Genomic DNA, 57,671 nt, shown 5'->3' on the forward strand with positions numbered 1-57,671 from the left:
CGGAAGGCATTAAAGCGAAGGGGGAAGTCGGTCGGGCCATGCGCATAACCAATCCATGACATTGGACGCACAGTATATCGTTACCATTAGATAAATGAATTAACCGCTCAGTCCACTAGTGCTTAGCGGTTAAGCGCGTTCGCCAGCCCCCGGCTCGTGCTGCGCCCCTGATCATCACTGACCCGGGAGAAATAGGGGTCAGACCACCATTAAGGAGAAATACGGGTCAGACCACCATTAAAAATCAAACCAACAAATAAAAAATCGTGGTCTGACCCTGTTTTCCCTCTGGGTCCCTTGGTATAATTTAAATCAATAATGTTACCGGCAGGATCCGCAATAAATCTAGGTGTATTGGGAGCGTCAGCATGTGCTTTTGCACCAACTCAACTTTTACCTTTGATGTGATTTCGCCACGGCACAAGCAAACCGTCCATCAGGACTCGATCAATAACACCGTCCTCAATAGCGCCAACAAAAGTAGTATCTAACTGGAACTCAAAAGAAAGATTTTCTTTTTCAGATAGTTTTTTTACGGCACCTACCAGCGCCTCTACGTCATCTAGGTTTTTTGAGTCCATCTCAATAGGAAGTATGTTTGGCGGCAAAGCCGAATAAATTTCCAAAATCCCACCTACTACTTCCGCGCCACTTTCGTCTATCTCGTCAATAAAGCTTGGCGGAGTAACGCTCCATATTCTTGACGCAGCAACCTCATTCACAAGCTGCTCCACATTAGATCTAATAGTCTGGTCCAAATCCTGAGCCACGTAAAAAATTAACTTTTGCTTTGCAAACTTTAGCTGTATGGAATGCATTACTCTGCTCCTTTTTTCGGAGGGTATGCGGGGAGAGCTGACCCTGGACCGCCTGGATTATATCTAAATCCTCCTGGCATATGCGCGTCCAAATGCCGTGTATCAGGCAGTGGCACAGTAAGTGGTGAACCTTGAACATGGTGCATAGGAATTCTCTCGCCCTTTAGCCCTGCATCCTCAGGAAAAACCTTAACCCATGCATCGTCAACTTTCGGAGTCTTCCCTTTAGCAATCGCGGCCCGATTTTCAGTACTTAAGATTTGACCATATCCAAGGTCATCCCAGTTATCACGCAGTTTTCTCCAGTCTGCGGCATTTGTACGAACAACACCTGTCCGAGTAGTACCAGAAGTAACAACAGGCACGACTTCACCAGTTGCTTTTGCACCAACATGCGACTAGAATCGATAGAGTTAACGCCTATCCTTTTCCGGCAGCCAGCCCTCTTCAATTCTCTGGACCAATAGCGTGTCGTTCCATGAACCACGTATAGGAAACTTCCGTTGTTCTTCGGTGATTTCGCCAATTTTCCATTCTATCTCCCCGTTCCAAAACCACCAAGTATCAACACGTCCAGTTGAAGGGTCCACTACTCCAGCACGGAAGGTCGGGGTCTCCTTGGAGTGCGCTGGAATAGTACAACCCTTAGCTTTTTGGATAATTCCTTGTTTCAGAGCTGCCGAGACTGGAAAAAAAACCCAGAAATTTGTTTTTTCATCCACCAAGACATCCAAATCTGGCTCGCTATCATACGTACCTGGCAAGACACGAATTAATGAACCCATAGGAGGGATTTTTTTTACAAACTGGAAATATGCTTTTCCACTCGTAGTTGCGATGGCAAATACATCTCCGACCTTGATCATTATTTGAACCCCGGATATCCAACTGTCTTCAAAAGAGCCGCACCTCTAGCGAGAGACTCCGCATAAATCGGATTTGCTGTAGATATGCTGTTGATCTTATTAATCAATGAGCCACCATCTTTACCTAAACCGTTGTATTCGATCAACACTTGTTCAACTGCTCTCGCATCACTACGAGATATATTCTGAAGACCTGGTATTGCATCAATCTCAATGCCTTTCTGGGATAAGTGTGCTGCTGACCGCGCTTCAAGATTATCGGTAATACCAACATACTGCACAGTACCATCTTCCGCCGTCGAAGAATAAACAGCGGTCTTACCTGGGTTCGGCACCACATCTTTTGCACCTTGCACTGCACCAGTTGCATCGGCAGCGGCGGCTACCTCCTTCGCCGCCACACTCCCAAATCCTCCCATGCCCAGCGCTGTACCGCCAGTGGTCGCAGCCCCAAAGGGCAACTCAACCGCCGCAATGCCAAGCTCCGTACAAATTGTCGGGTTCATGCCGCAAGCGAGCATCAACTCCGGCCCCAGTAGCACAACCCCTGCAGCAACCCCGGTACCCGCCAACACAGCGACGACAGGTCCGCTTTCATTCATGATTTTTTGGCTGTAGTTCGACCGGCATACCTCTGCTGCCACGCCGCCACAACTTTGCTCTGCGTAGTCGCGATAGCGCTTCTCTGCAAGCAGGCGACTGCCTAGCTCATTGTTCTCTGTTGCGTTTTTGCCTGATTGAGCGCCAGCCGCCGCCCCAGCCAAGTCGCCGCCCACCGCGCCACCGATAAAGCCTGCCGCCAGTGTTGAGAGCGCCGAGATTGTCTGTTTCTGCGCCTCGCTCAAATCCTCACGTTTAATAGACGGATACAACTGAGCAGCAATCAACTCTCCTGTAGCGGCGCCCGCCGCCCCCGCCGCAGCTGAATTCCCCTGAGTCTTGGCAACTACTGCGCCAAGCACCGCCTGCGCCATGATCCTAGCGGTGTCGTTGTCCTCCGTTTGCTGCTTAATAAAATTCGCAAGATAGGGGGCAGAAGCCCCCGCTAGGGCTGATCCGATGTCGCCTCCTGCCAATCCTTGCAGGGCCGCCGTCACGGCTTGAGTCGCACGTTGATAGTCGCCCCCCGTGCCGTATGGCTCCATAGCCTCCTTATAGGACTTCGCTGCCCGTATCTGCTCTTGGGTAGGCTTTTCATTACCCTGACTGGCCAACTCTTTGCGCGCGACTTTTTCCGCATTGAGCTCACCCTGGGTGCGAACGATGTCCGAGACCTGAGTACCTATCTCACTGATCAGTTTTACCTGTTGTAGGCGCTTCTGCTCTTTCTCTTTATCGAAGATTGGGCTGATGCTGTCGTTGGCATGTTCGACGTCGTGGCTAAGGGTCGCCACATTTTGCTGTTGTTTGGCAGGGTCGCGAATATCGAGGGTGCCATTGGAGACGGCTGATGAGGTCGTACCGCTGGCGCTGCCACCATGGTTGTAAGCGATCAAAGTACCGCTGGGCATATTGCTGGTAAAACCGCCACTGCCGTCACTGGAACTGCTGACGCTGGCACTTTGCATTTGGCTCTTGTATTCGGCCTCGTTCTTGATATCACTCCAGCCGAGAGTACCTGTACTCAGCCGATTCTTATCGACCTCTGCGGTACTTGCTATGACGCTTCCATCAAGTTGTGTGTGATTACCCACATCAACCTGATAACCACCTTTACCCGCGTATAAGCCGGTCTGCTCCTGCACGCTTTGGTACTTGGAGTCGATCTTGGTTTGGCTGACGCTAAGACTGGCTGAACCGCCTGTACCGATGATCGTGACACTCACGCCGCCACTCACATCAGTTTGCTTGGACTTATAATTGTCGGTGTCTTGAAGGCTCTGCAGTGTCAGGTCGCGACCAACACTGGCAGCGATCTTGTCGGCACTGACTTGTGCGCCCTTAAGGGCCGTGTCTCGCCCACTGACCAGGTTAGCCTGATGTCCTGCATCCAGCGTGGTTTCAGTCCATGTGGTGCCGGTACCTTTTTCATTACCTGTGCCTTTATTAGCGTTGGCGAAGATACTCAGGCCACCGCCTTGAGGGCCGACCCCCAAACTAATCCCGATTGCGCCACCGCCACTATTGTTTTTGCCGTCCAACTTTTGGCTATTGGCGGCTGCTTCAAGACGGATATCCCGCTCAGCGGCCAGCGAAATGTCGTTGACTGCTTTGAGGTTACTGCCTTGAACACGGATATCACCGTCTACCCCAGGAGTACCGTTACCGACGGCGACAATGCCGAGATTGTTGCCGCTGGTCAGGCTACTGCCTTGGCTAATCGTTTGTTCTTGGGTTTGTTTTGAACTCGACTTCTGCGCACCGAGGGAGATGCTAATACCGACAAACTGCCCAGCGTTGTCAGCAGTCATTTCGCCGCTCTGCTGAGCAGCCTGCCAAGCCTGAACACCGGTTAACCCTGCTTTGATACCTTGTAAGGCGGATACACGGCTGTCGTCTTCCTGCTTAGCTTGCTTGGCCGTTTGATAAGCGGTATCGACCGCGCTGCCGACGGTTCCGGAGAGTGCCAGCGTCAATCCACCGCTTTTGCTTTTAGAGGTTTGCTCGCTCTTGTTGTTATTTTCGGCAGCAATAATGTTGATGTTTTGGCCAATAAGGTTGATGTCCTTGCCTGCAATAACATCGGAACCTTTTATGGTCAGATCTTTACCGGCCTGAATATCGACGCTGCCAAGCACGCTGCCGACGGTACTGGCCTTACTACTCTCAGTAGTGCTGCTCGAGGTATTTTGAAGGCTAGTCGAACCTATGGTGAAACCTATACCACCAGTCCCCAACAGACCGGATTTTTTACTCGACGTAGAATGGCTTTGTTCGAAGGTTTCCGTCGCCCCGTCAATCACCACATTGCGTCCGGCAATCAGGCTGGTGGCGTTGGTGGAAGCTACGTCACTGGCGGTAGTGCCAATGTCCCGACCGGCACGGACGACCACCGTGTCGGCACTGATGGAGGAGCCCTGTTGAGTGATAGAGCTGCTGCTGTCGATGCGTGTCTTCTGGCTGCTGGACAACAAACCGCTGCTGGTCTTGGTTTTGCGGTAGTAGCTGTAATCGCTGTTTTGCGCCGCGTTCAGGTCTAGATCGTTTCCTGCGTACAGGTAAGCTTCCTTCCCGGCACTTACACGACTGGCGCTTACCAACAGATCCTGGTTCGCACTCAAGGCGACGTTGCTTCCGGCTGTCACCGTCGTGGAAACCTGTTGAACATGATCCTCCTGACTCGTCACCTTCTTCGTCTTACCATACGAATGCTGCTCATCCGCCGCCGAAGCCAGGGTCAGATCACCCACCGCACTCATGCTCACATCACGCTTGGCAGCAATCTGACTGGCAATCGCGGTGACATTCCGGCCAGCGCTGACCTTCAAGTCTTGCCCTGCATCGACGGTCGAGCCGTATTGGGTAATGGTCTGGTTCGTATGCAAACCACGCACGCCGCTGGTGACTTGTTCAGCAGAGACAAGATTGACGTCACGTCCGGCAGCGATCGCGGTGTCCGTGCCGCTTTTGAGCACGCCGCCGGTGTTGTTGACGTCTCGCCCGGCGTTGACGGTCAGGCCGTTGGCGGCTTCGATACGGGCGGCGTTGTCGACGAAGTCAGTGCGTTCGGTTCGGTAGCCGCTGCTGCTTTCGTGGGTGGTGACAGTGCGTTCGTTGATCACGTCGCGGCCGGCCGTCAGTGAGACGTCGCGGCCGGCGATGACACCGCCAGCCTTGTTGATCAAGTCGTTGCCGGCCAGCAGGTCGAGACGATTGCCCGCTTCGACCAGGCCGCTGTTCACCAAGTCGTTGCCGGCTGTGGCGGAGAGGTTGTTGGTGGCTTTCAACGTGCCGGCGTTGTTCAGGTCTTTACCGGCGATCAGGGTCACGTCACGGCCCTGGATAAGGGCGCCGTTGGCGGCCAGGCGATTGTTGGCGTTGGCCAGGTACAGCACCGGCACCAGCACTTGCTCGCCGTTCACCTCGGCGTTTTCCATCCAGACAATGTCGTGGGTCAGGGCCGCGACTTGCTCGGAGGTCAAGCTGACACCAAGCGACAGGTTGAGCTCCTGTTTGCTGGCGACGGCGTTGTTCATCAAATACTTGAACATGCCCTCGTCGGAGGTCTGGCCGTCGATGAAGCGCTGGCCGGTTCGGGCGACTACGGCTTGCTGAATCAGGCTCTGTTCATAGAGACCATCACCCAGGCGCTTGGCGCTTTGATCGGGGTCGTAACCGAGGTTGGACAACAGGTAGTCCGAGCTCATGAACTGCTTGAGGTCGGTGAGTACTGGGTTGGTTTCGATCAGGTATTTCTGCGGTTTGGACTGACCGCTGCTGGCGGGCAAGCCCTGGACGCGATTAACGGTAAACGCCGTGGAACGACTGGGCAGTGCTGAGCTATCCGCGTCAGCGGCCGGCGTGCTGGCATTGAATGCGCGGGCCCCAGCGCTCACGTTTGGCGTCTGACGATCTATCGCGCTCAGGTCTACGCTGCTGGCCGAAGCCTGAGCGTTGTTGCCCAGTTGAATGTTGCGGGACTGAACATTGGGCAGTGCTTGCTGACGCAGGTCCGGATTGACGGCGCCGCCGCCCATGGTCCAGCTCTGCGCGCCGGTCTTCGCTGGGGCGCTGCTGTCTTGAGCGCTCAAGCGGAACAGGCCGTTTTGCCCGGTGGGCAACGCGAAGCCCGGCAAGGCCAGCGGGTTGACTTGCTGCTGGGAGAGGTTGGGCGGCAATTGCTGGTTGAGGCTGATGCGCGTGGAGAACGCACTGCCCGCCGCCCCCGTATCGGTGCGCGGACCGCTGCCTACATAGGTATAACCAGGGCGTACGGCACCGTTACCGATAGTGTTCTGAGCGTTGACGTTGACCGCGCCGCCGGCCTGGATGATCGCCGCGTAGCTCTGGTCGCCGGAAGCCAGCTTGCGGGAGCTGCCCAATCCCGGCAGTTCAGTTTCGGTCATGCCAATAAAGTTGGCCATCCCGCCCAGAAGGCCACTCAGGTTAGCGGCGTTATAGCCGCTGCTTTGATACCAGTACTGGTTCGTGAAGGCATTCGCGGCGTCGTACCAGCTGCCCGCGTCGCGGACTCGCTCGGACCTATAGATACGGGTAGTTTCGGTTTCACCGGTTTCAACGCCGCTGTTGGTCAGGTTGACCAGTGTGGCGCTCAAGTTGCCCCCCGTTGCGATGGTGCTGCTCTGGTTCAGCAGGTCACCACCGTTCAGGGTAAGGTCGCCGCCAGCCGTGATGCTGGCCGCAGCGCTGGCCGCAGTGACCTCAAGTTTCTCGCGCTGGACGATCTCCCAAACGTGGTTCTGTTTTCCGCTACAGTCACCGGCGTTGTACCCTTCGATGCAGGTCACTTCTCCGATCCTGGCGGTGTAGATGCCTGCGTTGTTGACGGTGAGCACGTCCCGAGTGTTCTGGATGGTGCTCGCCGAGAGGCTCATGCTGCCGTCGCTCTGAATCGACGCGGAATTATTGAGGATGCTGGTGGCCTGGGCGCCTTGGCCGTCACGGTCAATCGTGAGGTTGCCCAAGCTGTAGATGTTGGCGTAGTTGTTGTTCAGTGCATTGACCCGCAGGCCCATGTTGCCGCCACTGAAGATCAGCCCGCGATCATTGACCAGCGTGCCGGTGGTCACGGTCAGCGTTTGAGCGCTGCCCAGCGTACCCTGGTTGTTGATGCCCCCAGCGTTGACGGTCAGGTTAGTCGCCGACGTCAGGCGACCGACGTTACTCAGTTGGCCGCCGACTGACACCGTGGTATCCCCGCCGCCGGCAATGCTCGAAGCCGCGTTCAGGCTCACTTGCCCGGCACTCAGTCCGAGTGTCCCAAGGCTGCTGAGCCGGCCATTGCCTGCGTATGTGCCACCGAGGTTCAGGCTCAGCGCACCGTCACTGGCGATCAGTCCGTCGTTGGTCCAATTGCCGCCGCTACCGACGAGGCTGGTGGACGCCAACAGTTGGCCGCTGGCGGTCTGGGTGAAGTTATTGACGTTGACGTTCAGGCGCGCGGCCTGGATGACGTTGCTGTTGCTCCAGCTATCGGCGTTAAGCGTCAGGCCGCCGCGAGTGACGATCGAGCCGCCGGCGCCCGTGACGTTAGTGGTGGAGATGTCGAACGTGCCGTCGCCCACATGCAGCAAGCTGCCGCCATCATTGAGAAAGCCACTTGCAGCCAGGCTCAGGTCGGTGTTGGCGCTTTCCAGCGTGCCGTTGCGGTTGTCAAACAGCCCGCCAATCTGGAAGTCGGTTTTACCGCTGCTGCCCAGGGCACGCAGTTGGCCAGTCTGGTTATCGAGGCTCGCGGCCTTGATCGCCAGGGTGCTGTCGCTTTCGATGATGCCCAGCCGGTTATTCAGTGCGCCACTGAGGTTGAGGTCGATCTGCTGACCGGCAATCTGGCCATCATTGTCGCCGCTGTTGTCAAAATCGTTGCCGGTGACGTTGATCTTGCCTTTGGCGTACAGGCCGCCGTTACGGTTGTCGAAGTTGCCGGTGGTGATGATCGCGTCACCGCTTTGCGCCGAAACCCGTCCGCCGTAGTTATCGATGCCACCCAAGGCGGTCAGGTTCAAGCGCTGTGCCTGGGTCACGCCGCCCTGACGGTTGTTGTTCAGGTCATAGCCGTTTTTCAGCACGCCGGTCAGGTGCGTGGTGAACGCTGCTTGCAGGCTGGAAAGCACGCCGCCGCGGTTGTCGAGGTTGTTGGCGTTGATCGACAGGTCACCGGCCTTGGCGATAATCCGGCCGCTCTGGTTGTCGATATCGCCGCCCGTGATGACAGTCAACGCGCCCTGGCTTTGCAAGGTGCCTTTGGCGTTGGCGAGGTTGGCCGCCTGGATATTCAAGTCGCCAGTCTGGCTGTAGATCAAGCCGTCGGCGCTGTTCTGCAGGGCGCCCGGCGTGGTGAGCGTCAGCAGATCGTTGGCCGCGACGGTACCGCGATTACGGTTGTCCAGGCCGCCGGTGAGCAGCGTCATCAAGCCTTGGCTGGCGAGCTGGCCGCCCTGGTTATCGATTTGCGTTGAGCGCTGAACCCGCAGCGGGCCGACGCTGGCCAGTTTGCCATTGGTGTTGGTCAGCGCGCCGAGCAAGTCGAGGGTCACCGCCGCGTTGCCGACCAGATTGCCACCGGTGTTATCCAGCGCGGTGCCGGTGAAGCTAAGGCCCTGCTGGGCGTTGATGGTGCCGCCGGCATTCCCCAGCGTCATCGCCTGAATCACCAGCGCCGCGCCGCTGTCGATCAAACCGCCTTGGGCGTTTGTCAGCAGACCGCTGAGGGTCAGGGTCTGGGCGCCGCCACTGGAGATCACACCACCGTTGCTGTTATCCAGATTCGCGGCGTTGAGATTGAGGTCTTTCCGGCTGACGATTGCGCCTTCGCCGCTATTGAGTACTTCACCGCTGACGGCGACGGAAACATCGCCGTCGCGACTCGACAGCGTACCTTTGTTGCGGTTATCCAGGCCGTTGCTGGTCAGGCTCAGGCCCTGCCAGCCAGACAGCAAACCACCGAGGTTTTGCACGGTGTCGGCATTCACTGTCAGCACGTTGTTGCTGATCAGTTTTGCGCCGGTGTTGTCGAGTGCCCGCGCGCTGAGATCGAGGCTTTGAGTGCTGGAGATTTCGCCGTTGCGGTTACTCAGGTCGCGTAAGTGCTGAATGCTCAACACACCTACGGTGGTGATCAGGCCGCCGCTGTTGTTCAGGTCTGCTGTGGCCGCACCAAAATCGATGGCAATTGCGCTGCCCAAAAGTGAGCCGCTCTGGTTATTGAGGCCGCGGCTGTTAATGGTCAGACCGTTGGTGGCGTTGATCAGCCCTTCATTCTGGTTATTCAGAAGTCCGTCGAGGCTCAAGTCCAGATTGGCACGACTGGTCAGCGTCCCGCCGCTGTTGTCCAGGCTGGTGGCTTTGACGTCGAGTGTGGCGGCAGCTATCAGCCCTTTGAGGTTGGTCAGTGCCTGATCGACGCGCAGGGTCAGGGCCTGATTGCTCAGTAACTTGCCATTGCTGTTGTTCAGGTTGCGAGCGGTCACGTTGAACGCTTGGGCGCTGGAGATTTCACCGCCATCGTTGTTGATGTCGGTGAGATTTTTGAGCATCAGCAACGGCGCACTGATCAACCCGTTCTGGTTGTTCAATTGGCCCTGGTTCACGTCCAGCGTCAGGGCGGCGTTGCTGTACAGTTGGCCGCCCTGTTGATCCAGGCCAGTGACGCTCGCGGTCAGAGCGCCGGAACTGGCGATACGGCCGCCGTCCTGGTTGGTCAGTTGGCCGGTCGTCAGGTTCAGCGTGTCACCGCTGTTCAACCGTCCGTTGTGGCTGTTATCCAGCGCTCCGGTGTTCACGCTCACCGCGCCTTTGCCACTGATGCTGCCTTTGTTGCTGTTGTCGAGGCCGGCACTGTTGATCGCCAGGCCTGCATCGGTAACGATCTCACCACCCTGGTTGAGCACGACGCCCGTGGCGGTCACTGTCAGCGGGCCTGCAGCAGACAGGCTGCCGAAGGTATTGGTCAGGCTGGCTGCGGTCACGTCCAGCACACCTTCAGCACTCAGCAGGCCTTGGCTGTTGGTCAGATCGCCGGAGAGTCCGGCCTTGAGGTTTTTCTGGCTCAACAGCGAGCCGCCGCTGTTGTCGAGATCCTGCCCGATCAACGTCAGGTCAGACTTGCCCGACAGCAAACCTTTGGCGCGGTTGATGACATGATCGACTGTCAGCGCCAGCGCGCCCTGCGCAACCACCTGACCGCCATCGCTGTTGTCCAGGCGGTTGCTCACCAAGGTGATGTCGGATGCACTCGACAACTCGCCCCCACGGTTATCGATGGAGCCGACGCTCAAGTTCAGTGCGTTGTTTGCTCCGACAAGGCCGCCGTTGCGGTTGTCGAGGCTGGTACCGGTCAGTGTCAGGCCACCGGTTGCAATCAGTTGTCCGCCCTGGTTATTGACGTTTGCGACGTTGGTCGTGACATCGGCTTTACCGGCGATCTGGCCACGGCTGTTGTCCACGCTGTCGGCGCTGATTTGCACATTACCGTCAGCAATCAGGGTGCCGTCCTGGTTGACGACCTGACCGTCTACCGTTACCCCGAGGGTGCCGCGGCTGCTGATCAGACCGCCACTGTTGTCGAGATGCTCGCTGCGCACGTCCAGCGTCTGGGCCGACATCAGGCCTTTGATACTGGTCAACCGCTGATCAATGCGCAGTGTCAGGCTCTGGTTACTGATGAGTTTGCCGTTGCTGTTGTCCAGGTTGCTGGCAAGCAAGCTGAACGCCTGGGCGCTGGAGATTTCACCGTTCTGGTTGTTGACGTCCTTGAGGTTTTTCAACATCAGCAGCGGCGCGTTGATCAGGCCGTTCTGGTTGTTCAACTGACCGTGGTTCAAGTCGAGGCTCAGGGAGGTTTTGCTGAACAGTTGACCAGCCTGCTGATCGAACCCGGTGACACTGGCGGTCAACGCTTTATCGCTGGCGATTCGGCTGGCAACCCCGTTACTCACCTGAGCCGCGCTCAGGTCAAGGGTGTCGCTGCTGATCAATTGCCCGCCCTGAGTGTTGTCGAACGTCCCGGTCGTTACAACCGTCGCACGCTTGCCGCTGATCAGGCCTTTTTGGCTGTTGTCGAGGCTGGCGCTGTTGAGGGTCAAGGTGCTGTCTGCGCTGATCGAGCCCCCCCGATTCTTCAGCATGCCCAAGGTGGTCAACGTCAAGGCACCGGCACTCGACAGGCTACCGCGAGTGCTGTCGAGACTCGCCGCATTGACGGTCAACGTACCTTCACTGCTGATCAGGCCCTCGACGTTACTCAAGGCATTGTCGAGACGAATATCCAGGCCTTGTTGGGTGACGAGACTGCCACCGCTGTTGTCCAGGCTCTGGCCGGCAACCGTCGTTGCGCCTTTGCTGAATAGCTGGCCTTGGGTCTGGTTGATGATCTGTGCCACACGCAGGCCTAGATCGGTGCCGGCGAGGATCTTGCCGTTATCACTGTTGTTCAGTTGCGAGCCTTGCAGGCTGACATCGACGGCGCTGGAGATTTCCCCGCCACGGTTGTCCACCGCATCGACGTTGAGTTTCAGCGCTTTTGTGGCGCCTACCAGGCCACCGCCACTGTTATCCAGTACCTTGCCGTTCAGGGTCAACGCGCCTTGGGCGACCAGTTCTCCCCCCAGGTTGGTGAACTGCGCAACGTTGGCGATCAGATCGGTTTGGCTGGCGATGCGACCGCCACTGTTATCGGTACTGGCTGCGTCCAGACGCATTGGCCCCACTGCGCTCAACAGGCCACCGCGGTTGTCCAGTTGAGTGCCGGTGAAATTGATCGCGGCCTGACTGTTGAGCAGCCCTTTTTGGCGGTTATCCAGTTGCCCGACGTTCAATTGCAAATCGTTGGCGGCGCGTACTTTACCGGTGCGGTTGTCCAGCGAATCGCTGCGCAGCGTCAGTCGGTCCTTGCCGGACAGGCTGCCATTACGGTTGTCGAGGCTGCCAGTCTGCAGGTCAACCACGCCTTTGGCGCTGAGGTCACCGTTCTGGTTATCGAATAGGCCCGCAATGCGTGCGGTCAGGTCGCCATCGCTGACAAGGCTGCCGTTATGGCTGCTGTCCAGACTGGCGGCAGTGATACTGACGTTCTTGCCGGAACCTAGCACACCGTTCTGGTTATTCAGTGCACCGATCAGCCCAATGTTCAGTGCAACGTCACCGGTCACCTGACCATCGCTGTTATCCAGTGACGAGGCATTCACCGTGGTGTTGCCGGCGCTGGAAAGCTCGCCATTGTGGTTGTTCAATTGCCCAACATTGGCGGTCAGGTTGCCTTGGCTGGTGATGACTCCCAGCGTGTTGAGCACCTGATTAGCGGCGAGATTCAGCGTACCGTTCCCCAGCACCCGACCGCTGTTCTGGTTATCCAGCGTGCCGGCGTTGACCGTGGTGGTTTGCCCACTCAACGTCCCGCCCTGGTTGGTCAGGGTTTGCGTTGTACTGACCGTTAGGGTGCGGCTGGCCGCCACGCTTTTACCGCTGTTGTTGAGGTTCTGTGCGATGAGGCTGACGTCACCATTGGCGTTGCGGCTGTTGTCGGCGTTAACTCCGGCTTCGATGATTCCGTTGTTGGTCAGTTGCCCGCCGGCGGTGAGGGTGATGCTGTCCCGAGCGGCGAGGGATTGTTGGTTGCTCAGGTCGCCTTGGGTTTGCACGTTGACGACCGTGCCGGCGTAGACCGGGCCCTGGGCGTCGAGGCTGGCGGCTTTGACGTTGACCGCGCCACTGGCAGCGGTCTGGGCCATGCTCAGTTGGCCGTTGACATCGAGTTGAATATCCCCGCCGCTGGCGGCCATATTGCCGGCCAGTTTCACCCCGACCCCAGCCTCGGTGCCAACCAGTTTGATCGCCCCGGCGTACATGCCGCCCAGTGCAGAGGAGTCGATGGCCAGTTCCGGTTTGGCGCTGCCATCGTTGGCGCGAGCAGTGGCGTTGAGGCTATCGGCGTTAACGTCGTTGCGACCGGCAATGACCGTCAGGTTATTCGCCTGGATTTCGGCGTTGATGGTTGCGCTGCGAGTGATGATCTCGAAACGATCGACATTGTTGGCGTTCAGCCCGGCACCGTCGATGGCGACGCTGCCCTGATCGACCTGATAGTGGTCCAGTCGGCCCGCAGCATCCAATACCGGTTTGCCGGTGGTGAGGGTGACGCGCGGAGTGTTGATGAAGCCGCAACCGTTGCAACTGATGCCATACGGGTTTGCGACAATCACACGGGCCGATTGCCCTGCAACTTCGGTATAGCCGCGCAACTGGCTCGGGCTGCCACCTACGACTTCGTTGAGGATGGTCTGCGCCGCGACACCCTTGGTCAGGTTGGGGTTGCCGACGATGATGCCGCCCAGTTGCGTCATGCCGGTTTGTGCCGTGACGTTATTGAGAATGACACCTTGGGTGCCGACGTTGTAGTCGTGAAACTGGTTATGCGACAACCCTGCGCCATTGGGTGTGGCGATTTGCACAATCGGCACGCCGTTGCCCGCCTGCCCGAGGCTGGTGCCCGGCGTCGCCACCACAATCCCTTCGGCCTGAGCCCACATCGGTTGCCAGAACATGACGTTGGCCAACAGAAGCGCCAACCAACGTTTGGGCAGGCCACAGAACTGCCCTCTGGTTTTCACGGCCGCAGAAGGCTGGCGCGCGAGGAATGCGTACTGGCGAACGTCCATGTCGAAAGTCTCAAATTGGCGAAATTAGAGGAATAAATCCATACGGAAATAGATCGGCGCTTCGCGCTCGGTCAACGCTTGCGGGCGCTCCAGGGAGTGGGCAAACGTCACGCTGACGGCCAGGTGCTGGCCGCGAGCAAACAGCTCTACCGAGTTGCTGGACAACCGCCCATGCTGATCACCGTTGTAGCGATTAGCGCTGATCACGCCTTGGTCATAACCGAGGCTGGTGCCGTATTCGGCAAATACCGGGTGCAACCATTCAAACGTGACCGGGCGGCTCCAGCGCAGGTCGTTGCGCCAATAGCCACCGCTGTCGCCGGACAAGGATTGGTCCTTGTAGCCGCGGATCGACGACAGACCGCCGAGGCTGGTGCGCTGCGGGCTGAACAGCACGTCTTCGCTGTGCTGGCCGGTCATCAGGCTGCTGAAACTGAACGACTCACCCCACAGCTTGAAAGGCTGCAAGTAGCTCGCGGTGGCGGTGTATTTGCGGTAGCGCGCGTCCGGTTCGCCAGGGCCCGGATGGCCATTACCCTGGGCATCCAACGCGCCGATGCCTTGCTGCATCCCCAGGTCGAAGTTGATGAACGCACCGCCAATTCGCCGGCCGTGGTTGATGCCGAACTGCGCTTCACTGATGCGGTTACTGCTCAGTACCAGCTTGCTGTCTTCAATGAAATTGTTGGTACGCAGGTACGACAGGCCGGTGCTGACGGAGGTTTTGCTCACGGCGTCGCGATGGATCACCCGCTCAACGCGTAACTGATGGTTTTCGCTGTCGCCGGTCTGCTTGAAATTGAAGCCATTGGATTGTGCCTGCGAGCGGTACTCGCTCTGGCTGTAGGTGTATGTGAAGTTCCACCAGCCCCAAGGCAAGCTGTAATTGAGCATCGCGTTGTTGGACGTGTGCTGGTGATCGCTCACCGCATCGTGGCCGCCGCGTAGACTCAATTGGTCCGCCAGGCCCAGTGGGTTGTCCCAATCAAACGTGGTGCCCCACTGTTGCTCGCCGGTGCTGCGCTGGCCGTCGTTGCTGCGCGATAAACCTGCCCGCCATGGTGTTTGAGGCGTGTTCCTGACCAGCACTTCGCTGCCCCCGACGGCTTTACCCGGGGAAAGCTCCATCTGCGCCTGGTTCGATGGCAAGCGGTTCAACTGATCGACCATCTGCTCGATTTCGCGAAGATTGACGAGCTCACCAGTCTTGCCGGGAAACGCCATGCCTAACTCGCGCTTAGAAAATTGACTGTCTTGCGCCCCCCGCAGCCCTTCGAGTTTGCCCTCGACGACCAGCACCTTCAGATGACCGGCGGATAAGTCTTGCTGTGGCAAGTAAGCGCGACTGGTGACCAACCCTTTTTCGATGTAGTAATCGGTAATGACCTTAAGCAACTCATTGAGCTGAGTGACGCCAAGGCACTTGTCGATAAATGGCTTGAGCAGCCTTGCGCGCTCGCTGATGGAAAGACTGTCGGCGCCGTTGAGTTCTATGTCCTTGATAGGAAAACAACGGGCATCGGCAGGGGCTGTGGGCTTGGCAGGGACGGTGGCTTTGCCAGGCAAGTCCTTGAGTTCGTCAAGGCGGCGCTGTTGTTCTTCAAGCAGACGATCCTGGCGATCACGGATCAGGTCAGTGACGCCTGGGGCGTTTTGCAACGTGGCGGCTTGAGCCATCCCGGCGGCGCTCAGACAAAAAAATGCGGACATCAGGTTGAGCCTGGTCCCACGTAGCAAACACCACATTTCCAGATCCCTCTGTATGGCTTTGTGCCATTAATTGGCGGCGATCCTATGGTGGCGATTTAATGGCGTCAATTAAATTGTGAAATTATATTTCAAGGCGAAAACGGGAAAACACCCGCTGTTCGGGCGATGTCTTTTGGTATCAATTACTTAACCCAGAAAATAATTCGGTGCGTCCATTGCTTGAATCGCAGGTAAAAAAACGCCATTAGCTTGTCGAAAGCAATGCCATTTCCGGTACTTACCAAGGCGGTCGAATCCGCATGGGCACGCAGGTCGGGCGCGTGGCACGGTAGGCCTGGATCAGGCCGGGCGGACCACCTTGAGATTCGTTTGGGGATGGTTGTCGGGCGCGACGGGCGGTGGGGAGTCCTTCTATGTCGAGCGTGTTGAATAGGTCAAAAATAATCAGAAAAAAAATCGGAAAAAATTCTAGAAAAGAGTCGTATAAAACCGTCGATCAATCCCGTTAATATTGGGCCTTGAGGAAAAATAGATCCGAAAATAAATCGGAAAAAGGTGAGGAAAATGACGCAGAAGTTCATATCCGGAAACCAGTGGCTGGAACCTATCTGGCCATCTCCTGGCTTCCCTGCGTCGATCTTGCGTATGGCAGAAACCCTGTCGTTTCGCGCAGGAAAACTCACTGGTTTGCTTCACGAAAACACCGCCGTCCGTATTGGCGGCCTGATGCGAATCACCAATAGTTATTACAGCAATCTGATTGAAGGCCAATTCACCGAGCCTGCTACGTTGTCTGCACGAGTGCCAAGACGCAATTCCAAAGAGCTGCGCGAGTTGGCCGAAAGTCATATCGGCGTTCAGGCATTGTTGGAGCGGGCAGTGCGTCGGTCTCAATCAATTGAGGCGCCTTGGGGCGTTTTCTTTGCCCCAGAGCTCGTATCGGTCATCCATCGGCGTCTTTTTGCAGGTGCCCGCGATGACGACTTGCGACTCAGTGATGGGCGCTTACTGGTGCCGGGTCAATTGCGGGACACGGCGCAACGCAATGTTTTGGTTGGCGACCATGCAGCGCCTGCGTGGGAATCCGCCGCCCCTATGCTCACACGCCTCCAACAGGTATATGGCGGGCAACCGGATCTGACTTCGCGAATTCTCAGTGCCCTTGCTTATCACCATCGTCTTGCGTTTGTTCATCCCTTTGAAGATGGCAACGGCCGAGTGGTACGCATGATTACGCATTTGCAACTGATGCGACTTGGGCTCGCGTCGCCCCTTTGGTCACTTTCTCGAGGGGTGGCACGCAAACAGGACGAATACTATGGACGCCTGCGCGCTGCCGATCAGCCTCGCCGAGGGGATCTCGACGGTCGTGGCCAACTGACTCAAGGTGGATTGTTCGAGTTTGTAGAGTTCATGCTGCAAGTCTGCATTGATCAGATGGAGTACGTAGAGCATGCGATGGACCTGATCAGCCTACGCCAGCGGCTTGAAAGGGTGATTGGGCTTGAGCGGCGATTCATTGAGTCCGGAGTGAAGCAGGAAATGGCCAAGGCGATCCATATCTTGCTGACTCAGGGGGAGGTTGCACGGGCGGACTTTAAAATTTTCTCCGGCCTGCATGACCGCGTGGCGAGCGACCAGCTCAAAAAACTGATTGATCTCGGCGTGGTCGAAGCGCCGTCAGCAAAGTCGCGTTCGATCTTTCCTGGGCTCCCTGTCTGGTTTGCGCAGCTGATATTTCCAGATCTTCATCGGCGCTTTTACTGAGCCAGGCGACAGAGGCGCCCGATCACGGCACAAACTCCACCCTCAGCCCCCGGCTCGCACTGCGCCCCTGATCGTCACTGACCCGCAACCGATACTCCCCCGACTTGCCCGGTCGCCAATTCAGCGTGGATTGCGGCGGGCCTTGGCCGATCAGGGTCTGGTCGGCAAACCAGTACAACGTCGTCGCGTCGCTGGCCGCATTGGCATTCAGCGCAATGCTCTCCTGCGGCTGGGACAGGCGCAGTTGATAGCTCACCTGGGTCAGCGGCGAGCGGATCTGCGGGGCTTCGCTCTGGTCGCTGATGCGGTTGGGCTGGCAGTTTTTCATCACGTTGGGCGGCGTGCGTCGCGCCAGGCCGGCGGCGCGGTACAGGCGTTGTACGTCGCTGGGCCAGAACTCGAAGACTTCTTCGCGGGTGTACTGCGGGTCGAACGGCGGGCAGGCGGCTTTGCCGGTGCGGGTGTCGATCAGCACCGGGCGGTGCAGGGCGGACACGCGAATCGGTGAGACGCCGGGGATGTACCAGGTCTTGCGGGTTTGCGGGCACCAGCGGTTGGGCAACTCGCCGGAGGCCGCGCAGACGTCGATGCGGATCAGGCCGGGCGGCGGCTTGTCGGGTTTGATCTGCACGTTGGGCAAGGCCAGGGGCAGGGCGTCGGCAATGCGGAAGAACAGCGGCGCGGCGGTCTTGGCGCCGATGAACGCCGGGTTTGGTCGCCCGTCGAAGTTACCCACCCACACCACCAGCACGTAGGGGCCGACCAGGCCGGCGCTCCACGCATCGTGAAAGCCCCAGGAGGTGCCGGTTTTCCAGGCGGTGCGCCAATGCCGGCCGGGCAGGCCATCCGGGCGCGGGTTGCGGCGCAGCATGTCGCGCACCATGAAGGCGGCTTGGGGCGTCAGCAGCGCTGGGCCGCTGGCCTGGGGCTGTTCCTGCACATAGCGTAAGGCCCGCAGGTGCCCGTCGCCGGCCAGCATCAGATACAGCCGCGCCAGCTCTTCGGGCGTCATCTCGCCGCCGCCGAGGGCCAGGGCCAGGCCGTAATGGCTTTCTCCGCGCAGGCCCTTGATGCCGGCGCGTTGCAACAAGCCGTATAACGACGGCGACTTCACCTGGCTGGCCAGCCACACGGCTGGGATATTGCGGCTACGGATCAACGCGTCGCGCGCCGTCAGTGGCCCTACAAAACTGCCGTCGAAATTCTCCGGTTGGAAGTAGCCGAAGTTACTGGGTAAATCCTTGAGGATGCTCATGGGGTGGATCACCCCTTGGTCCAGCGCCAGCCCATAGAGGAACGGCTTGAGCGTCGACCCCGGCGAACGCCGCGCCAGCACGCCATTGACCTGGCCATGGATGCCTGTGGATAAGTAATCCGCCGAGCCCACCAGCGCCTTGACGCTCTGGTCGCGGCTGTCGATCAGGATCGCCGTGGCGTTTTCCACCCCCGTACCGCGCCGCTCGGCGATAAAGCCGCTGATCAGGCGTTCGAGCAATTGTTGCAAGGGCAGGTTGAGGGTGCTGTTCAACTCGTTACCCGCCTGGGACGCGAGCAACTGTTCGCTCAAGTGCGGCGCCAGAAACGGGATCTGCTGGCGGTTGCGCGCCTCAAGGGGCAAGTCCAGCAGGCTGTCGTTGCGCGGGTCCTGTGGATAAGTTGCGCGCCAGTCGTTCATCAAGCGCAGCCGCGCGTTTTGCAGCGAGGGCCCGAAGCGCGCCCGCCGCCCGGGCTGCTGGGGAATCACCGCGAGTGCCAGCGCTTGGGACAACGACAACTGCGCCGCCGACTTGCCGAAGTAGATGCGACTCGCCGCCTCGGCGCCTTCGATATTGCCGCCCATGGGCGCCAGGTTCAGGTAGGCCTCAAGGATGTCGTGCTTGCTGTAACGCGCCTCCAGCCACAGCGCCAGGGCTATCTGTTGCAACTTGCCCGGCACCTGGCGGGTGTTAAGGTCCCACAGGCGCCGCGCCAGTTGCATGCTCAGCGTCGAGCCGCCCTGGCGCTGGCCGCCGCTGTAAGTGGCCATGGCCGCCCGCAGCAACGCCGGGGGATTGATCCCCGGGTGCCAGTAGAAATTGCGGTCTTCCTTGAGCAGCAAGGCCTCGATCAATGACGGAGAAATCCGCTCCAGCGGTAGCCATAAGCGATATTGCCCGTCATCCGCCAAGGTCATGCGCAACAGCGAGCCATCGTCGGCCAGCACCACCCTCGACGATGTCACCGCCTGTTCCAGCGGGGCATGCGGCCACAGCCGCAGCCCCGCCAGCAGTACCGCCGCTGCCAGCAGCGGCGTCAGGCGCTTAAGGCTTGGTAATTTCAAGCTGGCCTACTTTGCCGCGCCCTTGCAGGGTGGTTTCGTACATGCCTTCGGCGTAGGCCGGTGGCGTATTGAAGGTGCCTGCGTTGGTGGCGCGCACGCGGTACACGAAAGTGCCTACGTCACGCAGCGCAGTGCCGTACAACACCACCCGATCATCGCGCACGTCCACGTAGTCCGGCTGCCAGTTGCTCAGCTCGGTTTCGCCGATCGGCGCTTGCCAGGCGTCAGACGGTTCGCTGTCTTCTACGTAGTCAGCTTCCTCGCCTTCACTGTCATTGGCGCTGGCGGCTTCCGGCTCCGGTGGCAAGTTATACACGGGCTCGACGCCACCGGGCAGCAGGTCGACCACCGCCACTTGCTGGACTTGATCGCGGTCGGTTGCCCTCAGGCGCAGGCGCACCAGGAACTCATCGCCCACCGCGACTTTGCTCACCGGCTCGCCGTTGAGGTCGAGGTACTCGTGGATAATTTCCAGGCCATTGTTGATCGGCTTGAGCTTGGCGCCTTTATCAAAGCCGGCTTCGCTGAGCATGTAGAAGGCTGCCGGGCCGTCGGATTTTTCCATCAGCAACTTTTGCGTGGCGCCAGGCACGGCGGCGCGCGGCGGCTGGCCGGCCATCTCCAGCAGTTGTTGCTGCTTGTCGCCCAGCCACGCGCTGGCTTTGAGGGTCATGTCGCTTTGCGCACGCTGGCCATAGTTGTCCAGGGCGCGCAGTAACAGCGCCGCCGACAGCGAGTTGTAACGTTGCTCGTTAAGGCGCTTGCCGAGTTTATCCAGCAACGCTGTCGGCACATCGTCCAGCAGCTCGGGGAAGTGCCGCGCCAGCAGGTGCAGGTGTTCGGCGTCATGTACCAACGGGTCGTAATACAGGCCGTCGCTGTTCCACTTATCCACAAGCGAACGCCATGGGATCTTACGGAACAGCGTATCGGCCTGGCGATCCTGCTTGAGCAGCTTGTAGCTGGCGGCCAGGTAGGCGGCGCCCAGATCGTTCTGCCAGGTGTCCTTGAAGTAGCTCTCGTAGCGCTCACGGATGTCGCTCAAGGCGCCGCTCACCAGAATCCCCTGACGGCTCAGCAGGTAACTGGCATAGGCACGGTTGCGCAATTCCGACAGGCCTTCGCTCGGGCCGTTGGCCAGGTCCGTCAGATAAGTATTGGCCCGTACCAGCAGGTCTTCCGGCACCGGCAGCCCGCGTTCCTTGGCTTCGATCAGGAAGTCGGTGGCGTACAGGCTGGCATACGGCGCCACGTCGGGGTTGGCTGCCCACAAGCCGAAACCGCCGGCCTGGTTCTGGCGCTGGCGCAACATCCGCACCGCGCTGGCGAAGGCTTGTTCGGCCTCGGCCGCGTTGCCACCCCAGATCAACGCCGGCATGGCCTTGGACACCAACTGCTCGGTGCAGGCGTAGCCGTAGTCATCCAGGTAATGCTTGAGGCCGTTGGCCCACACCAGCGGCGACGCCGCCACACCCAATTGCACATCGCGCAGTTGGCTGAACAGTTCGCGGGTGGGCTTGAGCTCTTTGCTGGCGCTGTCGAAACGGCCCAGGCTCAAGGCCACGCGATGTTCGCTCAGGGGGCGGATCGAGGTGGTTTCCGCCACCTGAATGCGCTTGCCGTTCGGCAACACGGCGATAAAGCGCAGATCCGCCGAGCCGAGGGTATCGCCGACCTTGATCTTGAACTCGGCGGTGCCTTCCTTGCGCGGTTGCAGTGACAAGGTGCTGCCTTTGTCGCCCTGCACGTTGAGGCCGTCGCTGGTCTGCACTTCAAACTTCACATCCGCTGCCGCATCAAGGTTGCTGAACACCCCGGCGCTTACGTTGAACACATCCCCCGGCGCCACGAAAGCCGGTACGTTTGGCGTGATCACGAGCGGTCCGCGGACCTCGGTTGTGGCCTCGCTGACGCCCACGCTGTCGGCATCCACCGCCACCGCGAACAGGCGCAGCTTGCCGTTAAAACTGTCGGGCACCTGGTAATGCAGCACGGTGTCGCCGGCCGGCAAGTCCACCAGCCCGGACCACCAGGCCACGGGCGGCTGATGTTTACGCTTGAACGGGTTGAGGTGATTGGCCAGCGCGCCTTCGGTATCGCCACCGGGCGCTGCTCCACTGAGCAGGCGGCTGAATTCCGGCAGGATCAGGTCAAGAATCTGACTGGTGCCGACTTCAAGCGCTCGCTTCTGGAAGAAGAAGCCCAACGGGTCCGGCGTCTGGTAGCGCGCCACTTGCAGGATGCCTTCGTCCACCGCATACACCACCGCACGGCCCGGGCGGTCGGCATTGACCTTGATATCCAGAGTCTGCCCCGGTTCGATCTGCGCCGGGCCGTCAACCTTCAATGGCATGCGCCGCGCATCCAGGTTGATGCTGAACGGCACCACGCCATAGGACAGCGGGCTCATGTAAACCTCGGACGAACCGATGTCCCGCACGAACTGCACGTTGACGTAGGCATTGCCCTCAAGCCCTGCGGGCACGCGGATATGTTGCACGCTGTTGGTGCTGTCAGCCTTGAACCACTGCTGGGTGTAGACCTTGTCGCGCTCGATGGTGATCAAGCCCGCCCCGGTGTACGGTGCGCGGACACTGATAGCGATCTCATCCCCCGTCGCGTAACTGTGTTTATCCAGGCGCAGTTGCAGCTCGGCGTTGCGCTCCAGGGAGCGCGAGGTGTTGCCGCGCCCGGCCACGCTGTAGTCGATCTGGTTCAGCAGCTTGCCGTTGGCGTCTTTGAGTTGCAGGGTGAAATCGCCGGGAGTGGCGGTGTTCAGGGGTTGCTTGGCGCCGTCCTTGGTCATCACCAGCGGCGAGGTAGGCTGGCTGATGTTTTTGATCCGCGATTCATATTTGTAGGTACCGTTGGACTGTTTCACCAGCACCGAGACGTAGCGGTGCTCGACCACTTCGCTGGTCAGGCCGTCCACCGCCAGCGGCGTGAGATCCGGCGCGACGGCCAACCATTGCACCTGGCGTGGGGCGTCCTTGGCGACATACGACAGTGAGTCCTGACTTTTCACACCCACCAGGTAGGGCGCAGACGACACCAGCAACGCACTTTGCGCTGCCACATTGCGCCCGCCTTCGGCCTCGAACACCTGGGTCATCACCTGCAAGCGGTAAGTGCTGTTGGCGAAGCGTTGCAGGTTGAGGTCGAGCACGGCTTGGCCGTTGTCATCGACGGTGCTCTCGGCGAGGTCTTCGGTGCTGGCCTCTTCCAGCGCGTCGTTGAGGCGGAAGCGGTAATCGGGGTAACGCTCAAATGCCGCGAGCGTCGGGCTCAGGGACATCTTCGCCGTCACGCGCCGGCCGGCCGCCGGGGCACCGAACAGGTGCATTGCGCTGACCTTGGCCAGCACCTGGTCCGGTGCAATCCAGCCCTGCACTGGCGTGTCGTGCAGGCTCAGGCTGACCTTCATGCGGTCCGGTTCGAAGTCGCGGACCTTGAAGCTGACGCTGCCCAGGTCGGTGCGTGTCTGTTTCTCGCCGAGCAGTTGCAAGGTCGCGGTGTAATCCCCGGCGGGGGCCGCTTCGCTGCTGGGGAAATCAAAGGTTTCAAAACCGCTGGCGGACAGCTTCAGCGGCTGGCGAATCACTTCCAGGCTGCGCGGGTCGGTGATTTGCAGCTCCACCGGCAGGCCTTGCAGGGCGCCTTTCCAGTTGCCGCTGCGCACGATCATGCCCAGGTGCGCGGTTTCGCCGGGCCGGTACAGGCCACGGTCGGTGAACAGGTAGGCGCTGAGGCGATCGATCGCACCGTCTTCTTGCAAACCACCTACGTCAAAGCGCGACAAATCCAGCTGCTGGGACTGACGGGCAATCGGCAGGAAAGATTGGTCATTGCCGCGACTGACCACATACATCAGTGGCGTTTTCTCACGGCGCAGTTCATCGAGTTTGGCGAAATGCGCGTGGCCTTCGGCGTCGGTGTGGCCGCTGGCGACCGGCAAACCGTTACGGCCGATGATGTCGACTTGCGCGTCGGCCACCGGCGAACCGTTGCCGATGGACTGCACATACACGTCATGGCTGCCGTCGCTGGAGCGCTTGGCGATGATCCCGAGGTCCGTCACCACGATAAAGCGCAGGTCGCTGGTGCTGCTGCGGGAGTAGTCGAATGTGCGCTCGGCCGGGTCATCCTGTGGGCTGAGCTTGAGTACGAAAATACCGCGTCGGCCGCCGTTGGCGCTCAGGTAGCGGCTGAGATCGACGTTGTCGTAGACGGTTTTCGCCGGGTCGTTGGACGACAGCGGAATATCCAGTGATTGACGCTCGACCATGCGGTCGAAGTACTCATTGCCGAAGTTCGGCCGCGCAAAGCTGCCGCTGCTCTGGTCCACCAAATGTTGTAACTGGTTGGGCAGCAGGCGAGCAATTTCCACATGGGCACCGGGTACGCCACGGGCCATGAAGCCCAGGCGTTTTTCGCCGGTGAGGCTGAGCAAGGCGCCGTCAGACAGGAACTGCAGCGTGCGCGGATAGGCCGGCATGCTGATCAGCGACGCCGTAGGGTTTTTCGCCAGGTAGCCGCCGATGGCTTCCAGGTTGGCGGGCACGCGCACATACAGCGCCCGACCGGCCGGGGCCTTGAACTTGAACGCGTGCAGGGTGTTGAGCGGTTCGACGCTGGGCACGTGGGTCAGGTTGACCTTGGTACTACGGGCCAGCAGCGCGTCGTCGATGTCGTTGCTGTTATAGGGGCGCGTGTCGTCCTCAGCTTTTTCCGGCAACAGCCACGCCTGGACCTTACCGGCGATGGTGTCATCGGCTACGGCGCTGGAGCTGCTGAACATCAACACCGGCTCGGGTTCGCCGCGTTCGTTGTCGACAAAGCTCACTTCGGCAGCGGTAAACGTCAGGCGGTAGCGGCCGGGCACGGTGACTTCGGCCACCAATGGCGCGTTGCTGGCGTTGCCACCGTCACGGGCTTTGATGCCTTCGTCGAGCTTGGCGCTGACGGGCGTGCTTTCCAGTGGGGTGGCCAGGGCGGCGGAGCGGACATAGGCGTTGAGCTTGGACTCGTCGAAGGTGATTTCCGGGCGATTGGGTAATTGCGCGTCGCGGTAGGCGAGGCCTTTGCCGAGAATGATCGAAACCCGCTTGCGCAGGCTTTCTTCGTCGACCGGGTGGGAAAAGCGGAAAGTCGCCACCAGTTGTTTCAGCGTCGGGTTGGACGGGTCCTGATACAACTCGTTCTGCGAAAGGCTGGCGCGAAACGGCTGAGTGGAGAACTGGCCGTTGTACTCGCTGAGCAACACGCCGTCGGCGAGCAGGTTTTTCTTCGCCAAATCGAAGGTGTAATGGGCGTCGATGGGCCAGTCTTTTTCCGGTGTGAACAGCAACGTGTGGTCATCGGACCAGCGCCAGGCACCGGCCACAGCGGGTTTAAGGGTAATGCCTGCGGTGACCGGCTTGCCTATCGCCGCCAAGGGGGCGACGGACTCGGCAAAACGCACCTGCAGGTTATCCACAACGGCGGGTTGCTGGGTGTAGTCAGTCAGATTGGGTTTGTGCAGTGAATAACCCACGGTGTGCGGCTGCGGCAGGTTGGAGTACCAATGCCAGCCATAGAACCCGGCGGCGGCCAGCAGCACCAGGCCCAACACCGCGGCACCGGCCTGGCGCGGATAAGCACGGGCCTTGCTCGCCAGGTTCAGCCCGCCACGGCCGATGGCATTCAGCCAGAACGGCGGCCGCCATTGGCCGAACAGGGCACCCACCACAGTCATTAACGCACCGAACAAGCGGCGACAGATCGTTTTTAACGCGTCAAACATGGTGAGCATCCCTGGCTAAGTGCGACGTATCTTACACGCGTCTTTAAGACAAAAGATGAGGTCGATACATCGCATTGTGGGGGGATGTTTATGGGGGGCGGGGATTCACATTTTGATCTTCGTCAGGCTTGAGGGCGCTGTTTGTCAGGTCCACCAGTAGCGCACCAGGTGAAAGAAGATCGGCGCCGCAAAGCACACCGAATCCAGCCGATCGAGCATCCCGCCGTGCCCTTCGATCATATGCCCCCAGTCCTTCACGCCACGGTCGCGTTTGATCGCCGACATCACAATGCCGCCGGCAAACCCCAGCAGGTTGATCAGCAGCGCAATCAGGAACGACTGCCACGGGTTGAACGGCGTGGTCCACCACAGCGCGGCGCCGATCAGGGAGGAGAGCAGGATGCCGCCGACAAAGCCTTCGACGGTTTTCGACGGTGACAGGTTGGGCGCGATCTTGTGTTTGCCAAACAGCTTGCCGCACACGTACTGCAGCACGTCCGACAGTTGCACCACGATCACCAGGTAGGCGATCAGCAGCAGGTTGCGGCCTTCATAACCGGGGATGTCGAGGGTGAGCAGGGCGGGCACGAAGGACACGCAGAACACCGCGATCATCAGGCCCCATTGCACCTTCGACGCACGCTCCAGGAAGTGCGTGCTGTCGCCGCCGAGGGAGGCGAGGATCGGCAGCAACAGGAACACGTACACCGGGATGAAGATCGAGAACAGCCCGTACCAGTCGGCATAGATCAGCAGGTATTGCAGCGGCAGCGCCAGGTAGAACGCGGCCACCAGGGCCGGGTAGTCGCTGCGCCGGGTGGGGGTGAGGGTGAGGAATTCGCGCAGGGCGTAGAACGAGACGGCGTAGAACAGCAGGATCACTGCGCCGGTGCCGAGCCAGAAGGCGATGCCGATCACCACCACCATCACCCACCAGGCGTTGATGCGGGCATTGAGGTTGTCGATCACCGCATTCGGCGTGCCACGGGTGCGCAGCTTGAGGATCAGGCCGATCAGCGAGGCGAGTACCAGGATCGCGCCGATCCCACCGAACAGCATCAGGGTTTGGCTATCCATGTCAGGAATGCTCCGGGGCGAGGGCGAGCAGGGCGTCGCGGGTGCGGGCAAGGAAGGCAGCTTTGTCTTCGCCGTCTTCCAGTTGCAGTGGGGCGCCGAAGCTGGTGGTACACAGCAAAGGCAGCGGTAGGACGCGGCCCTTGGGCATGACCCGGTTGAGGTTGGCAATCCACACCGGAATCAATTCCGCCTGTGGGTAACTTTTTGCCAGGTGATACAGGCCGCTTTTAAACGGCAGCAAGCCGTCTTCCAGATTGCGTGTGCCTTCGGGAAAGATGATCAGCGAGTCGCCGCCTTCCAGCGCGGCGAGCATGGGCTGCAAGGGGTTATCCACAGGGTCTTTGCGTTCACGGTCGATCAACACGCCGTTGAATACGCGGCGGATGATGTAGCGGCGCAGCGCACTTTTATTCCAGTAGTCACTGCCGGCCACCGGGCGCGTGAATTTGCGCAGGTTCTGTGGCAGCGATGCCCACAGCAACACGAAGTCACCGTGGCTGCTGTGGTTGGCGAAGTAGATGCGTTGCACCGGTACCGGCGCGCAGCCCAGCCACAGGCTGCGGGCGCCGGTGACGGTACGGGCCATCGAGGTAATCAGGGTGGCGACCACGGGTTCGAACATGGGGATTCCTTATCCGGTGAAAGGTAGCCAAGGGCTGGCGAGGATCACGCCCAAGGTCAGCAGCACTTGCGCGCCGAGCAGCCAGGCTTGCTTGCGCAACAGTTTGAGGGCGCCGCGACGGCGTTCGGGCCAGGGCCGGCCGGCGCGGTTGGGCGACTGCAGGCCGAGGGTTTGCAGGGCCTGGTCGAGGTCCGGGGTGCGTTCGGTGTCGCGGGCGAGCAGGGTGAACAGGTCGGCGTCGAAGGCCACGCGCAGTGCCCAGTATTTCTGCAGCAGGCCGAGGATAATCATCCACAGGCTGAGCAGCAGGCAGATCGGCGCGACGCTGGCCATCAACAGTTGCGCCAGGCCGAATAACACGCCCAGCAGCGTCAGGCCTGTGGATAACTGATCCAGTGAGCGGCCACGGCGCAGCAGGCTGGCGACGACCTGAAGTTCCATATCAGCAGGCATGGGGCAAGGCCTCCAAGGCATGGCGATGAGCGGGATGCAGGACCACCTGGGTCCGTGCTGTACGAATAATAGCCAGTGCTTGATCCACCGTGGCGGCGCGTCCGCTGTGCAGCAGCCAGGCGGCGACGGCGGTAGCGCTGCGCGAATAGCCGAGGGCGCAGCACACCAGTACCGGGCCGCTGGCGCGCAGGCGTTCGATGGCTTGCGCCGCTTGCAGGCATTCGGCGGGTGTCGGCGCGATCAGGTCGAGTACGGGGATGCCTTGATAGGCGCGGCCCTGTGGATTAATCGGCAATTCCGCGCACAAATCGACGATGGCCGTGAATGAACCTTGCTCGCGCACGGAAGGCAGCCGCCCGAGCCAGACGTTATCTACAATCAGGTCGGGTTGTGGATGCGTGCGTGTCCACCACCGCGAATTGAGCCACGCCGCCGCCAGATACGGTGCATACAGCCAACGCGCGGCGGGGGTCAGTTGACCGTCGGCACGTTTCTGGAAACCTGGCGCGCCGAGACCGACGTAATTCGCCATGATCAGCCCCAGGGACAACGCCGGCCACAGTAGCCACAGCCACCCGCCGCCCAGGGTAAACGCGAGGATGATCAGCCCCAGCGCGCCCAGGCCGTAGCGCAGCCCCAGCCGCCAGCGTGTGGAATCGCGGGTCAGCCGCGCATTCAACAGCGGGCTCGGATGTTCCAGCGGCCACAGCCACACGCACAGCCAACCCGCCAGGGCGCCTGTGGGTAAGTCGATAAAGTGGTGTTGATAAGTGGTCAGCACCGAAACCCCGATCAACCCGAACCAGCCGTGTACCAGCCAGCGCCAGGCGCCCTGGGTGTGACGTTGGTACATGATCCACAGGATCACCAGCAGCGCGATATGCAGCGACGGCGCCTGGTTGAACGGTTTGTCGAAACCGGCCAGCACGGCGAACAGCCAGCCGAACACGCCGTCCAGCTCCGGCCTTTCGAAGGTGAAGCGCAGCGGCCAGATCAGGAAGCAGCTCACGGCGATGAGCTGCGCACTCAGCAGGCGCAGCGCATGTTGCTTCAGTTCATGGCGGCTGTTGGGCAGCAGCAGGGATAAACCGTAGAGCAGGTCGATGGTCCAGTAGGGCACGATGGTCCAGGCCCAGAACGGCATGTGGGTTTCCCAATCGAACACCAGTGTGCCGACGTCGCTGCGCTGGCTGGTGACCCATGTGGCAAAGCCATAGGTGCTGAAAAACAGCGGCGCCAACAGCAACAGCCACAGGAACGCGGGCTTTAACAGGCCGGGTTCGCGCATGTTCAGATCTTCTGCGCCAGGGACACGGTAAAGATGCCCCACTCATCCACCCGCTGGGTGATCTTGCGGAAACCGGCGGCTTCCACCAGTTGATCCATTTCTGCCTGGCTGCGCCGGCGCATCACCCAGGCCTGGCCCTGGCGATGGCTGGTCAACGCGCGGGCGATCAGTTCCAACTGCGGGTGCCACGGCTGGCCGGTGTAGACCAGATAACCGCCGGGCTCCACGGCTTCGGCCAGGCCCGCCAGCGAACCGCCGACCATGGCGTTATCGGCAAACAATTCATACAGCCCGGAGACCACCGCCAACGTCGGTTTGGGCGCCAGCGCCGCCAGGTCCGCGCGGTCGAACGCGTCGCCTTTGACGAATTGCGCGATATCCCCCAGGCCTTTCTCGCGAATCAGTGCGCCACCGTCGCGCACGTTGATGTCGCTGTAGTCGCGCAGCAGGATCGATTCCGGCAGCGGCGAAACGCCCTGCAAGGCTTCGAGAATGTAGCGGCCGTGGCCGGCGGCGATATCGACGATGCGCACTTCGCGGTCCGCTGTGCGCAACTGGGTCATGGCCCGGCGCAGCAGCTCTTCGACATTCAGCTTGCGCTGGCGAATGCCGCGCCAGCCGATGGAGTTGAGGTAGTTGGTGTCGATCATCCGGCCCAGCCGGCCTTTGCCGGTGGGCGTGTTGCGGTACACGTAGTCCAGGGTGCTGCCGGAGTCGAAACCGGTGTCGAAGCCCAGCTTCACGCCGTCCGACAGGTTCTTACCGAGGCCCATGCTGGCGCGGGTCATACGCCAGTACAGGTCGCGCAGGGAATTGCGCGGCAGCGGTGCGGCGAGGGATTCGGATTCGGCGCAGGTGGCGCCCAGCTTGTCGGCATCGAGCAGCGAGGCGCGGTCCAGCGGGTGCGCGAAGTTCTGCAGGATAAAACGCCGGGCGCTGCTCACGGCCACGGCGCGGTCGCGCTCGCCGAGGGTGTCGTGGAAGAAGCCAGGGAGGATATGCAGCTCTTTTTTCAGGCTGCCGAGGCGGTCGAAAAACTGTTGTTGGGGTTTGCGATGCACCACGAAATCGGAGCCGGAGATCAGCAGTTGGGTCGGCACCTGGATCGCCTGGGCATCGGCGACAACCCGGTCGGCCGCTTCGTACAGACCGAGTAGCACATTCACCGAAATCGCCTTGGTGATCAGCGGGTCGCTGTCGTAGGACGCGACGCGCTCCGGGTCGTGGCTGAGGAACTTGGCCTTGACGTAACTGTTGACGAAAAAGTTGCCGCGAAACTTGCGCATCAGCGCCAGGCCCGGCCGGGCGAAGGGCACGTACAGTTTGACGTTGAACGCCGGGGAGGCGAGCACGAGCGCGCGGATTTTCGGCGCGTAGTCGTGGACCCAGGTGGCTGCAATCACCGCGCCGACGCTTTGGGCGATGACTGCAGTATTTTCGGCCTCGACGCCGTAAGTGACGCCGATGTGGTCGCAGAAAGTCTGCACGTCGCGGGCGCTGGTGGCGAAGCTGGGGCTGTCGCCGCGCTCGCCGGGAGATTGGCCGTGGCCACGGGCGTCCCAGGCGAAGAAGTCGAACTGTGGCAGGTTCAGTTCATCGACCAGGTGGGCGATGCGCCCCGAATGCTCATGGCCGCGATGGAACAGCAGGATCGCCTTGCGCGGCTCGCCGTCCGCTGGGGCGGTAGCCGGCCAGTGCCGGTAGAAAAGCTCGACGCTATCATGGGTACTGAAGGTGTGTTCTTGCTGTTCGCGCATCGCAAAATCCTTATGCAGAAGGGGAAATGTGTTGTTCTTCTTTGAGGCCCTGACGCACCCGGTTGACCAGGGTGTAGGCGAGCAGGGCGGCGACCAGCCACATCACCGTATCGACCCAGCCGGCGCCGAGCCAGCCCAGCGCCACGCCGGTGGCCAGCACGCCGAGGACGAATGCCCGATCACTTTTGCCCATCGGCCCGTCGTAGCGCCGTGACGCGCCGACCATCGGCCCGAGCACCCCGGCGTATTCGCTGAACACTGCCAGCAAGGTCACCAGCAGCACCGGCGCCAGGCTGACGCCGGGGATCAGCGCAAAGGGCAGGATCAGCGCGCTGTCGGCGATCACGTCGCACAGTTCATTGAGGTAGGCGCCCAGGCGCGACTGCTGGCCGAATTCCCGGGCGAGCATGCCGTCGATGGCGTTGAGGGCCATGCGCATGATCATCCACAGCGGGATCAGCGCAAACACCCAGAGGTGTTGGGCAAAGCCGGCGATCAGCAGGCCGACCAGCAGGGAGATGACTCCTGCGAGCACGGTGATCTGGTTGGCGGTGGTGCCGTTGTCGTAGAGGCGCTGCACGAGGGGCCGCAGCAGGTTTTGAAACCGCGGTTTGAGCTGATAGATCGAAATCATGGGGGTGACGCTTCCTTGTCCGTGAACCCGCGAAAAACTGCTCGGGAGTGTGCCGATTAATCGTAGCCTGCACCAGTGATAGCGTGTGTTTATGGGGGTTTAGTCACGCTCCGGAGCGCGATGAAGAACATAAGTGGGAGGGGGTTTTCCCCCGATGGCGGCGGACCCGCCAACCCATGCATCAACTGACCCAGAGCCATCGGGGGTAAACCCCCTCCCACAGAGGGTCTGTGTGGCATGTGAATACGGTGTTTAACGAACACAAATTTCACGCATTGTGTTATATCGTAACGAATTATGTACAGGCGGGCATGAGTGGATGCAAGTGGATCTAGAAGCTGACGGCGCTTCGGTTGAAGGCCTGCCGCGTTTTCAGCAAGGGCTGTTCCATGCCCGTCGATTGAGGCAAGCCGGTATCAGCCTGACTGCGTTGGCCATCAGCGGCTGGGTGCTGGCGCTGTTTGTTGCGCTGTTTGCACCGGTGTCGATCTGGCCGGTGGTGTTGATTAACTGCGCGTGCGCGTTGCTGGTGCTGGTGGCCGGGTTGCAGTCGGCGTGGTGGGTTGCCGATTGGCGTGCCCAGGCGCTGGAAGCGTCGGCGCCCGAGTTACTCGCAGCAGAGGGCGAACCCGCCGGCTGGCAGGCGCGCCTGGTGGGGCGTTTCGGCCGAGGGTTGCTGGCCCAGATCGGCGCGCCGGTGTTGTGGCTCGGCGGTTGGTCGTTGTTCGCGCTGGTCAGCATCATCGAGTTCTGGAACCTGGGCTTGCCGGCGGCAGCGGTCGGCCAATCCGCAAGTATCGGCGCCGCGCTGGCCTTGGCCTTGGCCTTTGGCCTGCTGGTGTTCGAGCGGCGCCTGGCCCAGGCAACCGCCGCGCAATGGCCGGAAGCCGCGCAGTTGGCGCAACTGAGCCGGGTGGCGATTGGTTGTCTGGTGATCAGTGCGCTTTGCCTGCTGTTTGCCAGTGCGGCGTCGGTGTGGCCGCTGCGCCTGGCGACGCTAGCTGGGCTGTTGCCGGCGCTGGTCGCGCTGGAGTTTCTGTTAAGGGCTGTGCTGTCGCTGTTCAGCCCGCGCCAACCGCGCCTCGAACCGCGCTTGATGGCGCAGAGTTTTATCGCCGGGCTGCTGCGTTGGCCGCCGCAACCGCTGCAGGCCTTGCAGCACGAATTGCACAACCGCTTCGGCATCGACCTGCGCCAGATCTGGGCGTTTACCTACATGCGCCGGGCGTTTCTGCCGGTGCTGCTGGTGGTGCTGGCCGTCGGCTGGGCGCTGACGGGGGTGCATGAAGTTCCTCTGCAAGGCCGTGGGATTTATGAGCGCTTCGGCAAACCGGTGCACGTCTTCGGCCCGGGTCTGCACGCCGGGTTGCCGTGGCCGTTGGGCCGCGTGCTGAACGTGGAAAACGGTGTGGTGCATGAGCTGGCGACCAGCGTCAGCGAAGCCGCCAGCCCGGAGCTCGCAGCGGCCGAAGGCCCGGCGCCGCCGATCGCCAACCGCCTGTGGGACGCCAGCCATGTGAATGACAAATCCCAGGTGATCGCCAGCAGCCGCGGCGACAAACAGAGCTTCCAGATCGTCAATATGGATGTGCGCTTCGTCTACCGTATCGGCCTGACCGACCAGGCCGCGCTTGCCGCCACCTATAACAGTGCGGATGTGCCGACCCTGATCCGCAGCACCGCCAGCCGTATCCTCGTGCATGACTTTGCCTCGCGCACCCTCGACGAATTACTCGGCGAACAACGCACCGGCCTGGCCGACGAGATCGGCCGCGCCGTGCAAGCGGACCTGCAAAAACTCGACAGCGGCGTGGAAATTCTTGCCACGGTGGTCGAAGCCATCCACCCACCGTCCGGTGCCGCCAACGCCTACCACGGCGTGCAAGCGGCGCAGATCGGCGCCCAGGCGCTGATCTCCCGCGAACGCGGCGCCGCCAGCGAACAAACCAACCAGGCCCTGCTGCAAGCCAGCACCGCCCGCGACCAGGCCCAGGCCACCGCGCGTGAGGTCAATGCCGGCGCCCAGGCGGCGGACCTGCGGTTTGCCGCCGAACAAAAGGCCTACGCCAGCGCCGGCAAAGCCTTCGTGCTGGAGCAGTACCTCGGCCAACTGACCCTGGGCCTGGCTCACGCCAAGCTGCTGATTCTGGATCATCGCCTGGGCGCCGACAGTGCGCCGACGATCGATCTGCGTTCTTTTTCCTTGCCGGCCGATCCCTCGGTGCCGCGTAAAGCCGTTCAATAAGGAGTCTGTCTGTTGAGCGCTCATTCTCACGATCATGGTCACCACCACCACGGCCACCATCACCACCACCACGGTGATGAACAACCCGCCGGCCCCTTCCCTTGGCGGCGCATGGCCTGGGCCGTGTTGCTGGTGCTGTTTGCGGTCGCGGCCGCGAGCCTGGTGCAGGTGCGGTCCGGCGAAGCCACGGTGATTACCCGTTTCGGCAACCCGTCGCGGGTGCTGCTGGAGCCGGGCCTGGGCTGGCGCTGGCCGGCGCCGTTCGAAGCGGCGATCCCGGTGGACCTGCGTCTGCGCACCACCTCCAGCGGTTTGCAGGATGTTGGTACCCGCGATGGCCTGCGCATCATCGTGCAGGCTTACGTGGCGTGGCAGGTGCAGGGCGATGCCGACAATGTGCAGCGCTTTATGCGCGCAGTGCAGAACCAGCCGGATGAAGCAGCGCGGCAGATTCGTACCTTTGTCGGCTCGGCGCTGGAAACCACAGCGGCCAGCTTCGACCTGTCCAGCCTGATCAATACCGATGCCAGCCAAGTGCGCATCGCCGATTTCGAAGCGCAGTTGCGTCAGCAGATCGATCAACAATTGCTCACCACCTATGGCGTGCGCGTGGCGCAGGTGGGCATCGAGCGGCTGACCTTACCGTCGGTGACGCTCATCGCCACTGTCGACCGCATGCGCGCCGAGCGCGAAACCATCGCCACCGAACGCACCGCCGTGGGCAAGCGTGAGGCGGCGCAGATTCGCTCCGCCGCCGAGCGCGATGCGCGAATCGTGCAGGCCGATGCCACGGTGAAAGCCGCCGACATCGAAGCGCAATCGCGGGTCGAAGCGGCGCAGATTTATGGGCGGGCCTACGCGGGCAATCCCCAGCTGTACAACCTGCTGCGTTCGCTGGACACCCTGGGCACCGTGGTCACCCCGGGCACCAAGATCATCCTGCGCACCGACGCCGCGCCGTTCCGCGCACTGGTGGACGGGCCGAAGGACGTCCAGCCATGACCGAGCGTGACAGCCCGGACAGCCCGTGGATTCAGGCCGGGCGCCTGACGTTCATGGCGCTGTACGCGGTGACGGTGTTGGCCGCCCTGGCCTGGGCGTTTTCCAATGTGCGCCAGATCGACCCGCAGAATCGCGCCGTGGTGTTGCACTTCGGCGCGCTTGATCGGGTTCAGAATGCCGGGCTGTTGCTGGCGTGGCCGCAGCCGTTCGAGCAGGTCGTGCTGTTGCCGGCGGGGGACCGGGTGATCGAGCGGCGGATCGACAACCTGCTGCGTTCCGATGCCGCGGTGCAGGCCGACCGCGTGGCCAGTTTCGCCACGCCGTTGAGCGATGCCCTGGCCGGCTCCGGCTACCTGCTGACCGGCGACGCCGGCGTGGTGCAGCTGGATGTGCGGGTGTTCTACAAAGTCACCGAGCCTTATGCGTTTGTGTTGCAGGGCGAGCACGTGCTGCCGGCGCTGGATCGTCTGGTGACGCGCAGCGCCGTGGCCCTGACGGCAGCGCGGGATCTGGACACCATTCTGGTGGCGCGCCCCGAATTGATCGGCAGTGACAACGGCGCCGCCGAGCGCCGTGAACGGCTGCGCGGCGACTTGGTGCAAGGCATCAACAAGCGCCTGGCGCAGTTGACCGCCAGCGGCTTGGGAGTGGGTATCGAAGTCACCCGCGTCGATGTGCAATCGAGCCTGCCGAGCCCGGCGGTGAATGCCTTCAACGCGGTGCTCACCGCCAGTCAGCAAGCCGACAAAGCCGTGGCGAATGCACGGACCGACGCGGAAAAACTCACGCAAACCGCGAACCAGCAGGCTGACCGCCTGGTGCAAGTCGCCCACGCCCAGGCCAGCGAACGCCTGGCCAATGCCCAGGCGCAAACCGCTACTGTCGCCAGCCTGGCCCAGGTCAAAGACCCCGGCTTGCTGTTGCGCCTGTACCGCGAACGCTTGCCGAAGATTCTCGGCCAGGCCGGTTCCGTGACCACGGTCGATCCCAAAGACGACTCCCGCTTGATCATTCAGGGAGCCGAACAATGAGCGCGCCCATGCTGACATCCGCCGAGCAGCGCAGCGCCGCCCGGCAATTGACCCTGGCCATGCTCGCCCTCGGCTTGCTCGTGCTGGGCCTGGTGTGGCGCTGGCTGGCGCCGGACCAGAGCGGCGTCAGCCAGTTGCTGCTCGGTGTGGCCTCGCTGCTGGTGGCCGTGCCGGTGATGCGCTCGGCCTGGTACAGCCTGCGTTTTCCCAGCCTGCATGGCATCACCGACCAGCTCATCGCCCTGGCGATGCTCGGCGCGTGGGCCACGGGCGATCTGCTGACCGCCGCCTTGCTGCCGATCATCATGATCTTCGGCCATGTGCTGGAAGAGCGCAGCGTGATCGGCTCTCAGGAAGCGATCCATGCCCTCGGCAAACTGACCCGCAGCCACGCGCGCCTGGTGCAGGCGGACGGCAGCATCAGCGAGGTCGACAACGGCACGCTGAACACCGGCGACATCGTCGAAGTGCGCGCCGGCGACCGCGTGCCCGCCGATGGCGTGGTGCTGTCAGGCCAGGCCAGCCTCGACACGGCGCCGATCACCGGCGAATCGGTGCCGCTGGAAGCCATCGTCGGCGTGCAAGTGTTCGGCGGTGCGATCAACCTCGACGGGTTGTTGCGCCTGGAGGTGACCCGCACCGGCAACGAGTCGACCCTGGGCAAAGTCATCGCCCTGATGCAGAACGCCGAGCGCTCCAAGCCGCCGATCACGCGCCTGCTGGAGCGCTACGCCGGCAGCTATATGGTGTTGGTGCTGTTGCTGGCGGCGGTGACGTGGTTTGTCACCCATGACGCCCAAGCGATGCTCGCGGTGTTGGTGGCGGCGTGCCCGTGCGCGCTGGTGCTGTCGGCTCCGGCCACGGCGATTGCCGGGATTGCCGTGGCGGCGCGGCATGGGATTCTGATCCGCAGCTCGGCGTTCCTCGAAGAGTTGGCGGACCTGACCTCGCTGGTGGTCGACAAGACCGGCACCCTGACCTTTGGCACCCTGCGTTTGCAGTCCATCGAAACCACCGCGCCGGACCGCCAAGGGTTGTTGAACCTGGCGGCCAGCCTCGGGTCGGCCAGCAGCCACCCGGTCAGCCGCGCGTTGGCGGGGTTGGCGACGCAGGAACAGCTGTTGGTGCTCACCGACATCCGCGAACGCCAAGGCCTCGGCGTGGTGGCCCAGACCGCGCAGGGCGAAGCGGCGCTGGGCCGGCCGGAGCTGTTCGAGCAGTTGGGCATCGCCACCACCCGCGTCCCCGACCATGATGGCCCGATTGCCGGGCTGGCCTTGAACGGTGCGTTCCTTGCCTGGCTGTTGCTCGCTGACAGCGTCAAACCTGAAGCGCGCCAGGCCCTGCAAGAGCTGCGCGACCTGGGCCTGGGTCGCCAACTGCTGCTGACCGGCGACCGTCAAAGCGTGGCCGACAGCCTGGCCCTCGACGTGGGCATCAGCGATGTCGAAGCCCAGGCTCTGCCGGAAGACAAGCTCAACCGCGTATTGGGGGAGATCCGCAGCGGTTTCCGGCCGATGGTGGTGGGCGACGGCATCAACGATTCCCTGGCGCTCAAAGCGGGCGTGGTCGGTGTGGCCATGGGCGCGGGCGGTGCGGATATCGCGCTGGCCTCGGCGGATGTGGTGTTGATTGGCAGCGACTTGCGCCGCCTGGGCACGTGTGTGCGCTTGAGTCGTCAATGTCGGCACACGTTGCAGGTCAACGTGATCATCGGCCTGGGCTGGACGCTGGCCATCGTGGTGTTCGCCGCGTTTGGCTGGTTGGGGGCTGCTGGCGCGATGATCGCGGCGGTGTTGCACAACCTCAGTACCTTGCTGGTGCTGGGCAACGCCGGGCGTTTGCTGCGGTTTCAGGAGCCGTTGTCGAAGCTGGAGAAATAACTGTCAGATTTTTTTCGAGGGTGCTGTAACGGCAAGGGGGCACCTCACTCTAGTGGTATGTCGGGACTGAGCATGCCGCTCAGCCGACCTAACCACGCTCTATGAGGATGACCCCATGACCATCAAAAACGCCATTTCCGGTGCTGCCCTGGCGCTCGCTGCTGCCACCCTGTTTGCCGGTGTCACCACCCAGGTACAGGCCGCCGACGCTGCGGTGCATTGCTACGGCGTCACCTCCTGCAAAGGCATGAATGACTGCAAGACCGCTGAAAACGCCTGCAAGGGCCAAGCGGTTTGCAAGGGTCATGGCTTCAAGGCCATGACTAAGGCTGCGTGCGACAAGGCCGGTGGCAAAGTCGGCGAGTAATCGGCCCCCGCGTACCCCGCAGCGGCCACCTGCCGCTGCGGACACGTTTGCCCAGGAGTGTCTGATGTCCATGTCCCTTCCGAGCCTGGGTTACGGCCTGGGTCTACGCAGTGAGTACTACCAGCAGATCCTTGAACAATCGCCGGCCGTGGATTGGTTCGAAGTGATCTCCGAGAATTACCTGGTGCAGGGCGGTAAAGCCTTGTACTACCTGGACGCGATCGCCGAGCGCTACCCGCTGGTGATGCACGGTGTGTCCCTGTCCATCGGCGGGCCCCATGCCCTCGATATCGATTACCTCAAGCAGCTCCAGCAACTCGCCGCGCGCATCCAGCCGGCGTGGATCTCCGATCACCTGTGCTGGAGCCGTGGCAGCGCGCACCAATTGCATGACCTGCTGCCCCTGCCTTACACCGAAGAAAGCCTGTATCACGTGGCCAGTCGTGTGTTGCAGGTGCAGGATGTGTTGCAGCGCCCGCTGGTGCTGGAGAACGTCTCCAGCTATGTGCGCGCCAAGGCGGATGAATTCACCGAGTGGGAATTCCTCACCGCGCTGACCCAATTGACGGGGTGCCAGTTGCTGCTGGACGTCAATAATGTGTACGTCAGCTCGCGCAATCACGGTTTCGATGCCTGGACGTTCATTCGCAACCTGCCGCCGCAGAGCATTCGCCAACTGCATCTGGCGGGGCATATGGACTACGGCGATTACGTGGTCGATACCCATGACCATCCGGTGTGTGATCCGGTGTGGGCGCTGTATCAACAGACCCTGGAGCACCTGGGCCCGGTCTCGACGTTGCTGGAGCGCGATGACCATTTTCCGCCGTTCGAAGAGCTGCTCAGCGAGTTGGACAAGGCCCGCACGCTGGGTGCGACCGCCTTGGCCAGGAGAGCGTTATGCGCCTGACGGATTGGCAACTGGCCTTCGAAGAGCACTTATTGGCCGAAACCCCTGTGGCCGGCACTGGCTTTGCCGCCACGTTGCTGGGTGGTCCTACGCTGGATGTGGAAACGGGCCTGGCGATTTATCACAATGCCTACCTGTCGCGGTTGCAGGACGTGTTACGGCAAGACTTCGGCGCCCTCTGGTATTGGCTCGGGGATGACGAATTCGCCTCGTTGACCGAGGCCTACGTGCGTCGCTATCCCTCTGCCCACTACAGCTTGCGCTGGTTGGGCCAGCGGTTCGCGGCGTTTATCCAGGAGCACCTGGTGGCTGAGCAAAGCGCCCCGCTGTCTGAGCTGGCGCGGCTGGAGTGGGCCTTTACCCTGGCGTTCGATGCGCCGCCGGGTACGCCGCTGACCCTGGACGACATGGCGCGACTGTCACCGCACGACTGGCCGGGTTTGCAGGTCACCCTGGCGCCGACCGTTCAGCAGATACTCTGCCGCTTCAACAGCGTAGAGACCTGGCGCGCCGGCAAGGCCCAGTCGGACTTGCGCGCCGGCCAGCCCCTGGATACGCCGCAGATCTGCCTGGTGTGGCGCCATCAGCAGGTGTGCCGCTACCGCAGCCTGGAACCCGCAGAAACCTGCGCCTTGGCGGGTATGGTGACCACCGGCTGGTGTTTTTCAGAACTGTGCGCACAGTTGGCAGTCAGCTATGGAGAGGGTGCGCCCCTGCAAGCGGTCTCGTGGCTGAAACAGTGGATTCAGGACGGTTTGCTCGAACGCCGATTTTCATAAGCACAGGTTATGAAATCGATAGCTTCCTACGTTGTCGTGGGATGGTCTACCCTCTTTCCAGACGTCTGAAACAAGGGGGGACTACTCATGCTCGCGCAACTTCCACCGGCCTTACAGAATCTTCAGCTACCGCTGCGTCTTCGACTCTGGGACGGCCATGAATTCAACCTGGGCCCCGAGCCCAGTGTGACCATCGTGGTGAAGGACCCCACGGTTGTGTCCACGCTTTTCCATCCCACGCTCGATTCATTGGGCGAAGCCTTCGTCGAGGGCAAGCTGGAGCTGGAAGGCTCCATCGCCGAGGTGATCCGGGTGTGTGACGAGTTGAGTTATGCCCTGATCGATGACGATGCGGACAATCATCCGGTGCGCTCGATCCACGACAAGGCCACTGACGCGGCGGCGATTTCCTACCATTACGACCTGTCCAACGCGTTCTACCAGCTGTGGCTCGACCAGGACATGGCGTATTCCTGCGGTTACTTCGAAACCGGCAGCGAATCCATCGACCAGGCCCAACAAGACAAATTCCGCCACCTGTGCCGCAAGTTGCGCTTGCAGCCGGGGGAGTATTTGCTCGATGTCGGCTGCGGTTGGGGCGGGCTGGCGCGGTATGCGGCGCGGGAGTTCGGGGTAAAAGTGTTTGGCATCACCCTGAGCAAAGAGCAATTGGCCCTGGCCAAAGAGCGCGTGAAAGCCGAGGGCCTGGAGGATCAGGTGGACCTGCAACTGCTCGATTACCGCGACCTGCCCCAGGACGGCCGTTTCGACAAAGTGGTGAGCGTGGGGATGTTCGAACACGTCGGCCACGCCAACCTGGCGCAATACTGCAAGACCCTGTTTGGCGCGGTGCGCGAAGGCGGCCTGGTGATGAACCATGGCATCACCGCCAAGCACATTGACGGGCGCCCCGTGGGCCGTGGCGCCGGGGATTTTATCGAGCGCTACGTATTCCCCAACGGCGAACTGCCGCACCTGGCGATGATGACCGCCGAGCTCAGCGAAGCCGGGCTCGAAGTGGTCGACGTAGAAAGCCTGCGCATGCACTACGCACGCACCCTCGACCATTGGAGCGAACGCCTGGAAGACAACCTGGAAGCAGCGGCGAAGCTGGTGCCGCAGCAGGCATTGCGCATCTGGCGGTTGTACCTGGCCGGTTGCGCCTACGCGTTTGCGCGGGGCTGGATCAACCTGCACCAGATCCTGGCGGTAAAACCCTTCGCCGATGGCAGCCATGAACTGCCGTGGACGCGGGAAGATATCTACCGTTGAAGCATTTTCGCGCAGCCCCGTGGATGCAAAATGTGGGAGGGGGCAAGCCCCCTCCCACATGTTTATCGCAGCGTCTGTTAGAGAATCGGTGAGATAAGCCGCGCGATCGGCATGCTGGCGGTAAAACCCCACGCCGATGGCAGCCATGAACTGCCGTGGACGCGGGAAGATATCTACCGCTGAAGCGTTCCCCGCAGCTCGGCGGATGCAAAATGTGGGAGGGGGCTTGCCCCCGATTGCGGTGTGTCAGCTAGCTGATTGGGCACTGATTCACCGCCATCGGGGGCAAGCCCCCTCCCACATGTTTATCGCAGTGTCAGTTAGAGAATCGGTGAGATAAGCCGCGCGATCCGCATGCCCAGTTGTTGCAGGCGGCGGGTTTCGCGGCTTTCTTCCTGGCTGACTTCATGGGCCTGGGCGAAGTCGTCGAGCAGCATGTGCTCCACTTGCTGGGCGAAGGCTTCATCGACGGTCAGCAACATCACCTCGAAGTTCAGCCGGAACGAACGGTTGTCCATATTCGCACTGCCGATGGCGCTGATTTCGCTGTCAACCAACACCACTTTCTGGTGCAGAAACCCCGGCCTATAGCGGAACACCCGCACCCCGGCACGCACCGCTTCGATCGCGTAAAGGCTGGAGGCGGCATACACAATGCGGTGGTCGGGCCGCGACGGGAGCAACAGGCGCACGTCGACCCCGCGCAGCACCGCCAGGCGCAGGGCGGCAAACACCGCTTCATCCGGGATGAAATACGGGCTGGTGATCCACACGCGCTCGGTCGCGGCGTGGATGGCTTCGACAAAAAACAGCGAGCAGGTTTCATAAGGGTCGGCCGGGCCGCTGGCGAGCAATTGGCAGAGCACGCCGTCTTCGGGGTAAGTGTCCGGCAGGATCAGCGGCGGCAGTTCCCGCGCAGCCCAGAACCAGTCTTCGGCAAACGATTCCTGCAGGCACGCCACCACCGGGCCGATGACCTGCACATGGGTATCGCGCCACGGCGCCAGTGGCGGTTTTTTGCCCAGGTATTCGTCGCCGACGTTATGCCCGCCGACAAACCCGGTGATGCCATCCACCACCACGATCTTGCGGTGGTTGCGGAAGTTGACCTGGAAGCGATTGAGCCAGCCGCTGCGGGTGGCGAACGCCTTGACCTGCACCCCGGCGTCGCGCAGCGATTGCACATAGCGAGAGGGCAGGGCGTGGCTGCCGATGCGGTCGTAGAGCACGTAGACGGCTACGCCCTGGGCGACTTTTTCCTTCAGCAAGGCATGCAACTGCCTGCCGAGTTCATCGTCATGAATGATGAAGAACTGGAACAGCACGGCGGTTTTGGCGCCGCGAATCGCGTCGAAGATCGCACTGAAGGTGGCGTCACCATTGATCAGCAAGCGCACTTCATTGTTCGCCAGGCACGGCATGCGGCCCAGCTTGGGCATCGCCCGCAGCGAGGCGTAGGCGCTGGAGTTGCGTGCGGCCAGGGCTTCCTCGACCCACGGGCGCCAGTTCAGTTCGTTGATTGCGGTGTGCATTTCCTGGTTGGCCTGGCGCCGCGCCTGGATGTACGCATCGAAGGTGCTGCGGCCGAAGATCAGGTAAGGAATCAGCGTCAGGTAGGGTACGAACATCAGCGATAAGGCCCAGGCAATCGAGCCTTGGGCGGTCCTGACGGTCAGCACCGCATGGATCGCGGCAAGCGTTCCGAGAAAATGCAGCGTGGCGATAAAGTAGGCGAGCAGGTGCGGGCCAAAAAAATCCATGGACGATGTCACTCCAGGCAATCCAGTGCCTAACAGACCATGTTCGGTCAGGAATGTCGCTATTTTCTTTGCCGTGCAACACTGGCACTTTTGTGGCGTCTAACGCCCACAATTGCCCAGGAGTTACTCGATGAATGCTCGTCTGCTAGGTTTGGCCATGGTTATTGGTTTGTCACTGCCCGTGGCGGCACAGGCGCAGATGCTGGCGCCGGGCTTGTGGGAATTGACTACGAGCAACATGAAAGTGGATAACCAGGACCTGCCGGACCTGTCGCTGATTCTCGGTCAGCTCAAGCAACAGATGACCCCGGAACAGCGCGCCATGCTGGAAAAACAAGGCATCGCCATGGCCGGCAAAGGCGTCCAGGTGTGCCTCACCCCCGCCCAGGTCGCCTCCGACTCGATCCCGCTGACGGACCCGCAGTCGGGCTGCAAACAGCAAGTGACCGACAAGAGCGGCAACCAGTGGAAGTTTCGTTTCAGTTGCCCGAAAGCCCAGGGTACCGGCGTGGCCACCTTCCAGAGTCAGAAAGAGTTCACCACCACGGTCAACGGCACCTTCAACGCCACCGGCATTCAGCAGAAGGGCAGCCTGGACAGCCACGCCCAGTGGCTGGGGGATAACTGCGGCACCGTCAAACCGCGCGCTTAACCCCGACCATCAGGTGTAGCCCCTGGCCGTTGTGTCAGGCCAGGCGGGCAAACTAGACAGTCACGCCGGACGCGTTCTTGCGGATCATGGTTTGCCCAACGCCGCGCACAGGGTGTTGAGGTTGTATTCGAACAGCCCGATAAAGGTGCTGGCCGGGCCTTCTGCGGCGAGGGCGTCGGAGTACAGCGTGCCGCCGATCTGCGCGCCGCTTTCGCTGGCGATCTGTTTGAGCAGGCGTGAGTCCTTGATGTTTTCAATGAACACGGCTTTGACCTTGTCCTTGCGGATCTGGGTGATCAGCGCGGCGACTTCAGCGGCTGAAGGCTCACGCTCGGTGGACAAACCCTGGGGCGCCAGAAACTGGATGCCATAGGCCTGGCCCAGGTAGCCGAAGGCGTCGTGGGAGGTGACGATACGGCGGTTGCCCGCGGGCAACGCGCCGAACTTGGCCTTGGCCTCGGCGAGCAGGCGGTAGATGTCTTTCAGGTACGCCTGGCTGTTGCGCAGGTAGTCGGCCTGGTTGGCCGGGTCGGCGGCCACCAGCGCCTTGGTGATGTTGTTCACATAGATTTCGGCATTGGCCAGGTTATGCCAGGCGTGCGGGTCCGGGATGGTTTCGCCGTCTTCCTCCATGGTGTGGGAGATCACGCCTTTGCTGGCGGTGACCACGGTGGCGCGGGTTTCGGTGCTAGCCACCAGGCGGTCCAGCCACGGCTCGAAGCCGAGACCATTTTTGATGATCAGCTTGGCCTTGAGCAGCGCCTTGGCGTCGTCCGGGCTCGGCTCGTAGGTATGCGCGTCGGCGTCGGGGCCGACCATGTTGCTGATCTGGATGTGCTCACCGCCGATCTGGTGAGTGATGTCATCGAGAATACTGAAGCTGGTCACCACCTGGAGTTTGTCGGCGGCCTGGGCCATGGACAACGGCAGTAGCAGACTGAACAGCACGAATAGAGCGCGCATCGGGAAACACCTCATTGGGATGACAGCAAGGGAGGGCGGCGCAGCAAGCCATGCACCGGACCGAAAACCACGGACAGCAGGTACCCACCACCAGCCACCAGCACAATCGCCGGGCCGCTGGGCAGTGAGTAATAGAACGACAGCAACAAACCAAGCCACACCGACAGGCAGCCCAGCACTGCCGATACCGCGATCAACACCGGCAAGCGCCGGCTCCAGAACCGCGACGCGATGGCCGGCAGCATCATCAATCCCACCACCATCAGCGCGCCGATGGCTTGGAAACCGATCACCAGGTTCAGCACCACCAGGGTCAAAAACAGCCCGTGGGCCAGCGGGCCGAGGCGGCTGACGGTTTGCAGGAACAGCGGGTCGAGGGTGTCCAGCAGCAGCGGTTTGTAGATCAGCGCCATGGCGACCAGGCTGAAGCCAGAGACCCAGAGCATGCCGGTCAAGGTGGTGTCGTCGACGGCCAGTGCGGAGCCGAACAATAGGTGCAGCAGGTCCAGGCGTTTGCCGGCAAGGCCGAGGATCAGCACGCCGGCGGCGAGGGAGATGGGGTAGATGGCGGCCAGGCTGGCGTCTTCGCGCAGGCCGGTGCGACGGGTGATCCACGCTGCCAACCCAGCCATGCTCAGGCCGGCGCCGAGGCCGCCAATGGTCAGCGCGGGCAGGCTCAGGCCGGCGAACCAGAAACCCAGGGCGGCGCCGGGCAGGATGCCGTGGGCGACGGCGTCACCGATCAGGCTCATGCGCCGCAGGATCAGAAACACCCCCAGCGGTGCGGTGCTGCAGGCGAGTACCAGGCCGCCGATCAGGGCGCGGCGCATGAAGATGAAGTCGACAAAGGGCAGCCACAGGTGCGCGGTGAGATGCATCAGGCCACCTGCATGTGCGGTTGCGGTCGGATCAGTTCTTTGCTCGGCCCGAACAGGCAGCCCGTGCTTTTGATCTGCACCACTTGCTGGGTGTGTTGACGCACGGAGGCCAAGTCATGACAGACCACGACTACCGTGCGGCCCTCATCGTGCCAGGCGTGGATGTGTTTCCAGCACAAAGCCTGGCCGTCTTCGTCGAGCGCCGCGTGGGGTTCGTCGAGCAACAGCACCGGCGTGTCGGCCAGGCTCATGCGGGCGAGCAGGGCGCGTTGCAATTCGCCGCCGGACAACGCCATCAACGGGCGCTGTTCCAAGCCGCCCAGGCACCAGTCTTCCAGCACCGCCTGCAAACGCTGGCTGCGTTGCGGCGCACTGAGCTGCGAGCCCCAGAAGCCGGCGGCGACCAGTTCTTGCAGGCTGATCGGGAACTGACGGTCGAGGTGCTGTTGCTGCGGCAGGAACGACAGGCCGCCACGGCGTGGAATGTCCAAGGTGACTTTCCCCGCCAGGGGTTTTTGCAGGCCGGCGATGACTTTGAGCAGGCTGCTTTTGCCCGTGCCGTTGGCGCCGATCACACCGGTGAGGCTGCCCGTTTCCAGGCGCAAGTCCAGCGCAGGGGTCAGTGGTTGGCCAGGGGCGCCCCAGCGTAAAGCCGTACAGGTGATCATGCTGAGTGCCTCGTCCAGCGGCTTTCGGCCACGGCATCGTGCGCGTGCAGGCTTTCGGCGTGGATTACTTTGAGGTGGAAGGCTTGGACGGCATCCGAGCGTTTCAAGGCGAGGTTCAAGCGGCGGGCGGCGTCTTCGCAGAACATCAGGTTCTGCCCGTTGGCCAGGGCGAAGGCTTGTTCGTCCGCACGTTTTACCGCGGTTTGCACGGCGGTGCCGAGTGCGGCCTCCGCCGTGTTGATCAAATCGGTCAATGCCAGGTGCTCGCCGCGCAACTGGACGCGCAGTTGCGCGCTGCTGCGCTGGCTGTGGGGCGTGGCGACAATGCCATTGGCGCTGCCGAGCCAGGTCAGCACGTCGGCCTGCTGCAACGGTGTGTTGCCGAAGTCTTCGAGAAATTGCTGCTGAATCAACTGCCTGGCGAGGGCCGCTGAGCACGGACAGGTTGAGGAATAAGTAACGTCAATTTTTAGTTCCACGTGGAACATCTGGTTTTCCACACGCGCTTCGATGCTCACCGGGTAGCCTTTCCAGCCGGCCAGTGGACTGACCAATGCCGGGCGTTTGAGCAGCAGATCGGTGTGGATACGCAGGTAGGCGTTATTAGATAAACCTTCATGACTGTCGAGAAAACGCTGCAGTACCTTACGCAGAAGTGCCGGCGTCAATGGCTGCTGGTCGAGCCTCTCCAGCGCCAGGTACAGGCGTGACATATGAATGCCACGAGCCGTGCCGTCGTCCAGGCTGACGCCGGCGTCAGCAGTGGCGGCCAGGCGGTGGCCGTCGAGCAAAATGGGCAGGGCGATGCCGCACATGCCCACCCAGTCGAGCGGCAAGGCTTGGCGTGAAGCCTGCGCGGCGATATCCGGCAGAGTCAGCGCATTCATGAGCAGGTCCATCGTTGGCGATAAAAAGACATGTTATATTATAACTATTGAGTCGGCGATGAATTTTCTGTTCTGGTCTTTTTTCAGTCATGTCGAGTAAGGACGCTCCTTTATCTGCGGTATTTGTCATGCACAGACGTCAGCTCCTTAACCTGCTCCTGGTCAGCCCGCTGTTCACCTTGCCCTTCACCGCGTCGGCCACACAGATTCGCAACGCCCGCCTGTGGCGCTCGGACGACAAGCTGCGACTGGTCTTCGACCTCAGTGGCCCGGTGAACTACAAGACTTTTTCCCTGACCGCGCCGGAACGCCTGATCATCGACCTGAGCGGCGCCGGGCTCAGTGGCGACTTCTCTCAGTTGGCCTTGAAGAACAGCGGGATCACCTCGATTCGCTCCGGGCACTTTGGCAAGGCGGATACGCGCATCGTGCTGGACCTCGCCACGCCGATGCAGCTCACCAGCTTTTTGTTGCCGCCCGGGGATGGGCAAGGGCACCGGCTGGTGCTTGATCTCAGCAGCGCCACTCAGGTTCCTCACCCGATAGCGGCCGCACCCAAACCGCCGGTCGACAGGGCGCACCCCAAGCGCGACATCATCGTGGTGGTCGATCCCGGCCACGGCGGCAAAGACCCCGGCGCTATTGGTTCCAAGGGCCAGCGCGAAAAAGACGTGGTGCTGTCCATTGCCCAATTGCTGGCCAAACGCTTGAAGCGCGAGAAAGGTTTCGATGTGAAGCTGGTGCGCAACGATGACTTCTTCGTGCCGCTGCGCAAGCGCGTGGAGATCGCCCACAAACACAACGCCGACATGTTTATCTCGGTGCATGCGGATGCGGCACCACGGATCACCGCGTCGGGGGCGTCGGTGTATGCCTTGTCCGAAGGCGGTGCCACCTCGGCCACGGCGCGTTTCATGGCGCAACGGGAAAACGGCGCCGACCTGCTGGGCGCCACCAGTCTGCTGAACCTCAAGGACAAGGACCCGATGCTGGCCGGGGTGATTCTCGACATGTCGATGAACGCCACCATCGCCTCCAGCCTGCAACTGGGCAGCTCGATCCTGGGTAGCCTGGAAGGCATCACCTCGTTGCATCAGAAGCGCGTGGAACAAGCCGGGTTCGCGGTGCTCAAGTCACCGGACGTGCCGTCGATCCTGGTGGAAACCGGGTTTATCTCCAATGCGCGGGACAGTGCGCGGCTGGTCACGGCGCGGCATCAACAGGCGGTGGCGGAGGGTTTGTTCGTCGGCCTGCAGCGCTATTTCCAGAAAAACCCGCCGGTGAACAGCTACATGGCTTGGGTCCAGGAACAGAAAAACAACCAGGCCTAACAGCCAGTCACGCGGCTGCAGGTGAACGTGGCGCTGGCGCCACCGGAGCTGGAAAACCGGTTGATCGTGGTCCAGCCCACGCGCCGCGTGTAGCCGACCCACGCCTCGCCGTCCGAGGCCAAGCCGGTGAAGAACGTCAGTTGCCCGTAACGGCTGTTGGTCTGAGCCCAGTGGCGCTGGCCGATCACTTCGAAACCGCGCAAATACGTGGTGGTGCCGACCGTCGCCACGCTGTAGGCGTTGCCCAGTGGGTCGACGCAAGCCAGCAGGGTGGCGCTGCGCGTGCAGTTCGCCGACAGGCTCGGTAATTGGGCGCAGGCTTCGGCCGTGATGAGCAACAGCAGGCTGCACAGTAGATATTTCATAGGGTTTCTCGACGTAGACAGGTGCCAGCATTGCCCCGTTGGTCATGATGGGCAAGCGGGGGATTGGCTTATTTGTGTTGTTATAATATAACATCAAGTACAGCCCGGCTTGAACGGGCGGCCTGATGAGAATGACCTGATGCCCAATCGTCTCCCCGTTACCGTGTTGTCCGGCTTTCTCGGCGCCGGTAAAAGTACGCTGCTCAACTATGTCCTGCGCAACCGCGACAACCTGCGGGTGGCGGTGATCGTCAACGACATGAGCGAAATCAACATCGACGGCGGCGCGGTGCAGCGCGACGTCACCCTCAACCGCGCCGAAGAAAAGCTGGTGGAGATGAGCAACGGCTGTATCTGCTGCACCTTGCGCGAAGACCTGCTCGAAGAGGTCGGAAAACTCGCCAGGGAAGGTCGCTTCGATTACCTGTTGATCGAATCCACCGGCATTTCCGAACCGTTGCCCGTGGCCGAAACCTTCACCTTTCGCGATGAAAACGAGCAGAGCCTGGCCGATATCGCGCGCCTGGACACCATGGTCACCGTGGTCGACGGCATGAACTTCCTGCTCGACTACCAGGCCGCCGAAAGCCTCGCCTCACGGGGCGAAACCCTCGGCGAAGACGACGAACGCTCGATCACCGACCTTTTGATCGAGCAGATCGAATTTGCCGACGTCATTTTGATCAGCAAGATCGACCTGATCGGCCGCCACGAGCGTGAGGAACTGATGGCCATCCTCGAACGCCTGAACGCCCAGGCGGAAATCATCCCGATGGTCATGGGCGAAGTGCCGCTGAACAAAGTCCTCAACACCGGCCGTTTCGACTTCGACCGCGCCGCCCAGGCCCCCGGCTGGCTGCAGGAACTGCGCGGCGAGCATGTGCCGGAAACCGAAGAGTACGGCATCGCCTCTACGGCTTACCGCGCGCGCCGACCGTTCCATCCGCAGCGCTTTTTCGAGTTTATCGACCGCCCTTGGGTGAACGGCAAACTCCTGCGTTCCAAGGGTTTTTTCTGGCTGGCCAGTAAGCATCAGGACGCTGGCAGTTGGTCCCAGGCCGGCGGCTTGATGCGCCATGGCTTTGCCGGACGTTGGTGGCGCTTTGTGCCGAAAAGTCAGTGGCCGCAGGACGAAGAAAGCGTCGCGGCGATCATGGGCCATTGGCAACCGAGCACTGGCGACTGCCGCCAGGAACTGGTGTTCATCGGGCAGAACATCGACTTCGCGCTGATGCGTGCCGAGTTGGACGCCTGCCTGCTCACCGATGCAGAAATGGCCCAGGGCGTCGACGCATGGCGCTTGCTGGCCGATCCTTTTGGCGCCTGGTATGAAGAGGCTGTCGCCTGATGCTGGCACCGCTCATCCCCCTGCGCCCGCTGATCCGCCAGACCTGCGGCGACACCCCTCTGGCGCTGTCCGAGATCCTTGAAGACGGCGTCAACCTGGCGCTGTGGCAGCGCCAATTGCCGTTGCACATCGCCGAGTTCGGCGCCTTGCTGGTGGCGCTCAACGCGCCATTGGCCGAGTCGCTTGTCATCGAGTTGGGCAGCGACGACGCGGTGCCGAACGTGCAGGGTTTAGCCGCAAGTTGCTGTGATCTTGAAGGTTATGAAGGGTTTGTCGCCGATGTGTCGTGGCTGGTCAGCGCGTTTGCCTGCCTGCTCGGCGCCCGGCGTATCGGCGTGCGTTTGCGCTTGCTGGACAAAGCCATGTGCCCGCGCTTTCACGTCGATCATGTGCCGGTGCGGCTGATCACCACGTATGCCGGCATCGGCAGCCAATGGTTGCGCGAAGGCGTGATGGACCGCCGCCAGTTGGGCCACGCGGATGCCGAGCCCAGCGAGCGTATCGAGCAGATTCACTGCGGCGAAGTGGCGTTGCTCAAGGGCACGAAGTGGCATGGCAACGAAGGGCACGGGCTGATTCACCGTTCGCCGTCGCTTAAAACCGGTGAACGACGGTTAATTCTGACGCTGGATTGGCTGGCATAACCGCGTAGGATCAAACGCTCTACACGGCCTGAATGATGCCCTCTATGCTGCAGAACATTCCCACCCATGTGATTGCCGGCCCCTTGGGCGCCGGCAAGACCAGCCTGATCAAACACCTGCTTGCCCAACGCCCGGCCAACGAGCGCTGGGCGGTGTTGATCAACGAATTCGGGCAGATCGGCCTGGATGCGGCCTTACTGACCCAGGCGGATGACGGCATTGCCCTGGGCGAAGTGGCGGGTGGCTGCTTGTGTTGTGTGAATGGTGCACCGTTCCAGGTCGGACTTGGCCGCTTGCTGCGTAAGGCCAAGCCGGACCGCCTGTTTATCGAGCCCTCGGGGCTCGGGCACCCGGCGCAGGTGCTCAAGCAATTGCGCGAGGTGCCATGGTTAGGCGTGCTGGCGGTTCAGCCTTGTGTGCTGGTGCTGGATGCGCAAGCCCTGGCGGCGGGCAAACCCTTGCCTGACGCACAGCGCGAAGCACTTACCAGCGCCGGCCTGTTGGTCCTGAACAAGGATGAGGCGCTGGACGGGGCACAGCGCAAGGCGATCGAACGGCAGTTACCCGAGGTTCCGGTTTACTGGACGCGTCAGGCGCAATTGCCGTTGCAACGCTTGCCAGGCCTGAATGCGCGGGCTGCCGTGGCTGTGGATAACTTCGTGGCGCCCAGAGGCTTGGCGCAAATGCACGCTGTGTGGAGCGACCCCACGCTGCCGATCTGCTTGAGTCAGGCCCAGGAGGGCGGCTGGAGCATTGGTTGGCGCTGGCATCCGAGTCAGTCATTCGATCGCCGGCGGCTGGCACAATGGCTGGCAAGCCTTGATTGGCGCCGCGCCAAACTGGTTATCCACAGCAGCGACGGCTGGATCTCCGGCAACGCGGTGGATAACCGCCCACTCGTCTGGCAACCCAGCGAATGGCGGCGTGATTCGCGTATCGAATTGATTTTCAGCGCGCCACAGGACGTGGCCGCGCTACAGCAAGCGCTCGCAGCCTGCCGTCATTGACGGTGCTTGGCGTGGTCCTGGCGCCACTGGCTGAGTTCGATCACGTCGGCGCTGGGCAGCGGCGTCTTGATCTCGAACGGGTACGGCGCCAGTTCGATCTGTGCGCTGTGGGCGCCGAACTGGGTGATGGTCCCGGGGTGGCGGGTTTCGCCGGTCACAGTGAATTCGAAATTGTAGATGCGCGCCAGGCGCCGCCGGCCTTTGGCATCCTTCACAAAACCGATGCGTTTCAATGCCACGGCACCGTCGAGCAGCTCGATATCGAGCTTGGCGCAATGCTGTTTGACCCGCTCCAGCGCACGCTCGCGCAGGCCGTGGTTGTGCCATACCCAGGCGGCGCCGGTCGCCAGCAGCATCAACACGAAGATGTTTCCCAGGGTCAGCATGCGAAAAACTCCAACAAAGTGAGAGCAGCTTAACTGTGTCGCTGGTCTGTCGTACAGGCTGCGTTTGGTCGCATACTGCGCGACCAGAATTTCAATGGTTTTACGGAAATCTCCCGCATGAAACGCACACCTCATCTGCTTGCGATCCAGTCTCATGTGGTCTTTGGCCACGCCGGAAACAGCGCCGCCGTTTTCCCCATGCAGCGGGTCGGGGTGAACGTGTGGCCGCTCAACACGGTGCAATTTTCCAACCACACCCAGTATGGCCAGTGGGCGGGTGAAGTGTTAGCGCCGCAGCAGATTCCAGCGCTGGTGGAAGGTATTGCGGCCATCGGTGAATTGGGCAATTGCGACGCCATACTCTCCGGCTACCTGGGCAGCGCGGCCCAAGGCCGGGCGATCCTCACCGGCGTTGCGCGCATCAAGGCGATCAATCCCAAGGCTTTGTACCTGTGCGACCCGGTGATGGGCCATCCGGAAAAGGGCTGCATCGTGCCGCAGGAAGTCAGTGATTTTCTGCTCGACGAAGCCGCCGCCATGGCCGACTTCCTGTGCCCCAACCAGTTGGAACTGGACAGCTTCGCCGGACGCAAGCCGCAATCGCTGTTCGACTGCCTGGGCATGGCCAAAGCCTTGCTGGCACGCGGGCCCAAGGCCGTGCTGGTCAAGCACCTGGATTACCCGGGTAAGTTGCCGGATGGCTTTGAAATGCTGCTGGTGACGGCCGACGGCTGCTGGCACCTGCGTCGGCCGCTGCTGGCGTTTCCCCGGCAGCCGGTGGGCGTGGGCGACCTGACGTCGGGGTTGTTCCTGGCGCGGGTGTTGTTGGGCGACAGCCTGCTGGCTGCTTTCGAGTTCACCGCAGCGGCGGTGCATGAAGTGTTGTTGGAAACCCAGGCCTGCGCCAGCTATGAACTGGAGCTGGTACGTGCCCAGGATCGTATTGCCCATCCCCGTGTGCGCTTCGAAGCCACGCCGATCGACCTGTAATTACACAAAACCGAATCTGGGAGGGGGCTTGCTGCCGATGGCGGTGGTTCAGCCAGCTAATTTGCCAACTGACACACCGCTATCGGGGGCAAGCCCCCTCCCACATTTTGATTGGGTTTACAGTCCGGGACTTACAGCGCGTCGGCTTTGATTTCCTGGTAGCGCTTTTCCAGCTCCTGGCGAATCTGCCGGCGTTGCTGCGCCTGCGCAAACCGGCGGCGGTCTTCGCTGTTGTGCGGTTGCAGTTGCGGCACGGCGGCGGGTTTGCGCTGGTCGTCCACGGCCACCATGGTGAAGAAGCAGCTGTTGGTATGGCGCACGGAGCGCTCGCGGATGTTCTCGGTCACCACCTTGATGCCCACCTCCATCGAGGTGTGGCCGGTGTAGTTGACCGACGCGAGGAAGGTCACCAGCTCGCCAACGTGGATCGGTTCGCGAAAAATCACCTGGTCCACCGACAATGTCACCACATAACGCCCGGCATAACGGCTCGCGCAGGCGTAGGCCACTTCGTCGAGGTACTTGAGCAGGGTGCCGCCGTGGACATTGCCGGAGAAGTTGGCCATATCAGGGGTCATCAATACCGTCATCGACAGTTGGGCGTTTCCGGGTTCCATAGCTCACTCACGGGTTAGGCATTGGGTGGGGTGGCACCTCTGCGGGTGCTGGGGTCTTTGCAGCGCCCTCCCTTACGGGACGCCGGTGGGCGGCTTGCCGTCACGCCTGCAGCGATCTGTTTCCATATATTGCACCGGCTTTGCGGCGGAAGTGGTGGTGTTAACCTTCAAAAGTCCTTCTCGGGGCATTTCTTACGATAAAGGCAGACTTTTCCTTCCGCTCTTTGCGAAGTTTCAAAGGCGCGGGGGACGTGGGAAAAGCGCCAGTACCCTCAAGGAGCCCCTCGCCATGCACGCCATCAGCTTTATCCAGGATCTGGCTGTGATCATGTTGGTGGCCGGGGTCGTGACTATCCTGTTTCATCGCCTCAAGCAGCCGGTGGTGCTCGGTTACATCGTCGCCGGCTTCATCATCGGCCCCCACACCCCGCCGTTCGGCCTGATCCACGATGAAGACACGATCAAGACCCTCGCCGAGCTGGGGGTGATCTTCCTGATGTTCTGCCTGGGCCTGGAGTTCAGCCTGCGCAAGCTGTTCAAGGTGGGCGCCACGGCGTTTATCGCGGCCTTCCTGGAAATCGTCCTGATGATCTGGATCGGCTACGAGATCGGCCGCTGGTTCGACTGGAACACCATGGACGCGCTGTTCCTCGGCGCGATCCTGGCGATCTCCTCGACCACCATCATCGTCAAGGCGCTCAACGACCTGAAGCTGAAAGACCAGCGCTTCGCCCAACTGATTTTCGGCGTGTTGATCGTCGAGGACATCCTCGGCATCGGCATCATTGCCTTGCTGTCGAGCATCGCCGTCAGTGGCACGGTCAGCTCCGGCGAGGTGTTCTCCACGGTCGGCAAGCTCTCGCTGTTCATGATCGTCGCGCTGGTCATCGGGATTTTGCTGGTGCCGCGCTTGCTGGCCTACGTGGCCAAGTTCGACAGTAATGAAATGCTGCTGATCACCGTGCTGGGCCTGTGTTTCGGCTTTTGCCTGTTGGTGGTCAAGCTGGAATACAGCATGGTGCTGGGGGCGTTCCTGATCGGCGCGATCATGGCCGAATCGCGCCAGTTGATTAAGATCGAGCGCCTGATCGAACCGGTTCGCGACATGTTCAGCGCGATCTTCTTTGTCGCCATTGGCTTGATGATCGACCCGCAGATCCTGATGCAATACGCCTGGCCGATCGCGGTGATCAGCGTGGCCGTGGTGCTGGGCAAGATGTTGTCCTGCGGCCTGGGGGCATTTATCGCCGGCAACGACGGGCGCACATCGCTGCGCGTAGGGATGGGGCTGTCACAGATTGGTGAGTTTTCCTTCATCATCGCTGCGCTGGGGATGACCTTGCAGGTGACCAGTGACTTCCTCTATCCAGTCGCAGTGGCGGTGTCGGCGATCACCACGTTGCTCACCCCGTACCTGATTCGCGGCGCCGACCCGTTGTCGTTGAAGATTGCCGCCGTGATGCCTAAGCGCATGAGCCGGGTATTCGGCCTCTATGGCGAATGGCTGCGCAGTATTCAGCCCCAGGGCGAAGGGGCACTGCTGGCGTCGATGATCCGCAAAATCGTGCTGCAAGTGGGGGTGAACCTGGCGTTGGTGGTGGCGATCTTCTTTACCGGCAGCTACTTCGCGCTGCGTATCGGCGGGTATCTGGAGGGCTGGATCAGCGATCCGAGCTGGCAGAAGGCGTTGATCTGGGGCGCGGCGTTGCTGTTGTCGCTGCCGTTCCTGATTGCGGCGTACCGCAAGCTCAAGGCGCTGTCGATGCTGCTGGCGGAGATGAGCGTCAAGCCGGAAATGGCCGGGCGGCATACCCAGCGCGTGCGTCGGGTGATCGCCGAGGTGATTCCGATTTTGTCGCTGCTGGTGATCTTCCTGCTATTGGCCGCCTTGTCGGCCAGCATTCTGCCGACCAACAAGTTGCTGGTGCTGATCGCCGTGGTCGCGGCGGCGGTGGCGGCGGTGCTCTGGCGGTGGTTCATCCGCGTGCATACGCGGATGCAGGTCGCCTTGCTGGAGACCCTGGATAACCACAAGGATTGAGGACGGGGGCTGCTTCGCAGCCCAGCGCGAGCAAGCTCGCTCGCCACAACAAGTTCGCAGTGCGGGGATCAGCTTTCCAGCCAGACGTCCCGTGCCCAGTGCCACACCGATTCCCAGGTTTCTTCGGTGACGAGTTCTTCTTCGCCGGACCACAGCACCACGGTGCCGTCTTCTTCGACGCAGTAGTAGTCGTCGCCGTCCTGGCAGATTGGGATCATGCTGCGGTCAACGCCTGCATCCCAGGCGTTGGCCGCCACATCCGGCAGGTAGGTGTGGGACTGCGGGTCGGTGACGGTTACCGGCTCCAGGCTGCCGTACACCACGTCGCTGACGGTTAGCAGGAATTCGCGGAAGACAAACGGGATGTCGATGAACAGCTGTTCTTCGATTTCCACCAGTTGGTCTTCGTCAGGCAGTTCCAGAGGAACCGGAACCGGTTCGTTGGCTTCACGCAATTGTTCGATAACTTCTTCCACGGCCGGGATCCTCGTGCTAAATGGCGCGGTTTATAGGGGCGTTTTATACAGTAGCTCGCTATAAGTGCAACCGTGAAATAGAAAACCCCGGAACATGTCCGGGGTTTTGCTTACGGCTTGCTCAAGCGCGGGCATCAGCCGTTCTGGCGGATACCGGCGACCAGCCAAGGCTGGTTCTCGCCTTGAGGACGTTCCATGTTCCAGCTTTCGCTGAACACTTCGCCCTGGTCGAAACGCGAGGTTTTCGACACGCCGCTGAACGTCAGGGTGGCGATGGTCTTGTCGGCGCGATCATCCACACCTTCCAACTGTACGCGCAGGTCGTCGATGTAGGTCGACTGGAACGCATCGCCCAGGTCGGCGCGTTCGCGCTTGAGGAACTCCAGCAGTTGCGGGGTCACGAACTCGGCGATCTTGTCCATTTCGTTGGCGTCCCAGTGCTGCTGCAGGGACTGGAAGTGGCTGCGGGCCGCTTCGACGAAACGTTCTTCGTTGAACCAGGCCGGTGCATTGATCACCGGACGGGCGGCGGCAGGCGCTGCCGAACCACCGAAGATCGAACCCGCGGCTGGCTTTTGCTCGAACACTTCACGCTGCATCGGCGCGCCGGCTGGAGCCATGTGCTCTTGCTGCTTGCGACGACGGGCGGCGATAAAACGGAAGATCAGGAAGGCGATGACCGCCATGATCAGGATGTCGAAGATCTGCATGCCCTGGAAGCCGCCGCCCATGAACATGGAGGCGAGCAAGCCACCGGCGGCGATACCGGCCAGCGGGCCCAACCAACGCGAAGCACCGCCGGCCTTGGCCGCAGCGCCAGCGGCACCGGCCGCGCCTGCAGTGGCGGCAGCACCGCCGACACCGGCGGATGGGGCCATTTGGCTGGTCTGGTGAGTCGGTGCCGAGCCCATGCTTTTGCCGCCACCGAAGCGCTTGGCGTTGGCGTCGAGGCTCATCGTCAGGCCGATGCACAACGCCATGGCGATGCTAAGAAAACGTTTCATAAAGGGAATTCCCATTTGTGGATTGCACGCGCGCCATGTTGCACAGGTGTGGTGACAGTGGCTAGCGACATAATGTTTCGGGCTTTTGCGTAAGACCGATCCAGAATGGTCTGTAGGACTTGTTACAGATATTGGCCCGCCCGCCTTAAAAACAAGGGCGGGCCAATAACCTTCATGTTTAAAAGTGTTTCAGACGGCTTCGAGTTTCGCGTAACCCATCATCAGCCACTTGCTGCCCTCGGCAAAGTTTACCTGCACCCGTGCCTGGGCGCCGGCGCCTTCGAAGTTGAGGATCACCCCTTCACCGAAGATCGCGTGTTTGACCAACTGGCCAAGGCTGAACGGGGTTTCCGGGATCTCGGAACCTGCAAACATGCTGCTGGAGTTTTGCTGCTGGCCGCCGCCGAACGGGCGGCTGACGCTGTTGGACAGGCGCACTTCCTGGATCAGACCCTTCGGCACTTCACGCACGAAGCGCGACACCTTGTTGTAGGTCTCACTCCCGTACAGGCGGCGGGTCTCGGCGTAGGTCATCACCAGGTTCTGCATCGCCCGGGTAATGCCCACGTAGGCCAGGCGGCGTTCTTCCTCAAGGCGGCCGGGCTCTTCCAGGCTCATCTTGTGGGGGAACAGGCCTTCTTCCATGCCCACCAGGAACACGTAAGGAAACTCCAGGCCCTTGGCGCTGTGCAAGGTCATCAGTTGGATGCTGTCTTCATGCTCATCGGCCTGGGTATCGCCGGCTTCCAGCGACGCATGGCCGAGGAACGCGGCGAGCGGGGTCAGCTCTTCATCG

General features: G+C 61.3%; 40 protein-coding genes and 1 pseudogene (1 of these 41 running past the window's edge). 17 read left to right on the plus strand and 24 right to left on the minus strand.

The window, feature by feature from the left end; translation table 11 throughout:
* Positions 1-386: 386 nt before the first annotated feature.
* From ACP7CJ_RS23215 to ACP7CJ_RS23235, 5 genes are read right to left on the minus strand one after another with little or no spacing between them, the layout of a single operon-like run.
* Positions 387-818, minus strand: coding sequence for a hypothetical protein (locus ACP7CJ_RS23215; RefSeq protein ID WP_406956412.1), 432 nt, complete (start codon positions 816-818; stop codon positions 387-389).
* On the minus strand, positions 818-1,183 hold the full coding sequence (locus ACP7CJ_RS23220) for a hypothetical protein (RefSeq protein WP_191952596.1): 366 nt from the start codon (positions 1,181-1,183) through the stop codon (positions 818-820). The genes ACP7CJ_RS23215 and ACP7CJ_RS23220 overlap by 1 nt, the downstream gene beginning before the upstream one ends.
* A 48-nt stretch (positions 1,184-1,231) precedes the next feature.
* Positions 1,232-1,684 carry a hypothetical protein gene (locus ACP7CJ_RS23225; RefSeq protein WP_426102256.1) on the minus strand — a complete coding sequence of 151 codons (453 nt, stop codon included), beginning with the start codon at positions 1,682-1,684 and terminating at the stop codon, positions 1,232-1,234.
* The gene (locus ACP7CJ_RS23230; protein WP_426102254.1) at positions 1,684-13,959 is read right to left on the minus strand and encodes a hemagglutinin repeat-containing protein; all 12,276 of its coding nucleotides are present in this window, start codon (positions 13,957-13,959) and stop codon (positions 1,684-1,686) included. Before ACP7CJ_RS23230 ends, ACP7CJ_RS23225 begins: the two co-directional genes overlap by 1 nt.
* 24 nt (positions 13,960-13,983) lie before the next feature.
* Positions 13,984-15,705, minus strand: coding sequence for a ShlB/FhaC/HecB family hemolysin secretion/activation protein (locus tag ACP7CJ_RS23235; protein WP_426102252.1), 1,722 nt, complete (start codon positions 15,703-15,705; stop codon positions 13,984-13,986).
* A gap of 212 nt (positions 15,706-15,917) precedes the next feature.
* On the opposite strand from ACP7CJ_RS23235, the pseudogene ACP7CJ_RS23240 reads away from it, so the two are divergent.
* Positions 15,918-16,102: pseudogene (locus tag ACP7CJ_RS23240) on the plus strand (hypothetical protein); the annotation flags it as partial.
* Between the two features lie 131 nt (positions 16,103-16,233).
* The gene (locus ACP7CJ_RS23245) at positions 16,234-17,436 is read left to right on the plus strand and encodes a Fic family protein (protein ID WP_426102250.1); all 1,203 of its coding nucleotides are present in this window, start codon (positions 16,234-16,236) and stop codon (positions 17,434-17,436) included.
* 22 nt (positions 17,437-17,458) lie between these two features.
* On the opposite strand, the gene pbpC is transcribed toward ACP7CJ_RS23245, so the two are convergent.
* The 8 genes from pbpC to ACP7CJ_RS23285 all read right to left on the minus strand — a co-directional run bounded on the left by pbpC (position 17,459) and on the right by ACP7CJ_RS23285 (position 31,369).
* Entirely contained in the window at positions 17,459-19,756 is a 2,298-nt protein-coding gene (pbpC, locus tag ACP7CJ_RS23250; protein WP_426102248.1) for a penicillin-binding protein 1C, read from the minus strand.
* Positions 19,737-25,538 carry an MG2 domain-containing protein gene (locus ACP7CJ_RS23255; protein ID WP_426102246.1) on the minus strand — a complete coding sequence of 1,934 codons (5,802 nt, stop codon included), beginning with the start codon at positions 25,536-25,538 and terminating at the stop codon, positions 19,737-19,739. The genes pbpC and ACP7CJ_RS23255 overlap by 20 nt, the downstream gene beginning before the upstream one ends.
* Positions 25,539-25,682: 144 nt before the next feature.
* On the minus strand, positions 25,683-26,615 hold the full coding sequence (locus ACP7CJ_RS23260; RefSeq protein ID WP_247408497.1) for a phosphatidate cytidylyltransferase: 933 nt from the start codon (positions 26,613-26,615) through the stop codon (positions 25,683-25,685).
* Between the two features lies 1 nt (position 26,616).
* Complete coding sequence (locus ACP7CJ_RS23265) at positions 26,617-27,237, minus strand: lysophospholipid acyltransferase family protein (RefSeq protein ID WP_247408496.1); 621 nt, start codon at positions 27,235-27,237, stop codon at positions 26,617-26,619.
* Positions 27,238-27,246: 9 nt separating this feature from the next.
* Entirely contained in the window at positions 27,247-27,690 is a 444-nt protein-coding gene (locus ACP7CJ_RS23270; protein WP_426102244.1) for a hypothetical protein, read from the minus strand.
* The gene (locus ACP7CJ_RS23275) at positions 27,680-28,978 is read right to left on the minus strand and encodes a phosphatase PAP2/dual specificity phosphatase family protein (RefSeq protein WP_426102242.1); all 1,299 of its coding nucleotides are present in this window, start codon (positions 28,976-28,978) and stop codon (positions 27,680-27,682) included. Before ACP7CJ_RS23275 ends, ACP7CJ_RS23270 begins: the two co-directional genes overlap by 11 nt.
* 2 nt (positions 28,979-28,980) lie before the next feature.
* Positions 28,981-30,735 carry a bifunctional alpha/beta hydrolase/class I SAM-dependent methyltransferase gene (locus tag ACP7CJ_RS23280; protein ID WP_426102240.1) on the minus strand — a complete coding sequence of 585 codons (1,755 nt, stop codon included), beginning with the start codon at positions 30,733-30,735 and terminating at the stop codon, positions 28,981-28,983.
* Positions 30,736-30,745: 10 nt separating this feature from the next.
* A complete protein-coding gene (locus ACP7CJ_RS23285) occupies positions 30,746-31,369 on the minus strand; it encodes a CDP-alcohol phosphatidyltransferase family protein (protein ID WP_426102238.1) in 624 nt (207 codons plus the stop codon).
* 319 nt (positions 31,370-31,688) lie between these two features.
* On the opposite strand from ACP7CJ_RS23285, the gene hflK (ACP7CJ_RS23290) reads away from it, so the two are divergent.
* The 8 genes from hflK (ACP7CJ_RS23290) to cfaB all read left to right on the plus strand — a co-directional run bounded on the left by hflK (ACP7CJ_RS23290) (position 31,689) and on the right by cfaB (position 40,858).
* Positions 31,689-33,614 (plus strand): protease modulator HflK, encoded by a 1,926-nt coding sequence (gene hflK / locus ACP7CJ_RS23290; RefSeq protein ID WP_426102236.1) that lies wholly within the window; start codon positions 31,689-31,691, stop codon positions 33,612-33,614.
* Between the two features lie 12 nt (positions 33,615-33,626).
* The gene (hflC, locus tag ACP7CJ_RS23295; protein WP_276195545.1) at positions 33,627-34,616 is read left to right on the plus strand and encodes a protease modulator HflC; all 990 of its coding nucleotides are present in this window, start codon (positions 33,627-33,629) and stop codon (positions 34,614-34,616) included.
* Positions 34,613-35,647: a protease modulator HflK gene (gene hflK / locus ACP7CJ_RS23300; protein ID WP_276195544.1), complete on the plus strand. Its 1,035-nt coding sequence runs from the start codon at positions 34,613-34,615 to the stop codon at positions 35,645-35,647. The genes hflC and hflK (ACP7CJ_RS23300) overlap by 4 nt, the downstream gene beginning before the upstream one ends.
* The gene (locus tag ACP7CJ_RS23305; protein WP_426102234.1) at positions 35,644-37,530 is read left to right on the plus strand and encodes a cation-translocating P-type ATPase; all 1,887 of its coding nucleotides are present in this window, start codon (positions 35,644-35,646) and stop codon (positions 37,528-37,530) included. Before hflK (ACP7CJ_RS23300) ends, ACP7CJ_RS23305 begins: the two co-directional genes overlap by 4 nt.
* Before the next feature lie 115 nt (positions 37,531-37,645).
* The gene (locus ACP7CJ_RS23310; protein ID WP_247404852.1) at positions 37,646-37,897 is read left to right on the plus strand and encodes a hypothetical protein; all 252 of its coding nucleotides are present in this window, start codon (positions 37,646-37,648) and stop codon (positions 37,895-37,897) included.
* Positions 37,898-37,961: 64 nt separating this feature from the next.
* Positions 37,962-38,807 carry a DUF692 domain-containing protein gene (locus tag ACP7CJ_RS23315; protein ID WP_426102232.1) on the plus strand — a complete coding sequence of 282 codons (846 nt, stop codon included), beginning with the start codon at positions 37,962-37,964 and terminating at the stop codon, positions 38,805-38,807.
* The gene (locus tag ACP7CJ_RS23320) at positions 38,798-39,586 is read left to right on the plus strand and encodes a DNA-binding domain-containing protein (protein ID WP_276195542.1); all 789 of its coding nucleotides are present in this window, start codon (positions 38,798-38,800) and stop codon (positions 39,584-39,586) included. Before ACP7CJ_RS23315 ends, ACP7CJ_RS23320 begins: the two co-directional genes overlap by 10 nt.
* A gap of 87 nt (positions 39,587-39,673) precedes the next feature.
* A complete protein-coding gene (cfaB, locus tag ACP7CJ_RS23325; RefSeq protein WP_426102230.1) occupies positions 39,674-40,858 on the plus strand; it encodes a C17 cyclopropane fatty acid synthase CfaB in 1,185 nt (394 codons plus the stop codon).
* A 320-nt stretch (positions 40,859-41,178) separates the two neighbouring features.
* On the opposite strand, the gene cls is transcribed toward cfaB, so the two are convergent.
* The gene (gene cls / locus ACP7CJ_RS23330; RefSeq protein WP_276195540.1) at positions 41,179-42,618 is read right to left on the minus strand and encodes a cardiolipin synthase; all 1,440 of its coding nucleotides are present in this window, start codon (positions 42,616-42,618) and stop codon (positions 41,179-41,181) included.
* Between the two features lie 130 nt (positions 42,619-42,748).
* On the opposite strand from cls, the gene ACP7CJ_RS23335 reads away from it, so the two are divergent.
* Positions 42,749-43,270 (plus strand): DUF3617 domain-containing protein, encoded by a 522-nt coding sequence (locus ACP7CJ_RS23335; protein WP_276195539.1) that lies wholly within the window; start codon positions 42,749-42,751, stop codon positions 43,268-43,270.
* 84 nt (positions 43,271-43,354) lie between these two features.
* Here ACP7CJ_RS23335 and ACP7CJ_RS23340 read toward each other — a convergent pair whose 3' ends face one another.
* From ACP7CJ_RS23340 to folE2, 4 genes are read right to left on the minus strand one after another with little or no spacing between them, the layout of a single operon-like run.
* The gene (locus tag ACP7CJ_RS23340) at positions 43,355-44,233 is read right to left on the minus strand and encodes a metal ABC transporter substrate-binding protein (protein ID WP_253400201.1); all 879 of its coding nucleotides are present in this window, start codon (positions 44,231-44,233) and stop codon (positions 43,355-43,357) included.
* 11 nt (positions 44,234-44,244) lie between these two features.
* On the minus strand, positions 44,245-45,111 hold the full coding sequence (locus ACP7CJ_RS23345) for a metal ABC transporter permease (RefSeq protein ID WP_276195538.1): 867 nt from the start codon (positions 45,109-45,111) through the stop codon (positions 44,245-44,247).
* Positions 45,111-45,779, minus strand: coding sequence for a metal ABC transporter ATP-binding protein (locus ACP7CJ_RS23350; RefSeq protein WP_426102228.1), 669 nt, complete (start codon positions 45,777-45,779; stop codon positions 45,111-45,113). The genes ACP7CJ_RS23345 and ACP7CJ_RS23350 overlap by 1 nt, the downstream gene beginning before the upstream one ends.
* Positions 45,776-46,666 (minus strand): GTP cyclohydrolase FolE2, encoded by an 891-nt coding sequence (folE2, locus tag ACP7CJ_RS23355; protein ID WP_426102226.1) that lies wholly within the window; start codon positions 46,664-46,666, stop codon positions 45,776-45,778. Before folE2 ends, ACP7CJ_RS23350 begins: the two co-directional genes overlap by 4 nt.
* A gap of 128 nt (positions 46,667-46,794) precedes the next feature.
* Here folE2 and ACP7CJ_RS23360 point away from each other — a divergent pair, with 128 nt between their 5' ends.
* Positions 46,795-47,997 carry an N-acetylmuramoyl-L-alanine amidase gene (locus ACP7CJ_RS23360; RefSeq protein WP_426102224.1) on the plus strand — a complete coding sequence of 401 codons (1,203 nt, stop codon included), beginning with the start codon at positions 46,795-46,797 and terminating at the stop codon, positions 47,995-47,997.
* Here ACP7CJ_RS23360 and ACP7CJ_RS23365 read toward each other — a convergent pair.
* Positions 47,994-48,362: a glutamine synthetase gene (locus tag ACP7CJ_RS23365; protein WP_426102222.1), complete on the minus strand. Its 369-nt coding sequence runs from the start codon at positions 48,360-48,362 to the stop codon at positions 47,994-47,996. The two genes, ACP7CJ_RS23360 and ACP7CJ_RS23365, sit on opposite strands and share 4 nt — an antisense overlap.
* A gap of 139 nt (positions 48,363-48,501) precedes the next feature.
* Here ACP7CJ_RS23365 and zigA point away from each other — a divergent pair, with 139 nt between their 5' ends.
* Genes zigA through ACP7CJ_RS23380 form a run of 3 tightly spaced genes read left to right on the plus strand, consistent with a single transcriptional unit; the run spans position 48,502 to position 51,361 of the window.
* Positions 48,502-49,710 (plus strand): zinc metallochaperone GTPase ZigA, encoded by a 1,209-nt coding sequence (gene zigA, locus ACP7CJ_RS23370; RefSeq protein WP_426102220.1) that lies wholly within the window; start codon positions 48,502-48,504, stop codon positions 49,708-49,710.
* A complete protein-coding gene (locus tag ACP7CJ_RS23375) occupies positions 49,710-50,354 on the plus strand; it encodes a DUF1826 domain-containing protein (protein WP_426102218.1) in 645 nt (214 codons plus the stop codon). Before zigA ends, ACP7CJ_RS23375 begins: the two co-directional genes overlap by 1 nt.
* 44 nt (positions 50,355-50,398) lie before the next feature.
* The gene (locus tag ACP7CJ_RS23380) at positions 50,399-51,361 is read left to right on the plus strand and encodes a CobW family GTP-binding protein (protein WP_276195531.1); all 963 of its coding nucleotides are present in this window, start codon (positions 50,399-50,401) and stop codon (positions 51,359-51,361) included.
* On the opposite strand, the gene ACP7CJ_RS23385 is transcribed toward ACP7CJ_RS23380, so the two are convergent.
* Entirely contained in the window at positions 51,355-51,747 is a 393-nt protein-coding gene (locus tag ACP7CJ_RS23385) for a DUF3301 domain-containing protein (RefSeq protein WP_017850040.1), read from the minus strand. The two genes, ACP7CJ_RS23380 and ACP7CJ_RS23385, sit on opposite strands and share 7 nt — an antisense overlap.
* Before the next feature lie 117 nt (positions 51,748-51,864).
* On the opposite strand from ACP7CJ_RS23385, the gene pdxY reads away from it, so the two are divergent.
* On the plus strand, positions 51,865-52,737 hold the full coding sequence (gene pdxY, locus ACP7CJ_RS23390) for a pyridoxal kinase PdxY (RefSeq protein WP_247402955.1): 873 nt from the start codon (positions 51,865-51,867) through the stop codon (positions 52,735-52,737).
* Between the two features lie 131 nt (positions 52,738-52,868).
* Here the strand turns inward: pdxY and ACP7CJ_RS23395 are convergent, their stop codons facing one another.
* Complete coding sequence (locus ACP7CJ_RS23395; RefSeq protein WP_017850038.1) at positions 52,869-53,354, minus strand: acyl-CoA thioesterase; 486 nt, start codon at positions 53,352-53,354, stop codon at positions 52,869-52,871.
* Positions 53,355-53,643: 289 nt separating this feature from the next.
* On the opposite strand from ACP7CJ_RS23395, the gene ACP7CJ_RS23400 reads away from it, so the two are divergent.
* Positions 53,644-55,395, plus strand: a complete 1,752-nt coding sequence (locus ACP7CJ_RS23400; protein ID WP_426102216.1) for a cation:proton antiporter — start codon at positions 53,644-53,646, stop codon at positions 55,393-55,395.
* A gap of 68 nt (positions 55,396-55,463) precedes the next feature.
* On the opposite strand, the gene ACP7CJ_RS23405 is transcribed toward ACP7CJ_RS23400, so the two are convergent.
* The 3 genes from ACP7CJ_RS23405 to uvrD form a co-directional block, all read right to left on the minus strand.
* Positions 55,464-55,871 carry an SMI1/KNR4 family protein gene (locus tag ACP7CJ_RS23405; protein ID WP_003213456.1) on the minus strand — a complete coding sequence of 136 codons (408 nt, stop codon included), beginning with the start codon at positions 55,869-55,871 and terminating at the stop codon, positions 55,464-55,466.
* Positions 55,872-56,005: 134 nt separating this feature from the next.
* Positions 56,006-56,875, minus strand: a complete 870-nt coding sequence (locus tag ACP7CJ_RS23410; RefSeq protein WP_276195528.1) for a Tim44 domain-containing protein — start codon at positions 56,873-56,875, stop codon at positions 56,006-56,008.
* Between the two features lie 189 nt (positions 56,876-57,064).
* Positions 57,065-57,671, minus strand: partial view of a DNA helicase II gene (uvrD, locus tag ACP7CJ_RS23415; protein WP_247405109.1) — the 3' end only. The gene runs 1,577 nt beyond the window's last position; only the last 607 of its 2,184 coding nucleotides appear in the window; its start codon lies off the right edge, out of view; its stop codon occupies positions 57,065-57,067.

This window comes from Pseudomonas sp. PSPC3-2 (assembly GCF_049897085.1).
In the GTDB taxonomy this organism is placed as follows: Bacteria; Pseudomonadota; Gammaproteobacteria; order Pseudomonadales; family Pseudomonadaceae; genus Aquipseudomonas; species Aquipseudomonas paraveronii.

Coding starts and splice junctions, on each gene's coding strand:
- ACP7CJ_RS23230 (WP_426102254.1), bottom strand. CDS start 13,959: ATGGACGTTCGCCAGTACGCATTCCTCGCGCGCCAGCCTTCTGCGGCC.
- ACP7CJ_RS23285 (WP_426102238.1), bottom strand. CDS start 31,369: ATGATTTCGATCTATCAGCTCAAACCGCGGTTTCAAAACCTGCTGCGG.
- ACP7CJ_RS23315 (WP_426102232.1), top strand. CDS start 37,962: ATGTCCATGTCCCTTCCGAGCCTGGGTTACGGCCTGGGTCTACGCAGT.
- ACP7CJ_RS23380 (WP_276195531.1), top strand. CDS start 50,399: ATGCTGCAGAACATTCCCACCCATGTGATTGCCGGCCCCTTGGGCGCC.
- zigA (WP_426102220.1), top strand. CDS start 48,502: ATGCCCAATCGTCTCCCCGTTACCGTGTTGTCCGGCTTTCTCGGCGCC.
- ACP7CJ_RS23360 (WP_426102224.1), top strand. CDS start 46,795: ATGCACAGACGTCAGCTCCTTAACCTGCTCCTGGTCAGCCCGCTGTTC.
- ACP7CJ_RS23395 (WP_017850038.1), bottom strand. CDS start 53,354: ATGGAACCCGGAAACGCCCAACTGTCGATGACGGTATTGATGACCCCT.
- cfaB (WP_426102230.1), top strand. CDS start 39,674: ATGCTCGCGCAACTTCCACCGGCCTTACAGAATCTTCAGCTACCGCTG.
- ACP7CJ_RS23260 (WP_247408497.1), bottom strand. CDS start 26,615: ATGGATAGCCAAACCCTGATGCTGTTCGGTGGGATCGGCGCGATCCTG.
- ACP7CJ_RS23320 (WP_276195542.1), top strand. CDS start 38,798: ATGCGCCTGACGGATTGGCAACTGGCCTTCGAAGAGCACTTATTGGCC.
- cls (WP_276195540.1), bottom strand. CDS start 42,618: ATGGATTTTTTTGGCCCGCACCTGCTCGCCTACTTTATCGCCACGCTG.
- ACP7CJ_RS23385 (WP_017850040.1), bottom strand. CDS start 51,747: ATGCTGACCCTGGGAAACATCTTCGTGTTGATGCTGCTGGCGACCGGC.
- hflK (WP_276195544.1), top strand. CDS start 34,613: ATGACCGAGCGTGACAGCCCGGACAGCCCGTGGATTCAGGCCGGGCGC.
- folE2 (WP_426102226.1), bottom strand. CDS start 46,666: ATGAATGCGCTGACTCTGCCGGATATCGCCGCGCAGGCTTCACGCCAA.
- ACP7CJ_RS23225 (WP_426102256.1), bottom strand. CDS start 1,684: ATGATCAAGGTCGGAGATGTATTTGCCATCGCAACTACGAGTGGAAAA.
- ACP7CJ_RS23375 (WP_426102218.1), top strand. CDS start 49,710: ATGCTGGCACCGCTCATCCCCCTGCGCCCGCTGATCCGCCAGACCTGC.
- ACP7CJ_RS23400 (WP_426102216.1), top strand. CDS start 53,644: ATGCACGCCATCAGCTTTATCCAGGATCTGGCTGTGATCATGTTGGTG.
- ACP7CJ_RS23255 (WP_426102246.1), bottom strand. CDS start 25,538: ATGTTTGACGCGTTAAAAACGATCTGTCGCCGCTTGTTCGGTGCGTTA.
- ACP7CJ_RS23245 (WP_426102250.1), top strand. CDS start 16,234: ATGACGCAGAAGTTCATATCCGGAAACCAGTGGCTGGAACCTATCTGG.
- ACP7CJ_RS23275 (WP_426102242.1), bottom strand. CDS start 28,978: ATGCGCGAACCCGGCCTGTTAAAGCCCGCGTTCCTGTGGCTGTTGCTG.
- ACP7CJ_RS23365 (WP_426102222.1), bottom strand. CDS start 48,362: ATGAAATATCTACTGTGCAGCCTGCTGTTGCTCATCACGGCCGAAGCC.
- hflK (WP_426102236.1), top strand. CDS start 31,689: ATGCAAGTGGATCTAGAAGCTGACGGCGCTTCGGTTGAAGGCCTGCCG.
- ACP7CJ_RS23305 (WP_426102234.1), top strand. CDS start 35,644: ATGAGCGCGCCCATGCTGACATCCGCCGAGCAGCGCAGCGCCGCCCGG.
- ACP7CJ_RS23335 (WP_276195539.1), top strand. CDS start 42,749: ATGAATGCTCGTCTGCTAGGTTTGGCCATGGTTATTGGTTTGTCACTG.
- ACP7CJ_RS23215 (WP_406956412.1), bottom strand. CDS start 818: ATGCATTCCATACAGCTAAAGTTTGCAAAGCAAAAGTTAATTTTTTAC.
- ACP7CJ_RS23310 (WP_247404852.1), top strand. CDS start 37,646: ATGACCATCAAAAACGCCATTTCCGGTGCTGCCCTGGCGCTCGCTGCT.
- pdxY (WP_247402955.1), top strand. CDS start 51,865: ATGAAACGCACACCTCATCTGCTTGCGATCCAGTCTCATGTGGTCTTT.
- ACP7CJ_RS23410 (WP_276195528.1), bottom strand. CDS start 56,875: ATGAAACGTTTTCTTAGCATCGCCATGGCGTTGTGCATCGGCCTGACG.
- ACP7CJ_RS23345 (WP_276195538.1), bottom strand. CDS start 45,111: ATGCATCTCACCGCGCACCTGTGGCTGCCCTTTGTCGACTTCATCTTC.
- ACP7CJ_RS23350 (WP_426102228.1), bottom strand. CDS start 45,779: ATGATCACCTGTACGGCTTTACGCTGGGGCGCCCCTGGCCAACCACTG.
- ACP7CJ_RS23265 (WP_247408496.1), bottom strand. CDS start 27,237: ATGTTCGAACCCGTGGTCGCCACCCTGATTACCTCGATGGCCCGTACC.
- ACP7CJ_RS23340 (WP_253400201.1), bottom strand. CDS start 44,233: ATGCGCGCTCTATTCGTGCTGTTCAGTCTGCTACTGCCGTTGTCCATG.
- ACP7CJ_RS23235 (WP_426102252.1), bottom strand. CDS start 15,705: ATGTGGTGTTTGCTACGTGGGACCAGGCTCAACCTGATGTCCGCATTT.
- ACP7CJ_RS23280 (WP_426102240.1), bottom strand. CDS start 30,735: ATGCGCGAACAGCAAGAACACACCTTCAGTACCCATGATAGCGTCGAG.
- ACP7CJ_RS23270 (WP_426102244.1), bottom strand. CDS start 27,690: ATGCCTGCTGATATGGAACTTCAGGTCGTCGCCAGCCTGCTGCGCCGT.